The following is a 47,831-nucleotide window of genomic DNA, read 5'->3' on the forward strand; positions in this document are numbered from 1 at the left end:
GACTTCTCGAAGCCATCGTGAGCAACGACGACAACCTGTCCTACGGCAGCATCGTCAGCGTTCAGATCGGGCAAGACAAATACATCACGACGCTGACCGACGATGGCATCTGCGAACTGAAGGACATGCTCGCGGACGCCCGGCGTTCGCCGGAGCGCTGGAACGACTTCTTACAAGACTCCGTCGACGATCCCGACATCATCGCACGCGTCAAGGACCAGCCCCCGCGGTAGAAATCGGGTGCTTACAGGTGATTGGAGGCTACCCGTGTGGCGTTTTGCACCGGCTTGACAACCTGCCGATGGCAAAAAAATTTGTCACCGCTGGATGTGCAAAATTTCGCAGTACGGCATAGGCGCTGCAATGTAGGGTCGAGAGGACGCTTACCGATCATGCATTGTTTTCAGATGATAAGTCAGGCCAGAGATTGAAGATAATCTTACCTTTTAGGTCAGCAACGGTTTTTTGTTGCGCAGATGGCGTTGCGTCAGTTTATGTGCCCGTCTACCTACAACAATTGGCCGCGCCGGTACCTGTCCTTGTGGACCGTCGCGTAGCTCAGGAAACAGCGCAAGGATTTCTTCTCTTGCCGTCGAGCTCATCCCTTGCATCACAACTGGACCGACAAAAAAGCTTTCACTCTCTGCGCCATTGGCAATGACGATCTCGTGCTGATCGAACATCATGTGAAAATACTCTACCTGCTCAGCCTCATCAGGGACATCGATCCCGGTGATGGAACACAGATCCTTGGCTGCAATCAGAACCTCATTTCGACCGAACATTCGGTCCGCAATTTTCGAACGTATCAGCATCCGGTGATGCCGTGACACCGTCAGGTCCCACTTGGGCAATCCCTGACCCAAGCTGCCTGCCTGCAGCCTGACGGGGCGGAATTCGGGCTTCGCTTGCAGCTGAGCCTTTGACAAAACCCGCGAGTCGAGCCAGCGGATTGGCTGCAAACCGCGATCGCGAGTAAGCACCAGGTCCCCGACACGCAGTTCTTCGATCAGGCGGAATCCTTGATCGGTTTCGATCACAGTGCCCCTGGCAAAACACATGATCATTGTAGAATGATCGCCGTAGAACCCGGCGTAGGTCAGCGTTTCGCCTGCCGGTGGGGTCGGGCCATCCCAGGTAAAGCCGATGAATTCGGAGTTATAACCTCCGCTGTAGTCGGTCCCGCCATTGGTCGGGATCGAGGCGGTGACAGCAACCAGCGTGTAGGTATTGCCGCTACTGTCGACGAAATCGGCTTCGTATTCGTTCTGCAGCAAGATGCCGCTTTGATAGGTGTTTCCGTTGATCGTCAGATCCGAGGTCAGTGCCTGCGAGGTGAGGTCGTAAGAGCCGCTGTCAGAGTTTTCATCGCTGAACCCATAAGGATTGCTGTCGTTGTCATCGATGCCGACAGTTTGCGGTGTGGCGCCTGAGCCTATGGTCAGTGTCGGAGTGCTGCCCCAACCCCAGCTCCATTGTTCGCCGGTCACATTATAGCCGATCATGTCGGGATCAGGCGTAATCGCAGCATCGGAAAGCGCGAATAAGTTTAAATTGTAGTTTGCCACTGCGCTTTTTCTTTACATTGTCGCCTGGGTGAATGTTCAGTTTATGGGAATTATGCGCTTACTAAGGTTGCTAAATAGTTCTGGTAACCATGAGAGCCGCTAACCCGAAAATAGATTGCTTGGTTCTCGCAAGTTGTGTCTATGTACATTGCAGAGCTTTCACAGGAGTCTGCATGAGACATAGGTTCACTCCGCAAGTGTTTGATCCCAGGGTTTGAAAACCTGCCTATCGCAAAGAAAGGCGTTTCACCGCAGTCAGAGCTGAATCCACGTCGCTTTGCAGTTCTCGTATTTCTCGAAGGCGTGCAGCGATCGGTCCGAGCCGTTGCCGGATTGCCGGACTCCGCCAAGCGGTGCGGTGATGTCGGCGCCGGAATAGCAGTTGACCTGAACAACACCGGCCTTGAGTTTGGCAGCGACCCGGTGCGCCCGCGAGAGATCGCGCGTCCACACCACCGACGACAGCCCGTAAACCGTCTCGTTGGCGATGGCGATCGCCTCCTCCTCGGTGTCGAAGGCGCGGGCCGCCAGGACCGGGCCGAAAACTTCTTGCTGGACCACATCCATGTCGGCGGTCACGCCGGTCAGGATCGTCGGCTGGTGGTAGAAGCCCCCGCTGGCGGAATTGAGTTGCTCACCGCCCTGGAAGAGTTGCGCACCCTGTTCGAGGGCGCGTGCCACGGCCGATTTGGTTTTTGCAAGTTGTGCCGCATTGGCCAGCGCGCCCGTGGAATTCGTCAGCGAAAGGGGATCGCCGATTTTCATGGCCTGGGCTTCGGCCCTGACGAGCCCCATGAAGTCATCGTAGACGCTCCCCTCAACCGCCAGCCGGGAGGCCGCAACGCAAACCTGACCGTTGTTGCGGAAGATTGAGGCCGCGGTTTCCTTCGCGGCCTGCGCCAGATCGGGCGCATCGGCGAAGACGAGGTTCGGCGACTTGCCGCCCAACTCCAGATAGACCCGCTTCATGTTCGAGCGCGCTGAATATTCCAGAAGCCGCCGCCCGACCCCGCCTGAGCCCGTGAAGGCCAGCACATCGACCTCCATATGCAGCCCCAGCGCCTCGCCCACCACGGCGCCGCGCCCATTGACCGCGTTCAGTACGCCGGGTGGCATGCCGGCCTCGGCCGCCAGCTCGATCACGCGCAACGTCGAGAGCGCGGCCTCTTCCGAGGGTTTCACGACAACGCTGTTGCCGGCGGCGAGCGCGGGGGCCATCTTCCAGGCACCGATCATCAGGGGGAAGTTCCACGGGATGATCACCCCGACCACGCCGACCGGCTCCTTGTGGATCAGCGACAGCACGTCCTTGCGCGTCGGCGTGATTTCACCGTTCCGCTTGTCGATGGCCTCGGCGTAGAAGCGGATCGTGGCTGCTGCGGATTGCGGCTCGCCCTTCAGCGCCATGCGGATATCGGTGCCGTTGTCGCGCGAGCCCAGAACAGCAATCTCGAGCGCGTGCCGCTCGATCAGATCCGCCCATTTCAGCATGACCTTCTTGCGCTCGCCCGGCGCCATGCCCGACCAGACGCCTGCCTCGAAGCTGCGCCGCGCGGCGGCGACCGCGCGGTCCATGTCCACGGCTGCCGAGGCCGCGAGCGTGGTCAACTGGCTGCCGTCAATAGGGCTGATCACAGGCATGGTCTCGCCGTCGGCCGCCGGAACGGCCTCGTTATCGATGAAGTTCAGACCCTTCGGAGCGGGCTGCGCCCGCAGCAGGTCGATTGCGCTTTGCTCAAGGTTCATTGCGATGCCTCCTGTCCAACCGGCTCAAGCTTGCCAGGCGCGGTGAATGCCTGTGCGATGCCCAGTTCGCTCAGCGCCATGTTGAAGACGTCGCGCGGGTTCTGGACGTCGAGATGCAAGGCGCGAAGTCCGACGTTCAGCCCGCCGGTCACATTACGCATCTGGTCGTCGATAAAGACGCAGTCCCCGGCCTTGAGGCCAAGCTGGTCGAGGCACGCCTGATAGGCGCGGGGGTCGGGCTTGAGGATCTTCGAGTAGGTGCCGTCGGTGATGACGTCGAAATCCTTGAGGAACGCCAGGGACTCACGCAGTTCCTTGCCGAAGAACAGGTCAAGCTCGTTCGACAGGATCGCCAGCTTCTTGCCCGCAGCCTTCAGCGCGCCAATCAGCGGAACGATTTCGGGGCGGATGATCTGTTCGGTATTCTTCCCCCGCGCCCGGACCACGAACTGCGCCATTTCGGTCCAGTCTTCTCCCAAAAGAGCGCCGGTTTCCCTTGCACGGGACAGCCAGTACTCCCGTTCGGTGATCTCGTCGCGCTGCATGGCGGCCCAGAGCGGATCGTTGTCGGGATCGAACGGCCCCATCCAGTTCAGGCTGCCCTCGGGCAGGCCCAGATTATGTTCCGAGAACCTGTGGGTTTCGAACATGGTCAGCGTCACGACGCTGCCGAAGTCGAGGATCAGAGCTTTGGCGTCCTGTGCCATGTCTAGTACTCCGCCCAGTTATCGGCGGCCTTTGCGGCTTCATTGCCAGGATACAGGTCCTGCAATCGGGCGTAAGCCTCTTTCACTTCATCCGCCGTCGCCGTGAAGGATTGCGTGGGTGTCGGCCGTTCATAGGTTGAACCGGTCGTCGGATACTCCCGGTCGATTGTGAGGACGTTCAGAGGCCTGAAGCGGCAGATATGTTCGAAGACCGATTGGCACACTGCCTCTTCATAGACCGGGTTGACGGTTGAAGGATCCGAGATATTGTTCCAGCTGATATAGAGCTTACGGGCTTCAGCCCAGTCCGCCTCGACAATGTGGATCGGCGCCTCCCTGGCTTCAAGCTCATTGCGTGGGTTTCTAAAGGTTTGCGCGCGTATGCCGGTGATTACCTCTCGCATCGCGTTTGTCGGCACCGGTACCAATGCAAGCGTTTCATCGGAGGCCAAAAGAGTCTCCGCTTCATCCTCAAGAGGTTGCAGTAACTCAATGAACCGGCCGCCGACGACCGGCAGTTCAACAATCAGCAAATCCTCAGGCGCGGAATGTGCCGTGCGCCAGTCCAGCACACCGCGGCGCACCCACAGGCCAATGGCTTTCCGAATGCCAGGATGGGTTATAGAGTCAACTTCCGGATAACGAGAGAGCCAAGCCTCGGTCTCGAAAACCGAACGTGCATCATCCCATTGCATTGCATGAACTTTCCGGCCCGCCTCATGGGCAAGAATGGACAATTGCTGGAACAACAGGCTTTTGCCGGTACTTGGAAGACCAACCACCAAGAGAATCTTGCGTTGTCCCACAGCATCGCGAAGCTGCTGCCCGACCTTGCTGTCCGCTGGTATTACACTGTTTGTCATGGCCGCACTCACCGGAACTGGTCCACGCTGGGCATGTCGCCGACCGGGACTTCGATGATCGTTGGCACATCCGTGGTCGCGATCGCGCGCTTCAGCGCCGCGCGCACCTCCCCGGGCTGCTCCGCGCGGATCGCCTGCGCGCCGAAGCTTTCGGCCATCTTGCAGAAATCCGGGTTGTGCAGGTCGGTGGCGATGACCCGCCCGCCGTAATCGTTGATCTGCATCTGCTGCACATTGCCGAAGCGGTTGTTGTTGAACAGCATCACGATCAGCGGGATCTTGTGCTGGACGGCTGTCGCCAGCTCTTGCACCGCGAACATGAACCCGCCATCGCCCGTGACCGAGACGACCGGGACGTCCGGCTTCGCAACCTTCGCGCCGAGCGCCGTCGGGAAGCCATAGCCCAGGGTTCCCTGGTAGCCGGTCGAGATGAAGGTGCGCGGGTTGTAAACCGGGTAGACAATCCGGCTGGCGAAGCCCACCTGCGTCAGCTCGTCCACGAAAACGCCATGCTCGCCGATCTCTTCGCGGATGATCTTCAGGAAGGTCAGCTGCGGTTCCAGCACCGACGAGCGTTTGGCCCATGCCGCCTTGACCTCGGTCAACTCCTCCTCGCGGGACGCGCGGACGATGTTGTGCGTCTCCAGCCGGTCCAGCAGCAGCGGCAGCGCCTGTTCCGCGCGGGCCGTGATTTCACACGCCGGCGTGAAGAACTTGCGGTGGCTTGATGGATCGACGTCGATGCGGACGACCTGCGGCTTGTGCGCCTTCATCCACTTGCGCGCGGGCACGCGCATGTTCGACCCGATGGCCAGGACCACGTCGGCTTTCTTCCAGAGGTCCTTCGCGGCAGGCTGGTGCAGCGACAGATAGCTGCGTGCATCGACCACGCCCATACCTGTTCGGTAGCCGACGACCGGAGCTTGCAGTGTCTCGGCCAGCCGCCTGACCAGTGCGCTGGCCCCCTGCGCACCGCTGCCGACGAAAATCATCGGGTTGACGGCCTGGCCCAGGAGCTTTGCGGCCTCCTCGACCGCTTCCTCGTCGAGAGGCGGCTCGTAGGCTGGGAGCATGTTGAACTCGGGGTCGGCGGGCGCCTTGCCGGCCAGCACGTCCATCGGGATTTCCAGACCGACGGGACGCGGACGGCCCGAAAGCATCTGGCGGAAGCCTTCGCCGATCAGGCTGGGTACTTCAGAAGGGCTGGAGGCACGCGCCGACCATTTGGTCAGCGAGCGGATGATCATGTCCTGGTCGTTGATCTCGTGCAACTCGCCCCAGTCCTTGCCGATCGACTGGGTGTTGATCTGACCTGTCAGGCAGAAAAGTTTGGCGTTCAGCGCATAGGCCGTGGACATTGCCGCCGTGGCGTTCAACAGGCCAGGACCCGGGACGATGTTGAACACGGTCGGCGTGTCGCTGGCGATCGCATGTCCGAGACCCATATAGGCCGCGCCCTGTTCGTGGCGGGTGTGGATGATGCGGAATTTCTCGCGATGGTCGTAGAAGGCGTTGTAAAGCCAGTCGTTCTGGACGCCGGGCAGACCGAAAACAGTCTTTACGCCGAGGTTGTGCAGAGAAAGTACGGCCGCTTCGCCGCCAGTCATCGTACGTGTCATTGATCAGGACTCCAGAATGTTCTTGACGGCCGCCAAGAAGCGGCTGTTGTCGGCGGGCGTGCCGACTGTGACGCGGATATGCTGCGGCAGGTAAAAGGCCGGGCGCACCATGACGCCGAACGCGACCAGCGCTGCCGTCATGCTCTCGGCGTCGCTGCCGTTGGGGCAGCGGAACATGACGAAGTTCGATTGGCTGGGTGCGACCTCCAGCCCCAGTTCGGCAAGGCCCTCGATTACGCGGCGCCGTTCAGCGTGGTTGTTGTCGACGGTCTTCGCCAAGTGCGCGGAGTCCTTCAGCGCCGCCGCCGCCGCATCCATACCCGCGGTGCTGACGTGGAAACTGCGTTTCAGCTTCTGGACCTTCGCGGCAATGCGCTCGGGTGCGATGGCATAGCCGATCCGCATCCCGGCAAGGCCGTAGGCCTTCGAGAAGCTGTGCACGATCACGATGTTGCGCTCGTCGAGGACGTGGCGGATCGCGTCGGGCAGCCCCTCTTCGGTCGCGAACTGGTAGTAGACCTCGTCATAGATCAGGGTGACATGCTCCGGCAGGCCGTCGAGGAGTTTCGCCAGCACATCCTCACCGAACCAGGTTCCGGTCGGGTTGTTGGGGTTGCAGAGGTAAACGAGCCGGGTTTCAGGCGTCACGGCGGCCAACACCGCATCGACGTCAAGACTGAAATCAGTATCGCGAAGCGGCACCGCGTCGATTTCGGCGTTCTTGTTTCGCAGCGACTGAGAATAGGCCCCAAAACAAGGCGGGCAGATGATCGCGCGCTCACCGGCACGGATCTGGGCGTCCTCGATCAGCGACAGGACCTCGACCCCACTGTTCGCGGCAAAGAAGTTGGTGGGAGTTAGCCCGCGACCATGGAACTCGGCAAGCGACTTGCACAGCTTGGCATCGTTTCGCGCCGGGTAAAGGTTGGCCGTCTCCAATGCGCTCTGTGCCGCTGCGACCGCCAGAGGCGAAGGCCCGAAGGGGTTCTCATTGGACGACAGCTTTGTGATCGGACCATCGCCAGCCAGTCCCCGAACCTCGTCCATCGACAAACCAGCTTTGTATTCCATTTTGAGAATCCTCTATCCTGACGGTGGGCTTCCTCGCCACTGCCGCGGCATGTCGGGAAGCGGGCGCAAGCACCATTTTCGGGCCATGACCTAACATCTATCGCCGGGTGGCGCTGTCACCTATTCCGGGCGACACGGATCGGGGGAACCAGAGTTACCCGGCGGCGCACCGCTATGCGGCAAGCAGCACCGGGCCGCCCGCACAGGCATCAAACGCGTATTTGCATTGGATTTTTCAGGCGGCGCGTGCATCATGGCGCTCATGTCTTTGGAAGATTATTTCTCCGGTCCGGGAGCCCCCCAATTCCTGCAATCGCTGTCAGACTGCATCACGTCTGTCGGCTCGGAAGCGTTCAATGCAAATTATCTCGACCTGATCGAGAGGATCATCAAGGCCGACCAGTGCATGATCTTCTCTTATCGAGTCGACCGGCCTGAGTGCTATTTGTCGTTCAACAAGCGACACAGCCGCAATGCGATGAACTTGGCTGAGAAGTACTTGCGCAGCGGCTTCAAGAATGACCCGCTCCTGAGGGTCGTGGAAGAAGTCCGAAAGACCCGCGAGGTGCGTATCGTCGACCTGTTTGAGATCAGGGACGCCATGCCTGAGCAGTACCACCGCACCTTCTATCAGACCGGCGGCATCGTCGACAAGATCAGCGTCGTCGCAGCGATGGACGAGGAGGTCCTGTCACTCAACTTCTACCGCCTCGAAGAGCAAGGGCCGTTCCAGCGCAGCGAGGCGAGTATCCGAGTTCCCTTTTGGCGGGCGATTGCGTCACTGGCGCTGATGCATTACACCAGCAAGCTGAGCATGGAACTGCGCAGCCCTCTGAATTCGCTATCAAAGCGCGAAAAGGACATCTGCGAGGCGATGCTGAAGGGTCTCACATCCGATGCGATCGCTTGGGAGTTGGACCTGTCGGTGAACACGGTCAACACCTATCGCCAGCGCGCTTATTCGAAGCTGGGCATCAACTCGAAATCGGCCCTTTTCTCCTTATGCAGCGGTCAGAACGCCACCTGAACGCGCCTTCCTGACTCCCTACCGAACATTCCTCGGCCCGCCGTCTGGTGGTGGTCGCAGGCCGCGCAGGGCGTTCTTCCTTTTCATTGCACAACGAAACTTCACTTCCATGATCCCACCGAAGACGGTGTTAAGGATCATCCGAACCACATGCAGTCGCGGCCGCAGCAGCGTCAACCCGCCGGCCCGCTCGATTGAAGGGCGTAAACGCCGCGCCCAAAGACTCGATCAAGGTTCTCTGGCTGGGAATCCTGTGGGGCTGTCATTTGCCGAGCAAGCGCCTCAGTCGCAGCGTTGGCTCGTGCGGTTGCTGGGCGGTCAGCGATGCGTGTTACCCACTCACGCAGCTTTGGATAGTTTTCTTCTTCGTTGGAGCCGAAGAGGTTGAGAAACGATCTCGCCCAGGGAAAGGTTGCCATGTCGACAATGCCGTAGTCAGCGCCGCCGACCCAGGATGAGTGCGCAAGTCGTGCTTCGAGCAAGTCCAACAGGAGAACGACCTGTGTGCGATACCGCGCCGTCGCGTAGTCATTTCCCGATGGCGCAAAGCGGTAGAAGTGCATGAATTGCCCGAACATCGGGCCGATGCTGCTGACCTGGATCATGAGCCATTGAAGCTCCTCCAGTCGAGAAGCCTCGTCGCGCTGAAGAAAACTGCCGGTCTTGTTGGCCAGGTAGAGCAATATCGCTGCGGATTCAAAGACCGTGACAGGCTCCTGCTGTGCGTCCGCATGATCGACGATCACAGGAACCTTCGCATTGGGGCTGAGTTTTCTGAAATCCGGCTCAAATTGCGCGCCAGCCAGAACGTCGACCGGCTTCACCTCATAAGCCAGCTCCATTTCCTCCAGTGCAAGGAGTATTTTTACCACGTTCGGGCTGCTCGCCGCGTAGACGGTTATCATCTGGAGGCCTCTCTTTCGAATTATGAATCAATCGCTGCATAAATAGATCTGATTGCATTCGCCCGTCAACATAATTATGGTTTGATCACTTCAATAAAGGAGATGGTCCATGGCAGGACGCGGTCGACCGCGCAACTTCGACCGGGAGAAGGCGCTGTCCGTTGCGATGCGGTTGTTTTGGGAACGGGGCTACGATGCGACCTCGCTGGCCGATCTGACCGCAGGAATGGGTATTTCCACGTCCAGCCTTGCAGCGGCCTTTTCTTCGAAGGAGAACTTGTTCCTGGAAGCCGTCAAGCTCTACACGACAATGGACGCTTCCGAGACAGGGCGGGAACTGGCCGCGCAGAATACGGCAAGACATGCTGTGGCAAGCGTGCTGCATCGTGCGGCGCGCAATATGACGCAGAAGGACAAACCCTCAAGCTGCCTGCTCATGCTTGGCGCCATCAATACATCACCCAAAAACTATAGAATTATCGACTATATGATCAATCAACGCCATACATCAACGGACTGCCTGAGACGCAGGATCGCCCGTGGAGTCGCGGATGGTGATGTCCCTCCAGACGCGGATGTTGATGCCATAGCGGATTATTATTCGGCTATGATACGGGGGATGGCCATCAAGGCACGCGACGGGGCATCGAGAGGAGAACTCATTCGCATCGCGGAGCTCGCCATGCTCAGCTGGGATGCTGTCGTTTCTGTTCGCCATGAGGTTCTGCACGCCAAGTCAAGCGACGCGTGACTGGCGATATCATGTCTGGAGGGACCTGTCTGGCATGATGCTTTGGGTGACGGTTGAACTTGGTGAGTGCAATCATGTTTCCTGCTTCGTTAGGATCGCGAGCTCTGTCACCTGTTCAAGGTGACAGACCACATCGCGCGTACCGCCTAGTGTTGACTCATATGAGGAATATATCGGGAGGTGGTCGGTTTGAGACCCGAAGGACGCAGCGAAACCGACTCGCTATACTTCAAATTCCCCATTTCACGGCAGCTCAAAAAGACGTTCGTGCCGTTAGAACCCGGGCCAAGGTTGCTTTTAGAACCCGGGCCAAGGTTGCTTTCGTCGGGGCTGGTCCGGTAGGCATGACAGCCGCGCTAGCCCTCGCGAAAGAAGGAATTCCTTTCATCTTCTTCGGCAACAAATCGACCTTCAACGATGGCAGTAGGGCGATGTGTATCGCACGGCTAGCTAAGCTCGATCGTGCGACCGAAAGAACTAATAAGCTGATCGCTGACATCTGACCTGAACGGAGTCTGACCATGAACATGCCTGAGGAACACGACAAATTTCTTCGGGAGAAGAACGCCAAGCTGATGTGGCATCCGATGGCCCATGCGGTGGACATGCAGAAGAATCCGCCGAAGATTCTGGTAGGCGCCTCGGGCATCGAGGTCGAGGACCTCGACGGCAACCGGGTTCTGGACGCGGTCGGCGGGCTGTGGAACGTGAACCTCGGTTACAGCTGCGAACCGGTCAAGAAGGCCATCGCGGAACAGCTCGACGTCATGCCCTATTGCTCGACATTTCGCGGCACAACGGACGACAAGGCTATCGAGCTGTCGGACGAGCTGATCACCTGGTTCCGGCCCGACGGCATGGAGCGCTGCTTCTTCACCCAGGGCGGATCGGACTCGGTCGATACGGCGATGCGGCTGATCCGGCAGTACTGGAAGATCCTCGGCCAGGCGCAGCGGACCAAGTTCATCGCCTTCAGCAAGGGCTACCACGGGACGCATTACGGCGGCGCCTCGCTGTGCGGAGATGCGAAGTTCCGCGCCGCCTACGAGCCGATGCTCGCGGGCGTGTTCCACGCGCCCAGCCCCTATGCCTACCGCAATCCGTTCAACGAAAGCGATCCCGAGGCGCTGGCCAAGCACTGCCTCGCCAGTGTTCGCGAGATCGTCCAGCAGCAGGGCCCCGACACCATCGCCGCGATCGCAGTGGAGCCGGTGCATGGCTCGGGCGGGATCATCGTGCCGCATGAAAGCTTCATGCCCGCGCTCAGGGCGCTCTGCGACGAATACGGGATCCTGCTGATGGCCGACGAGGTGATCTGCGCCTTCGGACGCACCGGCGCCTGGTCCGGGTCGCGGCTGTGGGGGGTTCAGCCCGACGTGATGACCACAGCGAAGGCGCTGACCAACGGCTATTTCCCGATGGGGGCAACCCTGCTGGGCGGCAAGATCGCGGAAACCTTCGAGAACGACCGCAGCGCGCTCGGCAATATCGGCCATGGCTACACCAACTCGGGCAACCCGGTCGGTGCAGCGGCAGCGCTGGCGACCCTGAAGGAAACGCTTCGCCTCAACGCCGCCGACAACGCGGCCGCGCGCGGCAAGGAGCTGCTGGCCGGTCTCGAAGAGCTGAAATCGCGCTATCCGCTTATCGGCGATGTCCGTGGCCAGGGATTGATGGCTGCCGTCGAGCTTGTGGAAAGCCGCGAAACCAAGGCACCTGCCGCAAGGTCGGTCGTAAGCGAGGTCTACGAGGGCACTTATGACGCCGGCGTGATGCTGCGCATGTCCGGCAATATGCTCATCCTCTCGCCGTCGCTGATCGTGACAGCGGAGGATGTTGCCCGGATCCTGAACGCGATGGATGCCGGCTTCTCAAAAGCGGCTTGATCGGAGCTATTACCATGCCCAACGGATCGCCATACATCATAGATATCGCCCCGGGCATGGATGCCACGGCATTCGCGCTGAGCGGTCCCAAGGTCTCGCGGCTCAGCGAGCTGCAACAGCTCGGACTCGACGTGCCGCGCGGATTCGCCGTAACGACCACCGCCTTCCAATACGCGCTGGCCCAGTCCGGCGCGGAAGCGAAGCTGCGTGAGCTCGAAGAGGCATCGCGCGGCTGCTCGGCGCAGGAGCTGCCCGCACTCGCGGCACAGATGCGCGGGCTGGTCGAAGCCGTGGCGGTCCCAGCGGATCTGGACGACGGCATCGGACAGGCGCTCGCCTCGCTTGAAACCGAACTCGCCAAGGACGTGCTGCGCCTTGCCGTGCGCAGTTCGGCCACTGGTGAGGACGCGGCGGATAAGAGCTTTGCCGGTCAGTACGAAAGCTACCTGGGCGTCACCGGCAAGTCCGACCTGATCGGCGCGGTACGGGACTGCTGGGCCAGCCTCTTCAACGACCGGGCGGTCGATTACCGGAACCGGGCGGGACGCAGCTTCGTCAACTCGCCCATGGCCGTGGGCGTGGTCGAACTGATCGACGCCCGCGCCGCCGGGGTCGCCTTTAGCGTCGACCCGGTGACTGGCCACCGCGACCGGCTGGTGATCGAAGCCACATGGGGGTTCGGCGAGGCGCTCGTGCAGGGGCTGATTTCGCCCGACCGGTTCCGGATCGACAAGGAGGAAGCCCGGATCATACAGAAAGAGATTGGCGACAAGAGCCAGATTTCGCTCTTCGATCCGAAGACCTCGCGCGTGATCGAGTCCGCGATGGCCGACGAAAAGCGAACCGTCCTGTCGATCGAGGATGAGTTGGCAGTGCGGATCGGGACGACCGTCCGGTCGCTAGAGGCCAATGTCGGCGCGCCGGTGGATGTCGAATGGGTCGTCGAGCAACGAGCCGGGGCCGAACCGCGGCTGGTCTTCGTGCAGATGCGCCCGATCTCGACACTGGCCGACGAACCCGAACTGCCGCGCTGGCAGGCCGACATGATCGCCCAAACCTGGCGCTGAGGACCAAAACAGTGACAACCTTCACCGAACAAGACCTGCTTGCGGACAAGGGCTATCCCGGTTTCACCGACGATCTGATCGGCTCGAACGTGTTCTTCGGCCCGGCCCGCAGGCTGACACCCGAAGACCTCGAGCGGTTCTGGCTGCTGGAATACCGCTGGCCGAACGGCTTTTGCCCGCTCGGGCTGACCTATGTCGAGCTTTGCCTGACATGGGCGAACCAATATGCCGCGCAGCACGCACCGCTGCCTCCTGCGGACGGGTATGACAACCGACTGGTCGGCACCTCGGTCTATGGCACCGAGCGACCGAACGAGTCGACCTTCGCATTCCGGTCGCGCGACATGCGGTTCTCGCAGCGGATGCCCGATTTCATCGCCAATTTCGATACGATCTGGGATCGGGAAAAGGCGATGCTGCTAAAGTCGGCGCAGGTGATCGAAATGACGAAACTCGATGGCCGGTCGCTCGCCGAGCTCGGGGCCTACCTGACTGACACGGTGCATTACATGCGCTGGACCTGGGAACGGCATTTCGAGCTGATGTACCTGATGCTGCTCAACCACGCCGGGTTCTATCAGCTGTGCGAGAGGCTCTCTATAGACAAGGACCTGGCCGGGCAGATGTTCGGCGGGCGCGGAACCAAGATCAGCGAAGGGGATGCCGCCATCTGGCGCCTGGCAGATGCGGTCCGGGCCGCCGGGGCGGAGCGCCGCTTTACCAGCGGATCGCTCGACGCCGCCGCAATCAGGGCCGGGCTATCCAGCGGATCGCTGGCAGAGCGGGGCCTGGGCCGCGAGATCGACGGATTTCTGGACGAATGGGGCTGGCGAACAGAGATCATCGGCGATCCGCTCTCTGCGCCATGGATCGAGGATCCGACACCGCTGTTCGGGCATATTCGACAGAATCTGACGTCCGGTCGGAGGTTCGATCTGAAGGCCAAGCTGGCCAGGGCCGCCGAGCAAAGCGAACTTGCCATCGAGACCGCCCGCAGCAGACTCTCGACACCGGAGCGCCGCGAGTTCGAGAAGGCGCTTGCGGCAAATCGCGCCGCCTCCTTCGTCTGGTGGAACGAGGATCACAACTTCTACATCGACCAGCGCACGGGCATCCCGCTGCGCCGCGCGGCCCTTGCCATCGGGCGTGCCCTGGACCTGGCGGACCCCGAAGACACCTRCTTTCTGTTTCTGCCCGAGCTGCGCCAAATCACAACGGGCGCGAAGTCCTGGCGAGACTTCAGCGCGGTCGTCTCCGAACGGAAGGACTATTATCAGCGCTGGAAGGGCATGCGCGAACGGATGCCAAAATTCATCGGCAAACCGCCTGAAAAGTTTGTCGACCCCATCCTGACCGAGTTGGATGGCATGAGCGAGGACTTCCTCGCGCGGCTCGCCAGCCCCGGTCAAGGCAAGGAACTGAAAGGCGTCGTCGCCTCGCCCGGCAAAGCCCGCGGCAAGGTCCGAATCGTCCGCAATGCGGCTGAGCTTCACCTTGTCGAGGCCGGGGACGTGCTGGTCTGCGAAGGCACCTCGCCAAGCTGGACGGCGACCTTCACGCGGATCTCGGCTTGCCTGACCGATCAGGGCGGCACGCTGTCGCACGCTGCCATCGTCAGCCGCGAATATCGCCTGCCCTGCATCGTGGCGCTGGCGACCGCGACCACGACATTCAAGAACGGTGACGATGTCATCGTCGATGGAGATAAGGGGATCGTGCGGCTGGCCTGACTGTCTCGACCGGTCGCTTCGGAACCAACGCCGCGGCGGGAACATTGCCACAGCCCTTACCTTGCATAATCTCTCCGGGAGAGCGGATTATTCCGCCTTTTCGTGGTGTTCCCTCCAGACGGTGCGGATATGCAAAAGGATCACCATCATGATCAGCACAAAAAGGATTGCCGCGATCGGTCTGTCGATCATGTCGAGTGGCGTCTTGACCCGCGCCATGGCGCTACGCAGTTTCACTTCCATGATCCCGCCAAGAACCATGCCAAGAATGATCGGAACCACGGGCAGGCGCAACCTTTTCAGGATCAGTCCGAGCATTCCGAAGGCGGCGGCGACCAGGCAATCGGCGGTCGAGTTGCGCAGACTGTAGACTCCCACGAATGAGAGGATCAGGATCAGGGCACCCAGAAAACGCGTCGGAATCCGGATGGTCTTGATCAGCACGTTCGTTGAAAAGATCAGGAAGGCCAGAACGATCAGGTTCAACAGCAAGAGCGCGATGTAGAGCGCCAAGACGAAATCCATCTCGTTTTGGAAAAGCTGAGGACCGGGAATGACGTTGTGGACATAGAAGACTGACAGCATCATCGCAGTCAGCGCCTCGCCCGGTATGCCCAGTGCCAGAAGTGGGATCATCGCCGCCGCCGGAACCGCATTGTTCGCTGCTTCTGACGCGATCAGTCCCTCCGGCGAGCCGCGCCCGAAGGCTTCGGGTGCCTTCGAGGTGTTGCGGGCATAGGTGTAGGACATGAACTGCGCGGTAAACTCTCCCACACCAGGGATGATGCCCATTAACACGCCGAACCCCGACGCGACCGTCGCGACACGTTTGTGGCCCAGGATTTCGCCCAAGCCCTTCGCGACATTGGTCTTGACTGGGTGGGCTTCCGGGCTTCTGTCGCATTCGGTCAGCAGCAGAAATGCTTGACTCAGCGCAAAGAGGCCAAGCACCACGACAATCAAGTTGACGCCAGATGTGAGCCATGTCTGTCCAAAGCTGTAACGCTGGGTGTAGCTGACGGGGTCGAGCCCGACGGTGTTCAGAAAGATGCCGAAACAAGCGAGGAAACCCGCGGCGAAGACCTGCCCGCGATGTGCAACCACAACAAGCACGATGCCCAGCAGCGCGGCCAGAAAGATCTCGCGGCTGCCGAACATGGGCGCGATCTTGGCGAGGACGGGAGAGAGCAATAGCAGGCAGAGGATGCCGAAGCACCCGCCCCAAAACGATGCGGCATAGGCAAGGGCCAGCGCGCGCGCGGGCTCTCCATTTTTTGCGATTGGGTAACCATCGTAGGTGGTCAGTACGTTGACCGCCGTACCCGGTGTGTTGATCAGGATGGCCGGCAACGCTCCACCGTACATTGACGATCCATAGATGCCCAGCAGCATGATCAGACCGACGATTGGCTCCAGCGCGAAAGTCGCGGGAAGAAGGATGGCGATGGCCACGGCCGGGCCAACGCCGGGAATGGCGCCGATTACGACACCGCCGACCGAACCGATCAACAGTGCGATAAGGACGTCCCATCTCATCAAGAGTTCGACTGCCGAGAGGAAAAGATCCATGGGCGCGCTCAGAAGTTGATCAGCATGAACTTGCGAAGGCCGGAGGGCAGGAATTCATAGAGGGCGCCGCCCGGGATCTTCACCGCCAGGATGGACTTGAAGACCACGACAACGACGAATGCGCTGAGGGCTGCAGTGGTCAGGAACTTCCAGGATCGGTAACCGCTCCGCCAGGTCAGCGCGATCATGGCCAGGATGGTGGCGGGCAGGTAACCCAGCAGTGGAACCATCACGACATAGAGTGCGAACCATAGAACGAACTCGCCAGCGCGGATCCAGAAAGCGACCTCGGACCACCGGCCCAAGTTGCGCGGCGAGCAGAGCCCGCCGATCACATGCATCAGCGAAAAGCCGCACATGCCGATCAAACCGACCGCTGTCCAGAATCCCGGCTGCGCCAAAAGGCCCTTCCCTGCACTCCATTTAACCTGAGTGCMAAGCCGCGACAGCAGGAACAGTGAAACCGCCAGTGCGACGACGGCAAAGACAAGGTCGCCCGCGTGGCGGTCGCGCCGCAGAAGCGACTGCAGGTTCTGAAACCGGGTCATACCAAGGGCCTCATTGACGACAGGGCCTCCGAAGAGGCCCCGATTTCCTTTTCAGGTTATTCGAGAATTTCGGAAATCTTGCTCAGGGTCTTGATGTCTTTTTCAATCTGCTCGGTCACGGCATCGGCGTCCTGCCAGTAGATAAGAGCGCCGGTCTGGGCCGCGATTTCCTGGGCCGCGTCAGACATAACGACCCGCTTTGCCACCGCAATGATCTTCTCGCGCGCCTCGGCAGAAACGTTCTTGTGCACGAAGAGACCGTTCCAGAGGGCGATGTCCAGCGCCGGAGCAAGTTCCGCTACCGTCGGCACGTCTGGCGTCAGGCCGATCCGTTCGCCGCCTATCGAGGCGAGGATCTTGACTTCGTTCATGCAGGGCAGGATCAGCTGCAACGTCGTGTTGATGACATCGACATCGCCTGAGGCCAGCGTATTGCAGTCAAGCGCGTCAAAGGCCGCGTCCGAGCTGAAGGAGAAGCCTTTAACGGCGGCCAGCGCCATTGTTACCTGGGTCGGGATTAGCGGGGCGCCGAAATGGCCGAGCGCGACGTCGTTTTCTTTGGCGTAGGCGGCCAGCCCGTCTATGTCGTCGTAGGGCGCATCAGCATTGGCGGCGATGACAAAGGGATAAGTCAGAAAATTGCCGAGCGGCTCGAACGGGCTGGGGTTCAGTTCGGGAATGCCAATCTCAGGTCCGACGACCGGAACAGCAATGATGAAGGAGCCGACGGTATAGCCGTCAGCTGGTTCGTTCGCGACCGCGACAGCGCCGGGGAACGGCCCACCGCCACCGCCGGGCTTGTTCACAACCGCTGCTGGCACTCCGTATTCCGCCTGAAACTCGTCAGCGATCAATCGCGTCAGGACGTCCTCCAGATCTCCCGGTGGCCATGGCACTACAAACTCAACCGGCTTCTCAGGATATTCCGCGAAAGCGGGAGCGGCTGCAGCTAAGAGTCCGATTGCTGCTACTAGCGGCCTTACGGCGGTATTGAACATTGCTTGTTTCCCCGTTTGATAGTTCCTCATCGAGATGGATCGATCATTGCTCAAAGTAGGTCTGAAGCGCTGCCACAGTGAACGTACCATCCTCGCCGGTGATCGAGCAGGTACGACGGCATGTCTAATGCGACCAGCCTTCACGATCCGACGTCTCGCTTAGACCTAGCAGCTGAAATCAACAGAGTCCGTCACCTGTTCCGGGTGACAGACCTTCGGTGGTGTTCGGCTTAGTTTGGCTTATGGTCGAGTGGAGTGAACGGAGGAGACCGGTTTGAGACCCGAAGGACGCAGCGAAACTGACTCGCTATACTTCAAATACCCCCATTTCACGGCACCTGAGAAAGCCGTCCGCGACGCCGGAACGCAGGCTAGGGTTGCCATCGTCGGGGCGGGTCCGGTTGGCATGACAGCCGCGCTGGCCCTCGCGAAGGAAGGCATTCCTTCCATCATCTTCGACAACAAATCGACCTTCAACGACGGCAGCAGGGCGATCTGCGTCGCGCGGCCGAGCTATTACATCCTCGAAAGCCTCGGGATTGCCGCACCCTTTATCGAGAAAGCGTTAGGCTGGACCACGGGCCGGTCGTTCTTTCGCGGCAGGCAGATCCTCGAATTCCACATGCCCGACAGCGAGGACGAGAAGTTTCGTCCCATGTACAACCTCCAACAGCAGTTCATCGAGGCGTTCCTCTGGCAGGCTGTCGCCGCCAGCGATCTGATCGAAACCCGCTGGCAAAGCTCGGTCGAGGGGATCGAGGACTCCGAAAGTGGGGTACGCCTGACGATCAAAGACCCGGAAGGTGACTATACGGTCGAGGCCGAGTGGGTTCTCGCCTGCGATGGCGCCCGCAGCGGCATTCGCTCCAAACGTGGCCTCCGCCTTCAGGGAGAGAATTTCGAGGGCCGGTATGTCATAGCCGATGTGCAGATGGATCACGACTATCCAACCATCCGCCGCGCGCTCTTCGATCCTGCCTGCCGGCCCGGCGGAACGGTGCTGATCCATCGCCAGCCCGACAACATCTGGCGGATCGACTACCAGCTCGAAGACCATGAAACGACCGAGGACGCGATCCGGGAAAGCACCGTGCGCGACAGCGTCCAGGCGGTACTGGATGAAATTGGCCACAAGGGCCGCTGGGAGCTGGAATGGTGGAGCGTCTATTCGGCCAACACCCTAGCCCTCGACGATTACCGCGACGGCCGGGTGTTCTTTGTTGGCGACAGCGCCCACATCGTTCCGATCTTCGGCGTTCGCGGATTGAACAACGGGCTGGCCGACGCCGCGAACATTGGCTGGAAACTTGGTTGGGTTCTGAACGGAAAGGCCGGGGAGGCGCTTCTCGACAGCTACTCGCCCGAGCGGCGCGGCGCCACTCTGGACGTTTTCGCCAATGCCTCGAAAAGCGCCCGTTTCATGACGCCCAACTCGCATGGATGGCGGCTGATGCGGGATGCGGCCCTGTCGCTTGCCCTCGATCACCCCTTTGCCGGCGCCCTGGCAAACCCGCGGCAAATGACTGCCTATACCTACAGCGACAGCCCGGCGGTTATGCCCGGCACCGGGCAGTTCGACACCGGCCCGACCATCGGAGCAGTTTTTCAGGAAACCGCGGTTGATGGCGGGTTCCTGTCGGAGAAGCTGGGTTCCGGCTTCACAGTACTCTGCTTTGGCGACGACCTCGCCGGGCAGCTCGGCGCATCGTTTTCCGACGCAGACGACATAACCATCGTCGCCCTGCCCTGCCCCTCGCCGGTCGCTGAAACCTATGGTGCTGAGCCCGGAAGCTCCTATCTGATCCGCCCCGACGGACATGTTGCCGGCCGCTGGAAAAGCGCCGATGCCGCAACCGTGGTGGATGCCTACCGCGCCGTGACCTTTCAGAAAGGAGCGCGTCAATGACCGACAGGGACATCGAGGCCGTATACGAGGCGATTGCGACGCAGATCGACAAGGTGGGGCCTGCGAACGCCGAGCTCTACTTGGCCAAGCTTGCACTGCTTCTGGCCAATGAGATCGGAGACCACCGGCGCGCCCTGAAGTGCGTCACCGATGCATCCGCCTCACTGACCGAAGATACCGCGCCCGGCACTGCCGACGCGGGCAGTCATCACCGGAACCCGTCGACTGCTGGAGAACAGAAATGAACAAGCCTGCCGCCGAACAAAAGATGATCAGCGCCTCCACGCCTGTCGGAACGACTGCCGGATACATGCCCGGATTTGGCAATGACTTTGAAACCGAGGCACTGCTCGGCGCGTTGCCGCAGGGCATGAACAGCCCGCAAAAATGCGAATACGGGCTTTATGGCGAGCAGCTTTCCGGCACGGCCTTCACGGCCAATCCGCCCGAGCGCACGTGGTGCTACCGAATCCGCCCGTCGGTGAAGCATTCGCACCGCTACGAGAAGATCGACCTGCCGTACTGGAAAACTGCGCCTAACGTGGACCCGAACGTCGTGTCTCTGGGCCAGTATCGCTGGGATCCCGTACCGATGGCCAAAGAGCCGCTGACATGGCTGACTGGCATGCGCACCATGACCACGGCAGGCGATGTGAATACCCAGATCGGCATGGCCAGCCATGTCTATCTTGTCACCGAATCCATGGTTGACGACTATTTCTTCTCTGCGGACAGCGAGCTTCTTGTCGTGCCGCAGGAAGGCCGGCTCCGCTTTGCGACCGAGTTGGGCATCATCGACCTGGAACCCAAGGAAATCGCGATCATCCCGCGCGGTCTGGTCTATCGGGTCGAGGTACTCGAGGGCCCTGCGCGCGGCTTCGTCTGCGAGAATTATGGCCAGAAGTTCGAGCTTCCTGGCCGCGGCCCGATCGGCGCGAACTGCATGGCCAATCCGCGCGACTTCAAGGCCCCCGTAGCCGCCTTCGAGGACCGCGACGCGCCGTCGACCGTTACCGTCAAATGGTGCGGCCAGTTCCATACGACGAAGATCGACCACTCGCCGCTCGATGTCGTGGCCTGGCACGGAAACTACGCGCCCTACAAGTACGATCTGCGCAACTATTGCCCGGTCGGCGCAATCCTCTTCGACCATCCGGACCCGTCGATCTTCACCGTACTGACCGCGCCTTCCGGCCAGCCCGGCACCGCCAATATCGACTTCGTGCTGTTCCGGGAGCGCTGGATGGTCGCGGAAGATACCTTCCGCCCGCCCTGGTATCACAAGAACATCATGTCCGAGCTGATGGGCAATATCTACGGCCAGTATGACGCCAAGCCGCAGGGCTTCGTCCCGGGTGGCATGAGCCTTCACAACATGATGCTGCCGCATGGGCCGGACAGGGATGCCTTTGAAGGCGCGTCGAACTCCAACCTCGGGCCGGACAAACTCGAAAACACCATGTCCTTCATGTTCGAGACGCGCTTCCCGCAGCACCTGACAGAATTCGCCGCGACCGGCGCACCGCTTCAGGACGACTACATCGACTGCTGGGAAAGCCTGGAGAAAAAGTTCGACGGAACCCCGGGTCGAAAATGACCCGGGTGGAGCTTTACCGACAAGCTGCAAAGGAGGGCTTGCTATTGGGCCAGGCTCTCCCTTGCCCGTCTCGCCATCTTGCCCTGGCGAATGGGTGAAGAGCCATGTCTGACGGCCGTGTGCATCTCTATTCCTACTGGCGATCAACGACATCCTACCGGGTTCGCATTGCTCTGAATATCAAGGGGATCGGATACGACCTCCGGCCCATAGACCTTGTGTCAGACCAGCAGACGACACCTGAATACCTACAGCTGAATCCCATCGGCGGCGTGCCGTCACTCGTGCTGGCGGACAGTACCGTCCTGACCCAATCGATGGCCATATTGGACTATCTCGATCAAATAGCCCCCGATCCGGCTCTGGTGCCGAAGGATCCTGTTGCCGCAGCCAAGGTGCGAGCGGCAGCCTTCGTGGTTGCTTGCGATATCCATCCCGTCAACAACCTGAAGGTCGGCAGGAAGCTGAAGACCATGGGACACAGTCAGGACGAAGTCGTGGACTGGATGAACGCCTGGATGGCACAGGGCTTTGCTGCGATCCAGGCGCTGATCCGTGACGATACGCCGTTCTGCTTTGGCGAAACGCCCGGGCTCGCCGACATTTGCCTGGTGCCGCAACTCTACAACGCGCATCGCTGGGGCACAGACCTTTCCCCGTTCGAACGCCTGACCGAGATCGAGCGGCGGTGTCTCGACCTTGCGGCATTCGACCACGCGCGCCCAGAAAACCAGCCCGACGCGCCTTAATTGAGGATAACGACCATGACCCGATTGCTCCGCTCCTGGGTTGAAAGCGCAAACTCCAAGACCTGCGGCTTTCCCCTGAACAACTTGCCCTACGGGGCTTTTTCTGTTGACGGCGGCCCTGTCCGTTGCGGAACAGCTATCGGCGATTTCGTCCTGGACCTGCACGCTCTTGAATCCGCGCGCATCATCAATTTCGGCGGAACGCTGCTTACCGGAGCCTGGAACGGGTTCATGGCACTGGGCCGGGACGATTGGAACCGTCTCCGCAGCGAATTGATCTCACTGTTGAAGGAGGGCGCGGAGGCTGCGGACAGTCTGGAGCAATACCTTGTTCCGATGAAGAACGCCGATTTGCACATGCCCTTTACAGTGACAGAATTCACTGATTTCTATGCCGGCCGCCACCACGCTTTCAACGTCGGCACGATGTTTCGCGGACGGGAGAACGCGCTGCCGCCCAACTGGCTGCATATTCCCATCGGGTACAATGGTCGCGCATCTTCCGTCGTCGTGTCGGGTACCCCCATTCAGCGACCGCATGGCCAATTGAAAGGCCCGGACGATGAAGCTCCGCGTTTCGGCCCGTCTCAACGGTTCGATATCGAGCTTGAGATTGGCGCCATTGTCGGACAACCTTCCGAGGGGCCGATCAGTGTCGCGCAGGCCTTTGAGAATATCTTCGGTTACGTGCTGTTGAACGACTGGTCCGCGCGGGATATCCAGGCTTGGGAATACCAGCCCCTTGGTCCGTTCCAATCCAAGGCAACGGCAACGACCATCAGCCCTTGGATCATCACCGCCGCGGCACTGGAGCCATTCCGCGTGCCCACACCGGAGCGGGAAAAGCCCCTACTCCCGTACTTGGCAGAACCGGCACCGATGCTCTACGACATTATGCTGGAGGTGGGCCTGACACCCGAGGATGGACAGGAAACCATCATCTCGCAGACCAATTATCGCGAGATGTACTACTCAGCCGCGCAGCAACTTGCCCATCATACGACCAGCGGATGTCCAATGCGCGTTGGTGACCTGCTAGGTTCCGGAACGATTTCAGGACCCGAAAAAGGCAATCGCGGGTCGCTACTTGAACTGAGTTGGGGCGGGAAGGAACCGCTAACGCTGGATACGGGTGGAACGCGTTGCTTTATCGAAGACAATGATACTTTGACCTTGCGAGGAAAAGCTGCAGGCGAGGACTACATTATAGGCTTCGGGGAATGTGCTGGAAAAATCTTGTCGGCCAAAAACGTCCCTTGAATTAGCAATTGGACTATCGAAAGCACCATGCTTTACTCGTCGATCTGAGGCATGAAGTTAATTCGTTGATTTGAGAAAGCCAGAGAAAGGGAAGCCCGGGTGCCGGGCTTGAAAGGATAGAGAGAGAGTCTCTTCCGGGTCCGGCGTGACAAGGATCCTGACCATGGCCAAGACCACGACCCGACCGAAACCCTCCACCTCAAAGAAGACCGAAGCGACTGGATCGGCCGCGCCTGAGGGCGCCGCCGAAATCCGCCTGATCCCGCTCGAGCAGCTGGAGCAGAGCCCTCTGAACGTCCGCAAGGTGGCCGCGAGCGCCAGCGATGACGCCGAGCTTCTCGCCAGCATTCGCGAGACAGGCATCAAGCAGAACCTGGTGGTGCATGCGCTGTCTGAAACACGTTTTGCTGTCGATGCTGGCGGCCGTCGCCTCAAGGCGTTGAAGCAGCTCGCTGAGGACGGCATCATCCCCGCGGATCACCCGGTGCCATGCCTCGTCGAGGATGAGAGCAACGCCATCCTCACCTCCGCCACGGAAAACCTCCAGCGCGCGGCGATGCACCCCGCCGACCAGTTCGAGGCTTTCGACAAGATGATCGCTGAGCGCCGCAGCGAAGACGAGATCGCGCTGAAGTTTGGCGTCTCCGTCGACCTGGTGCGCCGTCGCCTCAAACTCGCCCGTGTCGCACCCGAAATCATCGAGCAGTTTCGTGCCGGTGATCTGACCCTCGAATGCGTGATGGCCTTCACGCTGACCGACGACCATGACCGCCAACTGGCGGTATGGAATGCGGTGAAGAGCGGTTATCACATCCATCCGCAGAGCATCAAACGCCAACTGACCGAGACCGCGCATTCGGCGAACTCGTCCTTGGGACGGTTTGTCGGCATCGAGGCCTATGAAGCGGCGGGTGGCGTTCTATTGCGCGACCTCTTCGATGACCGCGACAGCGCCCATATGGAAAACCCCGAGCTCCTCGAGCGCCTCGCCATCGAGAAGCTGCAGGCTGCGGCCAAGACCTTCGAGGGGACGTGGAAATGGCTCGAGGTGCATCTCTCGGTGGACTACGGCGCGTTTCGCAGTTGCGGGCGGGTCTATCCGCAGGACATCGAGCCTGATCCGGACCTGCTGGCCGAAGAGGAACGTCTCATCGCGCGGGAGGAAGACCTGGCGGCGCAGAATGACGGTGAAGACCGGTCTGAGGCGGAGACGGAAGAATACTACGCCATCGAGCCGCGCCTGCGCGAAATCGAGGCCCTGCAGCGTGAGCGGCAGCCCTATGCTGACGAAGATCGCGCCATTGCTGGTGTCGTTCTGACCATCGGCCATGACGGGGTGTTGCGCGTCGAGAAGGGCCTCGTGCGGCCCGAGGATATTCCAGCCGCGCCCGAGCCCGAAGAGACCACCGCAGATGCGAATGGCGCCCCCTCCCCTGCCCGGCCGCAGGTGACGCCGCCGACCTCCTCGACGCCGATGCCGACCTCCGACCCGGCTGCGACACTGCGCAAGGCGGATGGGATTTCGGCGAGCCTCGCCGACGATCTGCGCGCGACGCGTCAGCACATCCTCAGGGCACATCTGGCGGCGGATTTCGAGGTGGCTTTCGATGCGATGCTCTACGCGCTCTGCGAGCAGGCCTTGGGGCGGTCCTACAACAACGAGGCGCTAGACATCTCGATCCGGCCCTTCCAGGCGCAGAACCGCGAGGTGCTGCATGGGGAAACTGTCGCCCAGAAGATGCTCGAGGCACTGGAACAGGACCTCGCCACCGACTGGATGAAGCTGGAGAAGCCCGGAGACTTCCGGGCGATGTCAGCGCTGCCTTTGGCGGACAAGCAGGCGCTTTTCGCGTGGGCGACGTGTCTGGCGGTCAAACCCCAGCTTTCCTCCGACAATCGCCCCTCCCCGATCATCGAGGAGATTGGCGCGCGGCTTGACGTCGATGTGGCGGCCTGCTGGCGCCCGACCGCGCAGAATTACTGGGGTCGCGTCAACAAGGGGCATGCAGTGGCCACGGCGCGCAAACTGATCGGCGACGATTACGCCGAGGAACGCAATCGCGAGCGCAAAGGCGATATCGCCGCGGCCATGGAGCGGGGGTTCGCGGAAACGGCCGACGAGACGGAAGGTTTCGACGCGGCCACGGTCGCCAGGACAACGCGCTGGCTGCCCGAAGGAATGGTGTTTGCCGGTGTGACGGAGGCCGACGCCAAAATGATTGGCGATACGCCCGAGGCGGAGGAAGGCGCCGTGCCCGCCGCAGACGCTCTGGCCGAGGCGGAGAGTGATGAACCATCGTCCTTGCCCGCCTTCCTCAGCGGGGAAGCAGCCTGACGGACAGGTTTCTGCATCCGATCACGACATGAGCTTTGGGCCGTCCTCATATCGAGGGCGGTCCTTTCCGGCTGGCGGGTTGCATACAGCTGATGTCGGATCGGCTGGCCCGTCCCGGAGATATCCCATGACCACCACACTCGATCTTGATCCCGTCCGGGAAGCTGAATTGATCGCCGCGCAGAACGATGCGTTTCGCCATGCTATCCTGAGCACTACCCCTGTCACGGATGCCCCGCAGGGCCAGTTCGTGATGACGCGCGGCGTCGCGGCGCTTGGGATCGATGCGCAACTGGAACTGACCCGCCGTGTCGCCGCCTTCGACGCCTTCGATGCTGACAGCGATCCGCAGGGATGGCACGAGATGGGCGTCATCGACCTCGATGGTACAACCGTCTGGTTCAAGGTCGATTTGTACGACGTCGAATATACATACGGCTCGCCTGAACCTTCCGACCCCGAACAGACGCGCCGGGTCCTGACCCTGCTTCTGCCGTCGGAATACTGACGCACCCCCCAACCCCAATCACAGCCCCGGACCGCCCTTGCACAAAGGGCGGTCCTTTCGCGCTGCCGGGTTTTGAAGGGGCGCGATACCCGCGTCCCGCCCGCAGCAGGAGACCAGACATGGCCAAGACACTTGAGTATCAGATCACCCTCTACCCGGCGCATCGCGATGGTGCCTTCGTCGTCACACAATTCCAGATGATGGGGAGCTACCCCGAAAAGCGCATCCAGGCCGCGGGCATGGACGATTTGATCGACCAAGTGACGCAGTTCGCGATGGAGCACGGTGAAAGCTGCAGCGCCTCGGTGCGCTGCCTTGCCCCGCGCAAACCGTCGGGGTTCAAGCGCGCGACCGAGAACCTCTATTTCAACCTGGTCGACCGGACGGCTGAGAAGCGCGGCGACGCAGCAGCCTGAAGCCCCCACAGGAAACCTTCGGGGCGGCCTCGCGCAAGGGTCGCCCTCCCTTTACGGTGATCGACAAGCGAGTGGCTGGCGATGAAGTGACCGCGCCGGTCGACATCGAGGCCGCCTATCATCCGATCTGCGCGACAACGGGCGAACTTCTTTCCGCAGTTCTGACCCATTGCCCGGAGCGCCGCAGCCCTTCGCCCTGCCCCACCAGTACGGCTCTGCCGGTCCCGTCTCAGCCGACCCGCACCAACCTCCATGCCCTGCGCAACGCCGCCCGCAAGGAAACCCGTGCCCTCGCCGAAGAACGCGCAAAACATCCCTTTGACGACATCGAGACGGCCCCGCTCGACTACCTGCCGAAAGCCTGGAGTGAACCCGAGGGCTCGCTCCAGGACACGGTCTACGAAGCCTATGACTTGCAGGCGATCAGCATCTACGACGCGGCGGCGCATCCGACCGCACTGGTACAATCCGCCGCCATGGCCACGGTCCCGCCACCGGTGCCAACCTACCGCCCCGTCTTTCCGAACACGCTTGTCGCGGACGGCCTCCTCTCTGCGCCGCAGCTCGAAAGCGTCATTTACGCGGGCAATGCCCACGAGATGCACCTGAAAGGCTGGTTCAAGCGCGGTGAGATCGAAGGCCAGCTGATGGCCGCCGCAGAGGGCGACGAGGGCGCGTTTCGCCTGCGCAAGGGCTGGTTCCTCGGAGATGGCACCGGCTGCGGCAAGGGGCGGCAGGTTGCCGGCATCATCCTCGACAACTGGCTGCAGGGGCGTCGCAGGGCGGTCTGGGTTTCAAAGAGTGACAAGCTCATCGAGGATGCCCGGCGCGACTGGATGGCGCTCGGCGGGCGCGAGAGCGATATCGTGCCACTCTCGAAATTCCGCCAGGGCGGCGACATCAGGCTGCCCGAAGGCATCCTCTTCGTCACCTATGCCACCCTGCGTTCGGTTGAACGCGAGGGCAAAGCCTCCCGCCTCGACCAGGTGACATCCTGGCTCGGCGACAGGTTCGACGGGGTCATCGCTTTTGATGAAAGCCACGCCATGGCCAATGCCGCCGGCGAAAAGTCGGACCGCGGCGACAAGAAGGCGTCCCAACAGGGTCTTGCTGGACTCGCGCTGCAAAACGCTGTCCCCGATGCGCGCGTGCTCTATGTCTCGGCCACCGGCGCGACGGTCGTCGGCAATCTCGCCTATGCCTCCCGACTCGGTCTCTGGGGCACCGGCGATTTTCCCTTCGTGACGCGGGCCGAGTTTGTCGCCGCGATGGAGGCTGGCGGTATTGCCGCCATGGAGATGATCTCACGCGACCTGAAGGCGCTCGGGCTCTATCTCGCGCGCTCGCTTTCTTATGCCGGGGTCGAATACGAAATGCTGGTCCATGAACTGACGCCCGCTCAGATCGCAATCTATGACAGCTACGCTGATGCCTATCAGATCATCCACAACAACCTTGAGGCAGCATTACAGGCGTCCGGCATCTCCTCCGAGACCAGTACGCTGAACGCCCAGGCGAAATCCGCCGCCCGCTCGGCCTTCGAAAGCAACAAGCAGCGCTTCTTCAACCATCTCATCACCGCCATGAAATGCCCCTCGCTGATCCGTTCGATCGAGGCGGACCTTGCGGCAGGCCATTCGGCGGTGATCCAGGTGGTTTCGACCAGCGAGGCGGTGATGGAGCGGCGCCTCGAAGAGATCCCGCCCTCGGAGTGGGACGACCTGCAGGTCGATTTTACACCGCGCGAGAACATCTTGGACTACCTGATGCACAGCTTCCCGACGCAGCTTTTCGAGCCTTACACCGACGAGAATGGCGATCTGCGCTCGCGCCCGGCCCTTGATGCGAGTGGCAACCCGATCATCTGCCGCGAGGCGGAGCGGCGACGCGACGAGCTTGTCGAGCATTTGGGTGCGCTTGCCCCTGTGCAGGGCGCGCTCGACCAGATCCTTTGGCATTTCGGCGGAGATGCTGTTGCCGAGGTCACGGGGCGCAAGCGGCGCATCGTGAAGACGCGCGAGGGACGGCTCAAGGTCGAGAACCGACCCGCCTCCTCCAACCTCGGCGAAACCCAAGCCTTCATGGACGATGCCAAACGCATCCTGATCTTCTCTGATGCGGGTGGCACCGGGCGCAGCTACCATGCCGATCTTGGGGCAAAGAACCAGCGCCTTCGGGTGCATTACCTGCTGGAGCCGGGCTGGAAGGCCGACAATGCGATCCAGGGGCTCGGGCGCACCAATCGGACCAACCAGGCGCAGCCGCCGCTGTTTCGGCCTGTCGCGACAGATGTGAAAGGTGAGAAGCGGTTTCTCTCCACTATCGCGCGCCGCCTCGATACGCTGGGGGCGATCACCAAGGGGCAACGCGAGACCGGCGGACAGAACATGTTCCGCGCCGAGGACAACCTCGAGAGCGCCTATGCGCGCGCTGCGCTGCGGCAGTTCTTCTACAAGCTGCGCACGGGCAAGATCGAGACCTGCTCCTACACGAAGTTCCAGGAGATGACGGGGCTGACGCTTGATGAGGCGGATGGAACGATGAAAGAGAACCTGCCGCCGATCCAGCAGTTCCTGAACCGCTGTCTCGCGCTCCGGATCGATATGCAGGACGCAATCTTCGAGGCCTTCGGAGGGTTCCTTTCGGCCATTATCGAAGATGCACGCCAGGCAGGCACGCTTGATGTCGGGCTAGAGACCCTGCGCGCCGAGAAGTTCGAGATCGTAGACCGAAAAGTCATCTACGAGCATGGGGCGACGGGCGCGATGGCAACGGCCCTGACCGTGGAGCGCACAGATCGCAATGATCCGCTCACCCTGCCCCGGATCAAATCCATCTGTGCCGATACGATGGGCGCGTCGCTGTGCTGGAACAAGACCTCCAAACGCGCGGCGCTGATGGTGAATGCACCTGCCTTCATGGATGAGGATGGCGTGCCGATCCTGCGCGTGAAATTGCTGCGTCCCATGGCAACCGAGATACTTGCCCTTACCGAGTTTTCGAAATCGCACTGGGAAGAGGTCGATGATGCGATGTTCGAGCAGCTCTGGCAGGCCGAGGTCGAGGCGGTGCCGGAGTTCACCACATCTAAGATTACGCTGATCTGCGGCCTCCTTCTGCCGATCTGGGACCGGCTGCCCGCCGACAACATGCGCATCTACCGCCTGCAGACCGAAGACGGGGAACGCGCCATCGGTCGTCTGGTCAGCCAGGAACAGCTTCTCAATGTCTACGCACGGCTCGGGCTCGACTGCCAAATCGAGATGACGACGCAGGAGGTCTTCGCAGCGGTCATGGACACGAGGACGACCCTGAACCTGCTCGGCGGTTACCAACTGCGCCGGTCGCTGGTCATGGGACAGCCGCGGCTCGAATTGATCGGTGCGTCAGGCACGGCCCTGCCCGCACTGAAGGCCTTTGGCTGCTTCACCGAAGTGATCCAGTGGAAGACGCGGGTGTTCATCCCGGTGGATGGCACCGAGGTGCTGGCACGGGTCCTTGCTACGCATCCAGTTGGCGCCAGCGCTGCGAATGCAGCCGCATGAACGCGCGGCGCAGCATCGCAGACCTCTCGGCCGATCTGGCAGCCCGTGCCGAGAGTTTCTGCCGCCAGTATTTCCCCGAAGGACGCAAGCAGGGCAATTATTGGCAGGTTGGCGACACCTCGGGCGCAAAGGGCCAGAGCCTGGCCATCCGGCTCCAGACCCAGGGTGGACGCAAGGCCGGGTCCTGGACCGATTACGCGACGGGTGAATATGGCGACCTGATCGATCTCCTGCAGGAACGGCTTGGGTCGGTCACGCTCAAGGAAACGCTGAGGGAGGCCCGGTCCTTTCTGGGTGTTGCACCCTGCCCTGCAGTCCCTCGTAAAACCCAAAGGGCTGAGCGCCCGGATGCAGCCTCCAGCCAACGCATCGCGCGGGCGCGCAAACTCTTCACCGCGGGCAAGCCGGTCCTGGGCACCTTGGCTGCCACCTATCTGCAAGGTCGTGAGATCACACGGCTGGGCCCGGCCCTGCGCTATCACCCGCGGGTCTTCCTGCGGCAGGGCGAGGACGACGCCGAACCGCCGCAAAGGGTCCCTGCCCTGCTGGCGAAGATCACCGACAATCGGGGCCAGATCACCGGATGCGCGCGCACCTATCTCGACCCGTCCACCGGCGGTTTGGCCGCGATCGAGAGCCCGAAACGGATCCTCGGACAGCTACACGGCCATGCCATCCGCTTCTGGTCCGGCTCACCTCGCAGCGAACTCATCGTCGGCGAAGGGCTCGAGAACACCCTCTCGATCGGCACAGCCCTCCCCGAGTTCGATCTCGCCTCCTGTCTCACCGCCACCCATCTCGGTCTCTTCGTCCCGCCGCCGGGGATCAAGCGTATCTGGATCGCGCGGGACAATGACGAAGCTGGAGGCAGTGAATCAAAGAGACTGCGTAACCAACTGGAATCGCTTGGAATTGCCTGTGTTGATCTCGTGCCAAACATGGGCGATTTCAACGACGATTTGCAGGCACTTGGCAAGGATACGCTGCGCCGGTCGCTGATAGAGGCCATGAAAGCACAAGGTCTGGAGATCGAGGACGGGTGACCGCCAACTTCCTTAGCGAAGTCCGACAGGGCAAAGGTTCCGCCGGTTTGATCTGATCCCGTTTGGAAAAGGGGAGCGATGGGCCGGCGGGTCGGGGCTGAGTGCCCCTCGCCCGGGCAGCAATGCCCCCCGAACCAGAAAATTCCCCTGAGCCTTCGGCTCATTCCTCGCGGGACCAATTTTCCGGCCCGCGGCGCATTCTCCGCTTCGCTCCGATCCTGACGGATGCGGCCCGGTCGCCGCCGGTCCTGGTATCGCCCCATCCAAATCGGGTCAGATCAAACAGAGGAACCAGACAATGCCCCATCAGACAGACATCCCCGAGGAAACCGGCGTGACCTCCGCCATCCTCCACCACCTTGCGCTTCATGGCGCAACGCGGGGTCCTGGCGAGACCGATCATCGCCCCCTGCCCCAGCCAGATGAAGTCGAGCTCGCCATGGCGACCCTCTTTGACACCACCACCGGTCTCCTCACCGGCAGCCAGTTGGAAGACAATCTCGAAGAGATGCTCTGGTCCCTCACCTCGCTCTTCCATCGCCGGCTGACCCATATCCAGAAGCTTCTCGACGACAACGAATTCGAGGTCCGGGAAAGTCTGGCCATCCAGGACGGCTCCGAGGTCGCCTCGGTAGAGCTGGAACGCCTCCAGATGATCGGGCTCAAGCTCTGGGCCCATCGCGACGCCTTCGAGCAGATGCGCGATCTGGCCGTGGACCACTTCTCGGCCGCCACCGGCTCGCCCTGGCTACCCCGCACCGGATCCAAGGTCTCGCATCGCGGCCTGACCTCCGCCGTGGTGGATAGCCGGGCCTATCTCTCGGCCAAGCGCCGCAAGGAGACCGAGGTGCACTGCCCCGAAGGTACACGGATTGCTTTCTCGGGCGGGGATTATCACGCCTACGATCTGATCTGGTCCGTCCTCGATGCCACGCACGCCAAATACCCCGACATGGTGCTCCTGCACGGCGGCACTCCCAAAGGCGCCGAGATGATCGCGGCCCGCTGGGCAGATACCCGTGGCGTCAGCCAAGTTGTCTTCAAACCCGACTGGAAGAGCCACGGCAAGGCCGCCCCCTTCAAGCGTAACGACAAGATGCTCGAGACCATGCCGCAGGGTCTGATCGCTACCCCCGGTTCGGGCATCACCGAGAACATCGTCGACAAAGCCCGCAAGCTCGGGGTTCGCATCAAGAGGATCGGGGCCTAGGCCCCGATCCTACCATGACCTCAGTCAGAGTGCCCTGTGCGGTTCGCTCTATGAGTTCGCAGAGGTGCGCAGTTCTGCGGCAATTCGTCTGTCAGACTGCTGAGTGTGTGGATGAGTGTTTCTAGCTGGTCGCTGTCGCAGGAATTCCTGAAGCCTCGTGACGCTCTCGTCGTCCCGCGATCAGCGGGATGTTCGCCGAAAGGCACCCCATGCCGGCCAGGAAACTGACGAGTCCGACGATCGTCTTGAACTCGCGCAATGTGAAGACGCTACGGCTCGTGACAAGCATCTTCGCATCCTGGCCAACCTTCGTCACCGCGTGCACGACCCAGGAGCCATACCAACTGTTGTGGCGCTTCTCGGCAGTCTGGTTGCAGATTACCTCGATGAGGTAGCCATCTGAGAGCAGATCGCGCAGGCCATCCTCGGTGACCACATTCGGTGTTGCGCCGTCCAATAGCTTGTCCTCTTCACATATGCCGACACGCAACAGGATTGGAGCGGGCCCGAGCTTCTAACTGATCTTCCGAGTCGCAAGCGTCGTTGCTCAGTTTCGCGATGCCATACGGGACATCCTCGAAGTTCGCAACGCGGCCCGGGCTAATGCCGTCGAGAACAGATGCGCATGTCCTCGCCCTGGCATTTCATCTTCTTCAGCCTGTCAGAGCACTTTCTGCTTGAGGCCTCGGGTGACCCGACCAAGGAACGGAACAGGGGCTGGTGTTGCGTTGCGACGGGTCATGGTGTGTATCGAAAGATCAGGTGTGACTGTGCAAGGATCCGCCGGTGTTCTTGGCTGCTGGCTGTTCACCCACCTTCATTTGTGGCCGCCGCACTTCTCCCTTTGTCTGAGTTGCATGACATGCTGGTCGCAGCTGTCGTCCCGTCCACAAAGGTTGTCGTCGATCTTTTTCCCCTGCCCCTGCGGGTCATTCCGCGCGGAGCAAAAAGACCGGCGCCCGCCCCTCTCCGCTGCGCTTCGCCTTCGGTGTGGCCGGGCCTGAGCCAGCAGCAAGGTGACCATCATTGCAACGCAAACAAGGAGAAGAGCAATGACCACGAACTGCATCAAATTCACCAGCGCCGACATCGAAACCGCCAAGGGCGTCGGCTCCATCTCGACACTGACGTTTGACCTCGACATCATGGTCGAGCCCGTCGCGAGCACGAACCCGATGGCCCCCACGCACCGCGTCCTCGGCCGCTCCCTGCGCGGCAAGCTGGTCGAGTGCGGCGGCATCTGGAAGAAGCAGAACAAGGAGACCGGCGCGGACTACTACACGCTGACCATCCGCGACCACGGCTTCAACGCCAACCTCGGCAAGGCCGCGAACCAGGACGATCTGTCCCTGCAGGCCGTCATCCCCTGGGGGCCCAAAGACGCCGCCTAAGCGAAGGGTTGGCGGGGGTTCGCCTCTGCCAACCCGTTTACAGCTGTAAACTCCAGAATAAGTCCGGCCCGTGCATGTAGTCTCTTCGTGCTTCAGTAGACACTATATAGAGGAAAAATCTTGACTTAGCGCCGTGAATCACGGCTTTTATCCCCAAGTGGCGTGAAAAAGGCCATATTTTCGATTTTGGGGCAACTAGATGATTCCTGTGACACCACTGGCAAACGAGAAGCCTTCAGCGCTCGCGACAGAAATTTCCGAGCGGTTGAATGCTGCCATCCGGGAGCATCTACTTTCGGCTTTTGCCCCAGATAGCACCAAAACGCTACGGTCTTTTTCGGCACCTGAGGCGGCAGAGCTTCTTGGGGTCTCCGGTCAGTTCATGCGAAAGGTGCACTCAGAGGGAACGATCCCAGAGCCCGAGGATATTCGTGGAGGGCGGCGCTATTACACGGCGCAAGAGATATGGGATGCACGCGAGATCTTAGAGAAGTCATCGCGCAAGAAAGGACGCTATCTGCCGCGTCGGTCTGGTGATGAGAAACTGCAAATATGGCAGTTGATGAACTTCAAGGGCGGCTCGAGCAAGAGCACCACGAGCATCCATCTTGCGCATTATTTCGCGCTACGCGGCTATCGAGTGTTGGTCGTTGACCTCGATCCTCAAGGTTCACTCACGTCCATGTGCGGCATCAGCCCGGAAATTGAGTTTGATGGGCTGACTGTCTATGACGCGATCCGCTACGACGATCCGGTCAGCATGGCCGATGTAGTCGTTCCCACTTACTTCCCGGGGCTTTCGATTGCGCCGTCGCGCCTCATGCTGTCTGAGTTCGAGACTGAATCTGCGGTCCATTCGAACCCCGACCAGCCGTTCTTTACACGAATCCGAAATGCATTGTCCCAGGTCGAGGATGATTTCGACCTTGTCTTGATGGACAGTCCGCCCCAGTTGGGCTTCTTGACCATCGCTGGAATGGCCGCAGCGAGTTCTCTGATTGTACCTCTAACGCCCTCAATGTTGGACGTTTCGTCGACCGCTCAGTTCCTCGAACTCGCCGGGGCCTACATGGGGGTGATCGAGGACGCAGGCGCGACGCTGCAGTATGATCACTTCAAGTTCCTGATTACTCGGGATGAGCCGACGGATGTTCCCTCACAGCAGCTGACCTCGTTTATGCGTGCGCTTTTCCAAGACCGCGTCATGTCTGCGACCGCTCTCAAGAGCACTGCAATCAGTGACGCGACCATGCTCAAGCAGTCCATCTATGAGGTTGTGCGCTCGGAAATGACCCGCGCGACCTACGATCGCGCGAAAGGGTCGATGGATGCTGTGGGACAGGAAGTGGAAGTTATGATCCACCAATCATGGGGGCGTAAATAATGGCTAGGAAATCCCTTCGAGATATGTCGGGCATCGCGAATACCATCGCGCGTTCCAGCAGCACTTCGGCCGAGAGGGTCCCCAAGACGAGCGCGCCTGCGTTAGGGGCTCTTCAGGGGTCACTTGCGTCTATCCGCGAGATCGATCCTGGTCTGATCGACGATTGGGGCCCCAAAGATCGGCTGGATGAGTTTACAGCTGTAAACGCCGAGGATGACAACGAGGGGTTTGAGGCGCTCAAGAACAGCATCCGCGAAGGCGGCCAACAGGTGCCAATCCTCGTTCGGCGCTCCAAAGCTGCCGAGGGGCGCTTCGAAGCGATCTATGGTCGCCGCAGATTGAAAGCTTGCCGGGAGCTCGGCATTAAAGTCCGTGCCAACGTTCAGGATGTCGATGACGCCACGGCATTGTTGGCCAAAGGGTTGGAAAATGCGGCGCGTCGCAACCTCTCGTTCTATGAAAAGGCGCGCTTTGCTGAAGCTATCCAAGCCGCGGGTCACGAAAGCGCGACGGTGCGCCAAGTTTTGAATCTTTCTGCATCAGGCCATTCGCACCTGACGAAGGTGACGCAGAATGTCCCGTCCAGAGTTGGAGACCTGATTGGTTCGGCACCCAAGTCCGGCCGGCCGAGGTGGACGGACTTGGCCGAGCTGTTCCTCGAACGGAAGCTCACCGAGAAGATCGCGCTCAATCTGCTGGCCAAAGTCAGCACCTCATCGACGTCTGATGAGCGGTTGGAAGCGCTGATCAAGGAAGCAAGCAAGCGCGGAACGAAAGTGTCCAGCGGTCATCGTGAGATTACGCCGATAGACGGCGTTGTCATCAAAGCAGGCCGAGGGAGCGTGTCTCTTTCTGTGAAGAAGTCCGGCACAAGTGCCGAGTTCGCAAGCTGGCTCGAGAGCAATCTCGAGGAAATCATCAAGAGATCCTACACCGAATTTACAGATGTAAACTCGGAGGATGACAAGTGAGGACGAGCAGAAAGGAGGAAAGGTAAACAAAGAAAACCCCCGAAACCGAGGCTTCGAGGGCTGCTGCGCAGAGCGCAATTCTTAGATTAGACACCTAGAATCTAGCAGCCACCGAATCGCCACACAAGAGAAAACGCTTCTGAGCGAACGGGATTTCTTTGTCTGCTGACAAACTATGGAAAAATTCAGTGGTGCTCCGTCTGGAGCGACTGAGGCAGGCATGCCTCAGCACGAGAGAGGTATGTCCATCGCATGGCAGCCCTCAGGTTGGCGCAAAGCCTCAGCAGGTCTCGCTGCCGCAGAGCAGCTTGCCCAAGCCGGTGAACAGATAGCTGTACCCAAAACGCGGGCCTTCGTGGCCGTGAAGCGGGTCGGTGCATATATTGGCCTCAAGGCCGGAGACATGATGCTCCTCGACACGCTCGGGGCCTTTACCCAGGCCCAGGACTGGGAGGAGGGGCAGCGCCCGATCGTCTGGGCGTCGAACGCCTATCTGATGGAGCAGACAGGGTTTTCACTCTCCGCGCTCAAGCGTCATGCACGTCGGCTGGCCGAGATTGGCGTGATCTCCTTCCAGGACAGTCCCAACGGCAAGCGGTGGGGCCGTAGGGACGCAGAGGGGCGCATTATTGAGGCTTACGGCTTCGATCTGTCGCCGCTGTCGGCCCGTGTCGAGGAGTTCGAGGAACTGCACGCCGACTTGCAGGCTGAACGCGAGCTCTGCCAGCGCTTGAAGCGTCAAATCACGGTGGCACGTCGTATGATCCGCGCGCGGATCGAGGCCGCCGTCAGCGGCGCTCTGCGCGGGCCCTGGACGCAGTTCACGAGCCTTTTTGAAGAGCTGCTAGATCGACTTCCGCGCCGCCATGAAGCCTCCGAGCAGCTTGCGCGGCTCTTGACCTGGTTCAAGGAGCTCCAGGAGCGTGTCGAGGCAGCCTATCTCAAGGCAACTGAGGTTGCCCGGCCTGTGGAAAACACGCCTGAAGGTAAGGAACAAGTTTCTGAGAAGACTCAAGAAATGAACCCCAGGGAGGTCATTTCTGACCCCCATATACTAATTACAAACCAACTTAATCCTGTAACCAGTAATTCCTCAGAAAATGAGGAAGTCGCGGCCGTGGCGCCCAATGCTCAACCCAAAGGCCAGGTTGATAGGGAGCTGGAAGAATGGGTCGCCGAGGTGCGCAAGAAGCGAGCGGCGCTGGATCTGCCCACAGTGATGCAAGCCTGCCCTGAATTCGCGTCCTGGGCGCGCAATATGGGCGGGTTCCTGAAGGATTGGGGCGATCTGCACCGGGTTGCCGGGCAGCTCAGGCCGATGATCGGGGTGTCTGAACATGCCTGGAACGTGGCGCAGGATCGGCTGGGCAAACAGGTGGCGACAGCGGCGCTGGCGCTTGTCTTCGAGAAGCATTGCGCGGGCGAAGTTTCCTCACCAGGCGGCTATTTGCGCGGCATGGTCGAAAAAGCCGGGGCAGGGGAGCTGGATCTCGAGCGCAGCTTCTACGGCAGGCTCAGCGGTCAGGCGGCGTGATGCGGCAGGGGGTCAGAGACCGGCGGCCTTGGTCAGGTTCACGCGGAACCGGTCCCGGCGGCGCTGGTAGCGACGAGTCATCTCGGCCGAGGCGTGCCCCAGCTGCTTCTGGACGTAGCGTTCGTCGACTTCCGCCGAACTGGCGAGGCCGGCACGCAGCGAGTGGCCAGAGAACAGTGCCAGGCGTTCCTTTTCGGTCAGCTCGGATCGGATGCCGGCGTCCAGGACCGTGCGCTTGATCAGGCGTGCAACATGCTTGTCGTTGAGCCGTGCATCGAGGGCGCGCTTGCCATCGCGCGAGGTGCCGACGAAGACCGGACCGAAGTCGATCTTCGCAAAGTGCAGCCATTGCTCGAGAGCACGCACAGGGCAGGTCTGATCCTTGGAGCCGCGACCGATCTCGACCTCGCGCCAGCCGGTCTTGGCATTGAGGGTGAGGAGGGCGCCCTTGTCGAATATCTCAATCCAACCGCCGGACTCCGGTGTGTCGTCTTTGTGCACGTCCAGGCTGACGATTTCCGAGCGGCGCATCCCGCCAGCATAGCCGAGCAGCAGGATCGCACGATCCCGCAGCCCACGCAGGTCGTAGGGCAGGGTGGCGACCATCGCGAGGATGTCCTCAGCCAGGATCGCTTCCTTCTGCACCGGTGGGCGCCCGTGCTTGCGCTTGATCCCGGCCAGCACCGTGGCGATGTGCCGGTTCTTCCTATCGAGGGAAAAGCCGCGCTGTGCGTAATTCCAGGCGAGACCGGACAGGCGGCGGTCGATGGTTGAGACGGATAAGGCAGGGGAGGAGCCTGATCCGGACGCCAGATCGGCAAGGTAAAGCCCGATCATCTCCGGCGACGGAGGCAGCGGCTCGGCGCCCTTCATCCGGCACCAGCGAGCGAAGTGCGTCCAATCCTTTGCGTAGGCCTTCAGCGTGTTGTCTGACGCCGCGGCGCGCGCATAGCCGCGCGCGGTGTCGACCAGCCGGTCAAGCGTGCCGGAGCCCGCGACATGGGAGGGCAAATTAATGCCATCGCTTTTCTTTTGATCTCTCTCGTCGACGCGAGCATCATCCAGCTCATCAGAGGGCGCTGACGTCGATTTCTCGGTCTCTGAGGGCATGTTCCACTGAATCCGGCACTGAAATTGAACTGTTTCTGAGCATATTCTTCTATGACCGATAATGCAAACTTAYTGGACATAATTACACGCAACAGGTTGGGGCGGTTTCTACAGTATATTGTGGCGTAAAGCGCCGCGAGGGATTAGTGTTGTGGCATGACATTTGCCCGGCCCGACCCCCTCAGCGACCAGCCAAGCCTGCCCCGGATGCCCGATTGGATCACCTCCGCGCGGGCGGAAACCCTTGAAGATGTTGCGTTTTTGTCGGGCGCGGCGCTGAGTCACCTGCATCTTGTATTGGGACACGAGGAGGTGCCCCAAGCCTTGTTGCGGGACCGGCTCGCGCTGCACGCGGCCGAGGCTTGTATGGCGTTTTCGGGGCGCCCGGTGAGGGCAGGGGAATTGCGCGACGCGGTACATCTTCTGCGACCCGGCGATCTGCCCGGACCGGCCGGGGAAACCTACCTCGCCTGGCGGCGCGCGGCGGAGCGGCCGGTGTCGATCAAGGCTCTGGGTCGAGCCTTGCCGGCCTTCGAGCCGGGCCAGATCGCGACGTGGCTCGATGTAGGGAAAGGGGCGCCCGTGACCCGGGCCGCGATGGCGCTGGAAGCCGTTCTGCGCGAGGCGCCGCGCGCAGAGGTAGCAGGGCTGATCCTCGCGGATGCCGCCCTCGCTCAGGCACTCGGCTGGGATCATCTCGTACCGCTGCTGGCGACTGGCCTGAAACGGGCTGACCTGCGCAAGCAAGGCGATGATCTTCGCTTCGCCTGTCATCGTGCGCTTATCGCCTCAGCGGTCGAGGCCGTGCGTCTCTCCACCGACCTCGCGCGTCGGGCGGCGCATCTGAAGGCTGTCGCACCCAAGCTGCGGGCAAAGGCGTCCGGCGAGGCAGTGGAGATGTTCCTGACCTGCGATGCGATCGCGCCCTCGGCCTTGCCCCTGCCGGACCGGGCCGCACGGCGGCTCTGCGACCGGCTGGTCGACCTCGGCGCGGTGCGCGAGCTGACCGGGCGCGACACCTTCCGGCTTTACGGGGTGTAGCGATGGCGAAGGATCGCTCTGACCCCGAACTGGATCGCGAGTTGCCCGACCTGCCACCCGAGCTGCGCTGGCGGGAATGGATGCGCCGGATCGAGGCGGTGCTCTTTGCTTCAGCTTCGCCGGTGCCGCGCGACGACCTGGCACGCGTGGTGGGGCAGGGGGCTTCGGTTGACCTTCTGGTCGAGGACCTTGCCGCTGATCTGGAGGGGCGGGCCTTCGAGATCGCCCAGGTCGCTGGCGGCTGGATGTTCCGCACGCGCGCCATCTACGCCCCCGCGATCCGCGCGGCGGCCGATATCGGGGACCAATTGCTGGACCTGAGCGAATTCGACGTCGCGGTCCTGGCCGCCATCGCTTACCACCAGCCGATCACGCGCGAAGGGCTGAAGGACATCTTCGGCAAGGAAATCAGCCGCGACCTGATCGGGCGACTGCATGCGCGCGACTTGATCGGGACCGGGCCAAGGTCGCCTCGGCGCGGCGCTCCCTACACCTTCGTCACCACAGAGCAGTTCCTTGCTGCCTTCGGGTTGGAGAGCCTTCGGGATCTTCCCGATCGGGAGCAGTTGGTGGATGCGGGATTATCCCACATGAGCAAGTAGCGATTGATGCTGTTTCGGGTGAAGAGTTGGCTGAACTCTAGTCGCTTAGTTCAACACCCTTGTTCTTGTAGATGCGCCAAAGCCCCAGACGCTTGATGCGATACTCGACAAGTTCAGGGGAGGTGCCAAACCATGCCGCAATCTCAGCGGCAGACTTTCCCGCGGAGACCTGGGATCTCACCTCGACCTCCGGGAGCATGGTTGCTGAAGCGAGGTAGAACGCATCGTGCTCTTCAGTACTATCGTAAGTCCGACCGAACGCGTCGGCGACTTTTGCAATCCGGGTTAGCTTGTGACCAAGGAGGATATGCCAACACTCTTCAAGATATGTAACTTTCTGACGTTCCGGTGTGTGGCTGTCGTTCCGCAGGATTGCCCACCTATCCTCTGTAATGTCGAGAGGAACGCTCATGGCTGACCATTCGCGACCGCCTGCTCCGAGCAAGAACTTAGCGCACTCGGCACCAAGGCCGTGAACATCGGAGACGGTGTAAACATCCACGCCATCAATTCGAATGTTCAGCGCGTCGAGGGGCGCATCTAAGGCAACCTCCAAGTCGTCCCGCAGTCCATTCGCCATTTCTTCCATTTCGGATTTGGACAGTGCGACTGACCCGGCCAACTCAGAGTCGGTTTCGGCGAAGTCCTTGCTGACAGGGAAAGCGTTGCTGTTGTTTCGTACGAGTTGTTGTGCCGCCTGTAAGAGGCAGTGTACCGTTTTTGACTGGACGTTCTTCGCTGCGCGGAAGTGAACCAACGCCACACTGTCGAAGGTTAGACCAGCATCTTGGGCATCCGGACCGAGCCACTCGATAATCCGAATCGTTGAATTGTTGTCCGGTTCACCCTCGCCGCGCTCAATCCGAGCCAGCGAGGAAAAGCTGATACCTACGTGCTCAGATAGAGCCCTGATGCTAAGCCCTTCAGATTCGCGCTTTTTCTTCAGCGCTTTGATCAAAGCCTGCTTGTCTGTTTTCATAAGTTAATGCCGTGCTAATCGCACGCCTTGACACGGCGCGCAGTCCTCCCATAGTGTGCTTTTAACACAGAGTCGCACAACATCAAGTGTCCGGGCCTCGGTCCGAAGGCTTTGGAAAGGGGCGGTAGGAATGAGGAAGAGCATCGAGGACGACCTGAAAGCCATCGGCTTAGGCCTCGACGCCGGCATTCTGCCGACGGTGTTCAATCGGGGGGTCATCCGGCCCGACAACTCCTCGATTGTCTTGAAACCTTCGGGCCAGGAGAAAGCCGATGCACGGCACCAATCGACACGATCCGCAACCAGACCGTGGGAACGGCCCGCCGGAGGGCAAGGGACGACCGGACAATCCCGGTCGCCCGCTTCCGGAGCACCGTTCGTCCAGTCAGGACTACGGTCTCGCTATGCGGAAGGCATAGGGGAATGCCGGGACGCGTACCCGGGTCTCCTCGCGTTTCCTCAAGAATGGCAGATGTGGCTCTTCGCTGAGAGTGATCTGATCGAAGGCCTAGGTAGAAGAGCCGCATTTGCCATTCAACTTCCCTACACCACCAGCAAGCCGGTTCGAGCCTGGGGCTTTTGGACCACGGCTGTCAGCAAGACTTGGATCGGGCCGAGGCATACGAATTTTCCCGATGGCTCGATTTGCGCATTCGAGCCACGAGACAAGACATGGCTTCCCGGCGGTTCGGTGACCGGACTGCTCGACCTATATAGCCTCTGGGCCGTGCGGCATCTCTACCTCGAGAAATACGGAAAATGGCCCGGCCGGCAATCTGTGCAGATTGCAGCTGAGAGACTGCTCGAACTCGGCGACGATGAGTTTTGCGGATGTGAACATCCATTCGGGAAATACGCCCAGTGCTGTCGGTCATCTGACCAGAATAACACCTCCGGTTCTGAGCTACTGGATTTTGCAATGAAGACCCGCAGGCCTCCAGTGGAGGTTCTTCGGTTTGTTTGGAACCCAACCAGCCCTCCGCCTCGGAGGGACCCAATAACACGCCAGACTTGAGAAGGAGAATTCAGATGGCAGGCAAAGGCAACGGCGGGAGCTATCGCAGCGCGAAATCGGGGCGGTATGTGACAAAGACTTATGGGAAATCACATCCGCGCACCACGTTGAAAGAAGCGCCTGGCAAGAGCGGTTCTACCGGTGGCAGCTACCGGAGCGCAATTTCCGGGCGCTTCGTGACGGCAAAGCATGGCAAGGCGAACCCGGGTACGACCGTTCGAGAAAAGTGAGTTTGCCTCTCGCCCAGCGAACGTGTTAGCCAGGCTTTGTCTTGGTGTACGGAAATTCGCCGTACACTTGACATGTACGACGATATGCCGTACATAGCTGCATGTGAGCGGTGTCTTACCGCTTGACGTCGTTTCGGATCAAGGAGGCAACCATGTTGGCGTTTGAGGATAGCACTGTCGCTGTCGACGAGCCCAAGAGCGCTCGGCTGGAAGCGCGTACACAGCCTTCGGTGAAGGATGCGATCAGTCGCGCTGCAACCTTGAGCGGTGTTGAGGTAAGCTCCTTTGTTGTGAGCGCTGCATACAAGGCCGCGCAAACGACGATTGAAGCTCACAAGTTGACGGCGTTGGAGAGCGAGGCGGATCGTGCCGCGTTCTTTGGCGCTCTTGAGAACCCTCCGAAGCCGAATGATCGGCTGAAGCAGGCTTTTGCATTGCGCGAGACACTGATCGCGAATGCCGACTGACGCCGCCTTAGACACCAAGTTCACAATCGAGCCGTTCGATGCCAAGAGCCAGGATCGAACGGCTTTTTCCTGTGGTGTTCCTCAAATCGACAATTACTTGAAGCTGACGGCAAAGAAGGGGTCGAAGGCTGATGTCGTCCGGATCTGGGTCGTGCTCGACGAAGATCGAAGCACCCTTGGGTTCTACGGAATCAACATGCACGCCGTCGTCGCGGAAGACATGCCGGAAGAATTGGCAAAGAAGGCGCCAAGGCATGGCATGCTGCCAGCCGCATTCATTTCTATGATAGGCGTCGATCAAACGATGCAGGGGAAGGGCTTGGGCAGCGCGCTGCTTGCTGATGCGCTCAGCCGAATTGGGCGCGTCTCGGACGAGATAGGGACCTGTGCTGTCCTTCTCGATGTTTTCGACTGCGGAAACCCCGGAACGGTGGCACGCCGAAAAGCATACTACGAGTCCTTCGGGTTTATTCCTTTGCCAGATCAGCCTTTGCGCCTTTTCATGCCGATACAAACCGTGCGGACATTGTCGGGCTAAAAGTTCACGGCATGAAGCCGCGATCTTATTTCGCAGTCATATCGGAACGGCGATAAGGAATCTCGTAGGGGAAGGATTAAACTACGTGTTTATTGAAAGACTCACTCTAACGAATTTTCGTTGCTACGGACCAGTTGAGACAAGCGTTGATCTGGGCACTGGTCTAACTGCTTTTGTCGGCATCAATGGCGCAGGAAAGACTGCCATGATGCAGGCCTTGCAGCGCCTCTTTGGAGTGACGAACGATCAAAGACGACTGCGGCGTGAGGATTTTCACATCCCTACCTCCGAATTGGTCGTGCCGGCTCAGAGGAACCTCGTTCTCGAGGCAGTTATTGCCTTCCCAGAGCTAGATGCTGACGGCGGCGATGGCGTGGCAATTCCGGAATTCTTTCACCAGATGGCCGCTGATGAAGCCGGAAAGTTAAAATGCCGCCTTCGACTTGAAGCGACATGGACCGATGATGGAACGCTCGATGGTGCAGTTGAACAGAAATATTGGGCGATCAGAACTTTCGGCGCGTTCACTGACGCTGACTGCATTGATCTGAAGGCAACCGACAGGGCGCGGATCCAAATGCTTTACGTGCCGGCAACGCGAGACGGCGCATCGCAGGTGACGGCATTTTTGCGGGGAAGGTTGTGGCGTGCTATTAACTGGTCGCAAGGGGTACGCGACGCATTCACGAACACCGGCGCAACCTTGAACGGCGCATTTGGGGTAGAGCCGGCCGTTGATGTCATTGCCGCCGCGGTGACTCGGCGGTGGCAAGAAGTGCACACTGCGGGAACTGATACTACGCCGGTATTCCGCCCGCTTGATCTCCGCTTTGAGCAATTCATCCGTAAGGTTGAAGTGGTCTTCCGCCCGGACGAGGCCGGACGGGAGCGAGCTCTTGATGACTTGAGCGACGGACAAAGGTCACTCTTTCACCTTGCTATGACCGCTGCGGCTCTGGATGTGGAAGCCGGTATCGCCGCAGCTCCTGAGGGCGCCGGGTTTCAGGCTGGCGGCGTTCCCCTGCCGGCGCTCACCCTCATCGCGATTGAAGAGCCTGAAAACAATCTTGCTCCCTTCTATCTCTCCCGCATCGTTCGTCAGGTAAAAGACCTGACGAAATCGACACAGGCGCAGGCCGTGGTATCCAGTCATTCTCCGAGCATCCTTGCCCGCGTCGATCCTACCGAGGTTCGACATTTTCGCCTTGATCCTCTTGATCGCACGGCTCACATCCGTCCGATTAAGCTGCCGACTTGCGAGGAAGAGGCGTCGAAGTTCATTCGTGAAGCGGTTAGGACCTACCCCGAACTTTATTTTGCGCGCTTCGTCGTGCTTGGGGAAGGAGCATCCGAAGAAGTCGTTCTCCCGCGCCTCGCCGATGCAATGGGTCTCGACATTGATCGTTCCTTCGTCTCGGTTGTTCCATTGGGCGGGCGCCATGTGAACCATCTCTGGCGACTGCTGACCGACCTCGACATTCCATACGCGACGCTGCTGGATCTTGATTGGGGCCGAGCTGGTGGTGGGTGGGGACGTATCAAGACTGCATGTACTCAGTTGCTCGCAAATAACGTCGCACCGCAGGACATTTTTGGAAAGCATCTTGACCCAAAGGGACCAGATGCCAATCTCGCGGCTTTCGATGCGTGGGCGGTCGAGGACACTGAGAATATCAATAACTGGATGAATTGGCTGCGCCAATTCAACGTCTTCTTCTGCACGCCCCTCGACCTCGATTATTCGATGCTGAAGGCCCTACCGCTCGCCTACCAAATGGTTGAGCCAGGTTGCAATGGGCCTTCGCCTGCAGGTGAGCCTCGTACGGCGGTGCTCGGCGACGACGGTTTGCCTAATCTCTATGCTACCGACCAGGATGTCTTGATGCGTTGGTATCGCTACTTGTTCTTGGGCCGCGGCAAGCCGAGCACCCACGTTCGGGTTCTGAGTGGACAAGATCCAGCTGCTCTCGCTGCCGCCGCTCCTGAAGAGTTGCGCGCGCTCCTTACCTCGATTGCAGCTCGGCTTGCCCCGCCACCTCCCCCCGCAGCCTGACCATGCGCCTTATTCGACCAGAAGACTGGCGCCCAAGTGGCATTGATGATCTCGAACCAGAGGCATGGAATGCCTTGCGTCACGAAGGCTCGGCTTGCGTCGTCGCTGGTCCTGGCGCTGGCAAGACCGAATTTCTGGCACAACGCGCCGACTATCTGCTTGAGACGGGCCTCTGCCGCGCACCGCATCGCGTGCTGGCGATTTCCTTCAAAACCGATGCGGCTAACAATCTCGCGGCGCGTGTCCGCCAAAGGTGCCCCCCAGAGTTTGCCAACCGGTTCGTGTCGGTCACTTTTGATGCTTTCACCAAGAGTCTGGTGGATCGCTTTCTAAACGCTATCCCGGCGGACTGGCGCCCGACCCGGCCTTATGAAATCGCCTTTCCAAAGCACAAGGCGATTGAGGGGTTCCTCACCGCCGCCCGACTCCATGCACCGCCAGAATGGCATTCGGAAATCGCTGGCTATGGCCCAAGCAACTTTGAACCCAAGGTCGTCGGTAGTTATCGCCTGCCAATGGGGCCCATCGCGCCTAAAAATGCCGCTGAATTCGCCGTCGCCCGCTGGTGGGCAGCGCAATTACGGCCTGGGCAAACCTCTTCGCTCACATTCGTTGGCATCAATCGGCTCGCGGAGCTGCTGCTCCGAGCCAATCCCCACATCCGTCGGGCGCTTGTCGCCACATATCCCTTCGTGTTTGTCGATGAATTCCAAGACACCACCTACGCGCAATACGACTTTCTGTTGTCGGCCTTCCATGGTGGACAGACTGTCGTCACCGGCGTCGGTGACGACAAGCAGCGGATCATGGTCTTCGCTGGCGCACGCCATGACGCTTTTCAGCGGTTGCAGACCGATTTCGGAGGCGCACGCTTTCCCCTCCTCTTCAACTTCCGTTCCTCGCCCGACTTGGTCGCTATCCAGCACGTTGTCGCGCGCGCGCTGGATCCGGATGCCGCACCAACGGTCGCTCAAACTGTATGCCAAGTCGATGGCGACGTGGCCCAGGTTTGGACAAGCGAGACCAAGGAGGCGGAAGCTGCTCACCTGGCTCAATGGATCGCCAACGATATGGTCTCACGCGGCCGCGCGCCGCGCGACTACGCACTCCTCGTGAAGCAGAAATCCGATGAATACGAGCAAGAAGTCGCGGGAGCTTTTGCGGCTCATGGTCTGCAAATCCGCAACGAGAGCCATGCACTTGGGAAAACCTCTCTTCAGGATTTGCTTTCCGACGAGTTGACCCGCCTGGCGATCGCTGTCCTTCGGCTTGGCGCGACCCGCCGTGCACCGGCTGCTTGGCAGCAGGTCGCGACATCTGTTTTGGCACTACGCGCCGTTGGAAACCATGAAGACGCACGCGCAACCAGAGTCGAGGCTGAACTCACCGCATTTCTCGCTACTTTGCGCACCGACATGGCGGCAACTGCTCCGTCGAAGCAAAGCGCTCTCGACTTCATCAGACGGATATTCGACTACTTGGACCTCGATGCGATCTCTCGCGCGTATCCCGAGTATGGCGTTGGCGATCTGCTCAAGATCATACTTGAAGCTTTTTGCATTCATTTTTTGGCATCTGTCGACGGCGCGCCGAATTGGACTGCATGCTTGGACGCGTTTGAGGGGGTCAATCAGATCCCGATGAGTAAGGCTCCGGCGGCGGCCGCCTGATCCCGGGATCGATCCGATGGTAAGTCCGGCCTTATGTCCGACTTCAATAACCGCCCTCAAATCGAAGTTCTTTCCGCTGCCGATGGTGATCGCCGCCGGTATTGGTCAGATGATGATAAACTGCGCATCGTGGAGGAGAGCTTTATCGGCCACCGACAAGCGGCTGCCACAGCGCGGCGGCATGGCATTTGCCGGTCGCTGCTGACCACCTGGCGGCGGCAG

At 60.5% G+C, this 47,831-nt stretch carries 41 protein-coding genes and 1 pseudogene; 29 read left to right on the top strand and 13 right to left on the bottom strand.

Going from position 1 to position 47,831, the window contains the following annotated elements:
* Positions 1–233 (top strand): hypothetical protein (locus tag GKC28_RS20555; protein ID WP_174148868.1); only part of this gene is annotated, 233 nt, incomplete at its 5' end.
* Positions 234–446: 213 nt separating this feature from the next.
* On the opposite strand, the gene GKC28_RS26905 is transcribed toward GKC28_RS20555, so the two are convergent.
* The 6 genes from GKC28_RS26905 to GKC28_RS20585 form a co-directional block, all read right to left on the bottom strand.
* Positions 447–1,568, bottom strand: coding sequence for a Hint domain-containing protein (locus tag GKC28_RS26905; protein WP_368041153.1), 1,122 nt, complete (start codon positions 1,566–1,568; stop codon positions 447–449).
* A 255-nt stretch (positions 1,569–1,823) separates the two neighbouring features.
* Positions 1,824–3,314, bottom strand: a complete 1,491-nt coding sequence (locus GKC28_RS20565; protein WP_174148869.1) for an aldehyde dehydrogenase family protein — start codon at positions 3,312–3,314, stop codon at positions 1,824–1,826.
* Entirely contained in the window at positions 3,311–4,021 is a 711-nt protein-coding gene (locus GKC28_RS20570; protein ID WP_174148870.1) for an HAD-IA family hydrolase, read from the bottom strand. Before GKC28_RS20570 ends, GKC28_RS20565 begins: the two co-directional genes overlap by 4 nt.
* Before the next feature lie 2 nt (positions 4,022–4,023).
* A complete protein-coding gene (locus GKC28_RS20575) occupies positions 4,024–4,884 on the bottom strand; it encodes an ATP-binding protein (RefSeq protein WP_174148871.1) in 861 nt (286 codons plus the stop codon).
* 8 nt (positions 4,885–4,892) lie between these two features.
* Positions 4,893–6,503 (bottom strand): thiamine pyrophosphate-dependent enzyme, encoded by a 1,611-nt coding sequence (locus GKC28_RS20580; protein WP_217434163.1) that lies wholly within the window; start codon positions 6,501–6,503, stop codon positions 4,893–4,895.
* A 3-nt stretch (positions 6,504–6,506) separates the two neighbouring features.
* Positions 6,507–7,574 (bottom strand): histidinol-phosphate transaminase, encoded by a 1,068-nt coding sequence (locus GKC28_RS20585; RefSeq protein WP_174148872.1) that lies wholly within the window; start codon positions 7,572–7,574, stop codon positions 6,507–6,509.
* A gap of 262 nt (positions 7,575–7,836) precedes the next feature.
* Between GKC28_RS20585 and GKC28_RS20590 the strand changes: the two genes are divergently transcribed.
* The gene (locus GKC28_RS20590) at positions 7,837–8,601 is read left to right on the top strand and encodes a LuxR family transcriptional regulator (protein WP_174148873.1); all 765 of its coding nucleotides are present in this window, start codon (positions 7,837–7,839) and stop codon (positions 8,599–8,601) included.
* Between the two features lie 173 nt (positions 8,602–8,774).
* Here the strand turns inward: GKC28_RS20590 and GKC28_RS20595 are convergent, their stop codons facing one another.
* Complete coding sequence (locus GKC28_RS20595) at positions 8,775–9,506, bottom strand: glutathione S-transferase family protein (protein WP_174148874.1); 732 nt, start codon at positions 9,504–9,506, stop codon at positions 8,775–8,777.
* Positions 9,507–9,615: 109 nt separating this feature from the next.
* Between GKC28_RS20595 and GKC28_RS20600 the strand changes: the two genes are divergently transcribed.
* The 4 genes from GKC28_RS20600 (at position 9,616) to GKC28_RS26910 (ending at position 14,940) form a co-directional block, all read left to right on the top strand.
* Positions 9,616–10,257, top strand: a complete 642-nt coding sequence (locus tag GKC28_RS20600) for a TetR/AcrR family transcriptional regulator (RefSeq protein WP_174148875.1) — start codon at positions 9,616–9,618, stop codon at positions 10,255–10,257.
* A gap of 521 nt (positions 10,258–10,778) precedes the next feature.
* The gene (locus GKC28_RS20605; RefSeq protein WP_254604329.1) at positions 10,779–12,143 is read left to right on the top strand and encodes an aminotransferase class III-fold pyridoxal phosphate-dependent enzyme; all 1,365 of its coding nucleotides are present in this window, start codon (positions 10,779–10,781) and stop codon (positions 12,141–12,143) included.
* 14 nt (positions 12,144–12,157) lie between these two features.
* A complete protein-coding gene (locus GKC28_RS20610; RefSeq protein ID WP_174148876.1) occupies positions 12,158–13,210 on the top strand; it encodes a PEP/pyruvate-binding domain-containing protein in 1,053 nt (350 codons plus the stop codon).
* An 11-nt stretch (positions 13,211–13,221) separates the two neighbouring features.
* Positions 13,222–14,940, top strand: a complete 1,719-nt coding sequence (locus GKC28_RS26910) for a PEP-utilizing enzyme (protein WP_174148877.1) — start codon at positions 13,222–13,224, stop codon at positions 14,938–14,940.
* An 87-nt stretch (positions 14,941–15,027) separates the two neighbouring features.
* On the opposite strand, the gene GKC28_RS20620 is transcribed toward GKC28_RS26910, so the two are convergent.
* From GKC28_RS20620 to GKC28_RS20630, 3 genes are read right to left on the bottom strand one after another with little or no spacing between them, the layout of a single operon-like run.
* Complete coding sequence (locus GKC28_RS20620; protein ID WP_174148878.1) at positions 15,028–16,509, bottom strand: tripartite tricarboxylate transporter permease; 1,482 nt, start codon at positions 16,507–16,509, stop codon at positions 15,028–15,030.
* Between the two features lie 8 nt (positions 16,510–16,517).
* Complete coding sequence (locus GKC28_RS20625; RefSeq protein ID WP_174148879.1) at positions 16,518–17,057, bottom strand: tripartite tricarboxylate transporter TctB family protein; 540 nt, start codon at positions 17,055–17,057, stop codon at positions 16,518–16,520.
* A 56-nt stretch (positions 17,058–17,113) separates the two neighbouring features.
* On the bottom strand, positions 17,114–18,055 hold the full coding sequence (locus GKC28_RS20630) for a tripartite tricarboxylate transporter substrate-binding protein (RefSeq protein ID WP_174148880.1): 942 nt from the start codon (positions 18,053–18,055) through the stop codon (positions 17,114–17,116).
* 274 nt (positions 18,056–18,329) lie between these two features.
* Here GKC28_RS20630 and GKC28_RS20635 point away from each other — a divergent pair, with 274 nt between their 5' ends.
* From GKC28_RS20635 to GKC28_RS20685, 11 genes and pseudogenes are all read left to right on the top strand, one after another.
* Positions 18,330–19,961, top strand: a complete 1,632-nt coding sequence (locus GKC28_RS20635; protein WP_174148881.1) for an FAD-dependent monooxygenase — start codon at positions 18,330–18,332, stop codon at positions 19,959–19,961.
* A complete protein-coding gene (locus GKC28_RS20640) occupies positions 19,958–20,206 on the top strand; it encodes a DUF2783 domain-containing protein (protein ID WP_174148882.1) in 249 nt (82 codons plus the stop codon). The genes GKC28_RS20635 and GKC28_RS20640 overlap by 4 nt, the downstream gene beginning before the upstream one ends.
* Positions 20,203–21,558, top strand: a complete 1,356-nt coding sequence (gene hmgA, locus GKC28_RS20645; protein ID WP_174148883.1) for a homogentisate 1,2-dioxygenase — start codon at positions 20,203–20,205, stop codon at positions 21,556–21,558. The genes GKC28_RS20640 and hmgA overlap by 4 nt, the downstream gene beginning before the upstream one ends.
* 104 nt (positions 21,559–21,662) lie before the next feature.
* Positions 21,663–22,307, top strand: a complete 645-nt coding sequence (gene maiA / locus GKC28_RS20650; protein ID WP_174148884.1) for a maleylacetoacetate isomerase — start codon at positions 21,663–21,665, stop codon at positions 22,305–22,307.
* Positions 22,308–22,322: 15 nt separating this feature from the next.
* Positions 22,323–23,567 carry a fumarylacetoacetase gene (gene fahA, locus GKC28_RS20655; RefSeq protein WP_174148885.1) on the top strand — a complete coding sequence of 415 codons (1,245 nt, stop codon included), beginning with the start codon at positions 22,323–22,325 and terminating at the stop codon, positions 23,565–23,567.
* Between the two features lie 163 nt (positions 23,568–23,730).
* Positions 23,731–25,902 (top strand): ParB/RepB/Spo0J family partition protein, encoded by a 2,172-nt coding sequence (locus GKC28_RS20660; protein WP_174148886.1) that lies wholly within the window; start codon positions 23,731–23,733, stop codon positions 25,900–25,902.
* Between the two features lie 127 nt (positions 25,903–26,029).
* On the top strand, positions 26,030–26,410 hold the full coding sequence (locus GKC28_RS20665; protein WP_174148887.1) for a DUF3768 domain-containing protein: 381 nt from the start codon (positions 26,030–26,032) through the stop codon (positions 26,408–26,410).
* Between the two features lie 119 nt (positions 26,411–26,529).
* The gene (locus tag GKC28_RS20670; protein ID WP_174148888.1) at positions 26,530–26,826 is read left to right on the top strand and encodes a hypothetical protein; all 297 of its coding nucleotides are present in this window, start codon (positions 26,530–26,532) and stop codon (positions 26,824–26,826) included.
* Positions 26,827–26,879: 53 nt separating this feature from the next.
* Positions 26,880–30,371: pseudogene (locus GKC28_RS20675) on the top strand (strawberry notch family protein); the annotation flags it as partial.
* Complete coding sequence (locus GKC28_RS20680) at positions 30,368–31,414, top strand: toprim domain-containing protein (RefSeq protein ID WP_174148889.1); 1,047 nt, start codon at positions 30,368–30,370, stop codon at positions 31,412–31,414. The pseudogene GKC28_RS20675 and the gene GKC28_RS20680, both read left to right, overlap by 4 nt.
* A 298-nt stretch (positions 31,415–31,712) precedes the next feature.
* A complete protein-coding gene (locus tag GKC28_RS20685) occupies positions 31,713–32,624 on the top strand; it encodes a DUF2493 domain-containing protein (protein WP_174148890.1) in 912 nt (303 codons plus the stop codon).
* A gap of 121 nt (positions 32,625–32,745) precedes the next feature.
* On the opposite strand, the gene GKC28_RS20690 is transcribed toward GKC28_RS20685, so the two are convergent.
* Positions 32,746–33,081: a hypothetical protein gene (locus GKC28_RS20690; protein ID WP_174148891.1), complete on the bottom strand. Its 336-nt coding sequence runs from the start codon at positions 33,079–33,081 to the stop codon at positions 32,746–32,748.
* A gap of 595 nt (positions 33,082–33,676) precedes the next feature.
* Between GKC28_RS20690 and GKC28_RS20695 the strand changes: the two genes are divergently transcribed.
* The 4 genes from GKC28_RS20695 to repC all read left to right on the top strand — a co-directional run bounded on the left by GKC28_RS20695 (position 33,677) and on the right by repC (position 37,904).
* On the top strand, positions 33,677–34,015 hold the full coding sequence (locus tag GKC28_RS20695) for a DUF736 family protein (RefSeq protein ID WP_174148892.1): 339 nt from the start codon (positions 33,677–33,679) through the stop codon (positions 34,013–34,015).
* 199 nt (positions 34,016–34,214) lie between these two features.
* On the top strand, positions 34,215–35,399 hold the full coding sequence (gene repA / locus GKC28_RS20700; protein WP_174148893.1) for a plasmid partitioning protein RepA: 1,185 nt from the start codon (positions 34,215–34,217) through the stop codon (positions 35,397–35,399).
* Between the two features lie 23 nt (positions 35,400–35,422).
* The gene (repB, locus tag GKC28_RS20705; protein ID WP_254604330.1) at positions 35,423–36,370 is read left to right on the top strand and encodes a plasmid partitioning protein RepB; all 948 of its coding nucleotides are present in this window, start codon (positions 35,423–35,425) and stop codon (positions 36,368–36,370) included.
* 241 nt (positions 36,371–36,611) lie between these two features.
* Entirely contained in the window at positions 36,612–37,904 is a 1,293-nt protein-coding gene (repC, locus tag GKC28_RS20710) for a plasmid replication protein RepC (RefSeq protein ID WP_174148895.1), read from the top strand.
* Between the two features lie 12 nt (positions 37,905–37,916).
* Here repC and GKC28_RS20715 read toward each other — a convergent pair whose 3' ends face one another.
* The gene (locus GKC28_RS20715) at positions 37,917–39,014 is read right to left on the bottom strand and encodes a tyrosine-type recombinase/integrase (RefSeq protein ID WP_174148896.1); all 1,098 of its coding nucleotides are present in this window, start codon (positions 39,012–39,014) and stop codon (positions 37,917–37,919) included.
* A gap of 156 nt (positions 39,015–39,170) precedes the next feature.
* On the opposite strand from GKC28_RS20715, the gene GKC28_RS20720 reads away from it, so the two are divergent.
* Together GKC28_RS20720 and GKC28_RS20725 are read left to right on the top strand one after the other, a co-directional pair.
* On the top strand, positions 39,171–40,055 hold the full coding sequence (locus tag GKC28_RS20720; RefSeq protein WP_174148897.1) for a DUF1403 family protein: 885 nt from the start codon (positions 39,171–39,173) through the stop codon (positions 40,053–40,055).
* A 2-nt stretch (positions 40,056–40,057) separates the two neighbouring features.
* Positions 40,058–40,657, top strand: a complete 600-nt coding sequence (locus GKC28_RS20725; protein ID WP_174148898.1) for an SMC-Scp complex subunit ScpB — start codon at positions 40,058–40,060, stop codon at positions 40,655–40,657.
* Between the two features lie 37 nt (positions 40,658–40,694).
* Here the strand turns inward: GKC28_RS20725 and GKC28_RS20730 are convergent, their stop codons facing one another.
* Positions 40,695–41,636, bottom strand: coding sequence for an XRE family transcriptional regulator (locus GKC28_RS20730; RefSeq protein WP_174148899.1), 942 nt, complete (start codon positions 41,634–41,636; stop codon positions 40,695–40,697).
* 1,029 nt (positions 41,637–42,665) lie between these two features.
* Between GKC28_RS20730 and GKC28_RS20735 the strand changes: the two genes are divergently transcribed.
* The 6 genes from GKC28_RS20735 to GKC28_RS20760 all read left to right on the top strand — a co-directional run.
* On the top strand, positions 42,666–42,881 hold the full coding sequence (locus GKC28_RS20735; RefSeq protein WP_174148900.1) for a hypothetical protein: 216 nt from the start codon (positions 42,666–42,668) through the stop codon (positions 42,879–42,881).
* Positions 42,882–43,033: 152 nt separating this feature from the next.
* Positions 43,034–43,348 (top strand): DUF1778 domain-containing protein, encoded by a 315-nt coding sequence (locus GKC28_RS20740; protein ID WP_174148901.1) that lies wholly within the window; start codon positions 43,034–43,036, stop codon positions 43,346–43,348.
* Positions 43,338–43,886 (top strand): GNAT family N-acetyltransferase, encoded by a 549-nt coding sequence (locus tag GKC28_RS20745; protein ID WP_152467645.1) that lies wholly within the window; start codon positions 43,338–43,340, stop codon positions 43,884–43,886. Before GKC28_RS20740 ends, GKC28_RS20745 begins: the two co-directional genes overlap by 11 nt.
* Before the next feature lie 85 nt (positions 43,887–43,971).
* Positions 43,972–45,939: an AAA family ATPase gene (locus GKC28_RS20750; RefSeq protein ID WP_174148902.1), complete on the top strand. Its 1,968-nt coding sequence runs from the start codon at positions 43,972–43,974 to the stop codon at positions 45,937–45,939.
* 2 nt (positions 45,940–45,941) lie between these two features.
* Positions 45,942–47,609, top strand: coding sequence for a UvrD-helicase domain-containing protein (locus GKC28_RS20755; RefSeq protein ID WP_217434164.1), 1,668 nt, complete (start codon positions 45,942–45,944; stop codon positions 47,607–47,609).
* Between the two features lie 33 nt (positions 47,610–47,642).
* A partial coding sequence (locus tag GKC28_RS20760) for a transposase (protein ID WP_174148107.1) occupies positions 47,643–47,831 on the top strand: 189 nt, incomplete at its 3' end.

Source organism: Leisingera sp. ANG59, assembly GCF_013317235.1.
In the GTDB taxonomy this organism is placed as follows: Bacteria; Pseudomonadota; Alphaproteobacteria; order Rhodobacterales; family Rhodobacteraceae; genus Leisingera.

Excerpts from the sequence above, each read along its gene's own strand:
- GKC28_RS20695 (WP_174148892.1), top strand. The coding sequence starts at position 33,677 with ATGACCACGAACTGCATCAAATTCACCAGCGCCGACATCGAAACCGCC.
- maiA (WP_174148884.1), top strand. The coding sequence starts at position 21,663 with ATGTCTGACGGCCGTGTGCATCTCTATTCCTACTGGCGATCAACGACA.
- GKC28_RS20720 (WP_174148897.1), top strand. The coding sequence starts at position 39,171 with ATGACATTTGCCCGGCCCGACCCCCTCAGCGACCAGCCAAGCCTGCCC.
- GKC28_RS20575 (WP_174148871.1), bottom strand. The coding sequence starts at position 4,884 with ATGACAAACAGTGTAATACCAGCGGACAGCAAGGTCGGGCAGCAGCTT.
- GKC28_RS20665 (WP_174148887.1), top strand. The coding sequence starts at position 26,030 with ATGACCACCACACTCGATCTTGATCCCGTCCGGGAAGCTGAATTGATC.
- hmgA (WP_174148883.1), top strand. The coding sequence starts at position 20,203 with ATGAACAAGCCTGCCGCCGAACAAAAGATGATCAGCGCCTCCACGCCT.
- GKC28_RS20725 (WP_174148898.1), top strand. The coding sequence starts at position 40,058 with ATGGCGAAGGATCGCTCTGACCCCGAACTGGATCGCGAGTTGCCCGAC.
- GKC28_RS20610 (WP_174148876.1), top strand. The coding sequence starts at position 12,158 with ATGCCCAACGGATCGCCATACATCATAGATATCGCCCCGGGCATGGAT.
- GKC28_RS20605 (WP_254604329.1), top strand. The coding sequence starts at position 10,779 with ATGAACATGCCTGAGGAACACGACAAATTTCTTCGGGAGAAGAACGCC.
- GKC28_RS20570 (WP_174148870.1), bottom strand. The coding sequence starts at position 4,021 with ATGGCACAGGACGCCAAAGCTCTGATCCTCGACTTCGGCAGCGTCGTG.
- GKC28_RS20565 (WP_174148869.1), bottom strand. The coding sequence starts at position 3,314 with ATGAACCTTGAGCAAAGCGCAATCGACCTGCTGCGGGCGCAGCCCGCT.
- GKC28_RS20660 (WP_174148886.1), top strand. The coding sequence starts at position 23,731 with ATGGCCAAGACCACGACCCGACCGAAACCCTCCACCTCAAAGAAGACC.
- GKC28_RS20620 (WP_174148878.1), bottom strand. The coding sequence starts at position 16,509 with ATGGATCTTTTCCTCTCGGCAGTCGAACTCTTGATGAGATGGGACGTC.
- fahA (WP_174148885.1), top strand. The coding sequence starts at position 22,323 with ATGACCCGATTGCTCCGCTCCTGGGTTGAAAGCGCAAACTCCAAGACC.
- GKC28_RS20740 (WP_174148901.1), top strand. The coding sequence starts at position 43,034 with ATGTTGGCGTTTGAGGATAGCACTGTCGCTGTCGACGAGCCCAAGAGC.
- GKC28_RS20755 (WP_217434164.1), top strand. The coding sequence starts at position 45,942 with ATGCGCCTTATTCGACCAGAAGACTGGCGCCCAAGTGGCATTGATGAT.
- repA (WP_174148893.1), top strand. The coding sequence starts at position 34,215 with ATGATTCCTGTGACACCACTGGCAAACGAGAAGCCTTCAGCGCTCGCG.
- GKC28_RS20595 (WP_174148874.1), bottom strand. The coding sequence starts at position 9,506 with ATGATAACCGTCTACGCGGCGAGCAGCCCGAACGTGGTAAAAATACTC.
- GKC28_RS20730 (WP_174148899.1), bottom strand. The coding sequence starts at position 41,636 with ATGAAAACAGACAAGCAGGCTTTGATCAAAGCGCTGAAGAAAAAGCGC.
- GKC28_RS20735 (WP_174148900.1), top strand. The coding sequence starts at position 42,666 with ATGGCAGGCAAAGGCAACGGCGGGAGCTATCGCAGCGCGAAATCGGGG.
- GKC28_RS20685 (WP_174148890.1), top strand. The coding sequence starts at position 31,713 with ATGCCCCATCAGACAGACATCCCCGAGGAAACCGGCGTGACCTCCGCC.
- repC (WP_174148895.1), top strand. The coding sequence starts at position 36,612 with ATGTCCATCGCATGGCAGCCCTCAGGTTGGCGCAAAGCCTCAGCAGGT.
- GKC28_RS20630 (WP_174148880.1), bottom strand. The coding sequence starts at position 18,055 with ATGTTCAATACCGCCGTAAGGCCGCTAGTAGCAGCAATCGGACTCTTA.
- GKC28_RS20745 (WP_152467645.1), top strand. The coding sequence starts at position 43,338 with ATGCCGACTGACGCCGCCTTAGACACCAAGTTCACAATCGAGCCGTTC.
- GKC28_RS20600 (WP_174148875.1), top strand. The coding sequence starts at position 9,616 with ATGGCAGGACGCGGTCGACCGCGCAACTTCGACCGGGAGAAGGCGCTG.
- repB (WP_254604330.1), top strand. The coding sequence starts at position 35,423 with ATGTCGGGCATCGCGAATACCATCGCGCGTTCCAGCAGCACTTCGGCC.
- GKC28_RS20640 (WP_174148882.1), top strand. The coding sequence starts at position 19,958 with ATGACCGACAGGGACATCGAGGCCGTATACGAGGCGATTGCGACGCAG.
- GKC28_RS20715 (WP_174148896.1), bottom strand. The coding sequence starts at position 39,014 with ATGCCCTCAGAGACCGAGAAATCGACGTCAGCGCCCTCTGATGAGCTG.
- GKC28_RS20585 (WP_174148872.1), bottom strand. The coding sequence starts at position 7,574 with ATGGAATACAAAGCTGGTTTGTCGATGGACGAGGTTCGGGGACTGGCT.
- GKC28_RS20670 (WP_174148888.1), top strand. The coding sequence starts at position 26,530 with ATGGCCAAGACACTTGAGTATCAGATCACCCTCTACCCGGCGCATCGC.
- GKC28_RS20680 (WP_174148889.1), top strand. The coding sequence starts at position 30,368 with ATGAACGCGCGGCGCAGCATCGCAGACCTCTCGGCCGATCTGGCAGCC.
- GKC28_RS20580 (WP_217434163.1), bottom strand. The coding sequence starts at position 6,503 with ATGACACGTACGATGACTGGCGGCGAAGCGGCCGTACTTTCTCTGCAC.
- GKC28_RS20590 (WP_174148873.1), top strand. The coding sequence starts at position 7,837 with ATGTCTTTGGAAGATTATTTCTCCGGTCCGGGAGCCCCCCAATTCCTG.